51 protein-coding genes (1 of these 51 running past the window's edge) are annotated in these 57,671 nt (G+C 42.1%); 23 read left to right on the forward strand and 28 right to left on the reverse strand.

Features of this window, described 5'->3' with window-relative positions; all coding sequences use genetic code 11:
• From V7K61_RS21675 to V7K61_RS21685, 3 genes are all read right to left on the reverse strand, one after another.
• The coding region (locus V7K61_RS21675; protein ID WP_335056400.1) for a hypothetical protein at nt 1-288 on the reverse strand (288 nt) is incomplete at its 3' end.
• Between the two features lie 209 nt (nt 289-497).
• Nucleotides 498-974, reverse strand: coding sequence for a hypothetical protein (locus V7K61_RS21680; RefSeq protein ID WP_335056402.1), 477 nt, complete (start codon nt 972-974; stop codon nt 498-500).
• Between the two features lie 151 nt (nt 975-1,125).
• Entirely contained in the window at nt 1,126-2,388 is a 1,263-nt protein-coding gene (locus tag V7K61_RS21685; RefSeq protein WP_335056404.1) for a proton extrusion protein PcxA, read from the reverse strand.
• Between the two features lie 428 nt (nt 2,389-2,816).
• Between V7K61_RS21685 and V7K61_RS21690 the strand changes: the two genes are divergently transcribed.
• Nucleotides 2,817-3,986 (forward strand): tetratricopeptide repeat protein, encoded by a 1,170-nt coding sequence (locus V7K61_RS21690; protein ID WP_335056406.1) that lies wholly within the window; start codon nt 2,817-2,819, stop codon nt 3,984-3,986.
• 353 nt (nt 3,987-4,339) lie between these two features.
• On the forward strand, nt 4,340-4,597 hold the full coding sequence (locus V7K61_RS21695) for a helix-turn-helix domain-containing protein (protein ID WP_094352530.1): 258 nt from the start codon (nt 4,340-4,342) through the stop codon (nt 4,595-4,597).
• A gap of 171 nt (nt 4,598-4,768) precedes the next feature.
• Here the strand turns inward: V7K61_RS21695 and V7K61_RS21700 are convergent, their stop codons facing one another.
• Nucleotides 4,769-5,935, reverse strand: a complete 1,167-nt coding sequence (locus V7K61_RS21700; RefSeq protein ID WP_335056408.1) for a pyridoxal phosphate-dependent aminotransferase — start codon at nt 5,933-5,935, stop codon at nt 4,769-4,771.
• Nucleotides 5,936-6,276: 341 nt separating this feature from the next.
• Between V7K61_RS21700 and V7K61_RS21705 the strand changes: the two genes are divergently transcribed.
• Nucleotides 6,277-6,945 carry a ribonuclease T2 family protein gene (locus V7K61_RS21705; RefSeq protein ID WP_335056410.1) on the forward strand — a complete coding sequence of 223 codons (669 nt, stop codon included), beginning with the start codon at nt 6,277-6,279 and terminating at the stop codon, nt 6,943-6,945.
• Nucleotides 6,946-7,176: 231 nt separating this feature from the next.
• On the opposite strand, the gene V7K61_RS21710 is transcribed toward V7K61_RS21705, so the two are convergent.
• Nucleotides 7,177-8,259: a class I fructose-bisphosphate aldolase gene (locus V7K61_RS21710; RefSeq protein ID WP_335056412.1), complete on the reverse strand. Its 1,083-nt coding sequence runs from the start codon at nt 8,257-8,259 to the stop codon at nt 7,177-7,179.
• Between the two features lie 365 nt (nt 8,260-8,624).
• On the opposite strand from V7K61_RS21710, the gene V7K61_RS21715 reads away from it, so the two are divergent.
• Nucleotides 8,625-8,939: a hypothetical protein gene (locus V7K61_RS21715; RefSeq protein ID WP_335056414.1), complete on the forward strand. Its 315-nt coding sequence runs from the start codon at nt 8,625-8,627 to the stop codon at nt 8,937-8,939.
• A gap of 32 nt (nt 8,940-8,971) precedes the next feature.
• Here the strand turns inward: V7K61_RS21715 and V7K61_RS21720 are convergent, their stop codons facing one another.
• The 4 genes from V7K61_RS21720 to V7K61_RS21735 all read right to left on the reverse strand — a co-directional run bounded on the left by V7K61_RS21720 (nt 8,972) and on the right by V7K61_RS21735 (nt 13,235).
• Nucleotides 8,972-11,431 carry an AAA family ATPase gene (locus V7K61_RS21720; protein ID WP_335056416.1) on the reverse strand — a complete coding sequence of 820 codons (2,460 nt, stop codon included), beginning with the start codon at nt 11,429-11,431 and terminating at the stop codon, nt 8,972-8,974.
• 81 nt (nt 11,432-11,512) lie between these two features.
• A complete protein-coding gene (locus V7K61_RS21725; protein ID WP_334881453.1) occupies nt 11,513-11,905 on the reverse strand; it encodes a type II toxin-antitoxin system VapC family toxin in 393 nt (130 codons plus the stop codon).
• Nucleotides 11,902-12,123 carry a hypothetical protein gene (locus V7K61_RS21730; protein WP_334881451.1) on the reverse strand — a complete coding sequence of 74 codons (222 nt, stop codon included), beginning with the start codon at nt 12,121-12,123 and terminating at the stop codon, nt 11,902-11,904. The genes V7K61_RS21725 and V7K61_RS21730 overlap by 4 nt, the downstream gene beginning before the upstream one ends.
• A gap of 14 nt (nt 12,124-12,137) precedes the next feature.
• The gene (locus tag V7K61_RS21735; protein ID WP_335056418.1) at nt 12,138-13,235 is read right to left on the reverse strand and encodes an ATP-binding protein; all 1,098 of its coding nucleotides are present in this window, start codon (nt 13,233-13,235) and stop codon (nt 12,138-12,140) included.
• Between the two features lie 215 nt (nt 13,236-13,450).
• Between V7K61_RS21735 and V7K61_RS21740 the strand changes: the two genes are divergently transcribed.
• Complete coding sequence (locus V7K61_RS21740) at nt 13,451-13,684, forward strand: hypothetical protein (protein ID WP_335056420.1); 234 nt, start codon at nt 13,451-13,453, stop codon at nt 13,682-13,684.
• 428 nt (nt 13,685-14,112) lie between these two features.
• Here V7K61_RS21740 and V7K61_RS21745 read toward each other — a convergent pair whose 3' ends face one another.
• Together V7K61_RS21745 and V7K61_RS21750 are read right to left on the reverse strand one after the other, a co-directional pair.
• On the reverse strand, nt 14,113-15,756 hold the full coding sequence (locus tag V7K61_RS21745) for an acetolactate synthase large subunit (RefSeq protein WP_334720128.1): 1,644 nt from the start codon (nt 15,754-15,756) through the stop codon (nt 14,113-14,115).
• A gap of 109 nt (nt 15,757-15,865) precedes the next feature.
• Entirely contained in the window at nt 15,866-17,233 is a 1,368-nt protein-coding gene (locus V7K61_RS21750; RefSeq protein ID WP_335056484.1) for an NAD-dependent succinate-semialdehyde dehydrogenase, read from the reverse strand.
• Between the two features lie 230 nt (nt 17,234-17,463).
• On the opposite strand from V7K61_RS21750, the gene V7K61_RS21755 reads away from it, so the two are divergent.
• The gene (locus V7K61_RS21755; RefSeq protein WP_335056421.1) at nt 17,464-18,087 is read left to right on the forward strand and encodes a Uma2 family endonuclease; all 624 of its coding nucleotides are present in this window, start codon (nt 17,464-17,466) and stop codon (nt 18,085-18,087) included.
• A gap of 159 nt (nt 18,088-18,246) precedes the next feature.
• Here the strand turns inward: V7K61_RS21755 and V7K61_RS21760 are convergent, their stop codons facing one another.
• Both V7K61_RS21760 and V7K61_RS21765 read right to left on the reverse strand, forming a co-directional pair.
• On the reverse strand, nt 18,247-19,899 hold the full coding sequence (locus tag V7K61_RS21760) for an adenylate/guanylate cyclase domain-containing protein (protein ID WP_335056423.1): 1,653 nt from the start codon (nt 19,897-19,899) through the stop codon (nt 18,247-18,249).
• Nucleotides 19,900-20,083: 184 nt separating this feature from the next.
• Nucleotides 20,084-21,424, reverse strand: a complete 1,341-nt coding sequence (locus V7K61_RS21765) for a DEAD/DEAH box helicase (protein WP_335056425.1) — start codon at nt 21,422-21,424, stop codon at nt 20,084-20,086.
• A gap of 215 nt (nt 21,425-21,639) precedes the next feature.
• Between V7K61_RS21765 and infC the strand changes: the two genes are divergently transcribed.
• Complete coding sequence (gene infC, locus V7K61_RS21770; RefSeq protein ID WP_094352543.1) at nt 21,640-22,152, forward strand: translation initiation factor IF-3; 513 nt, start codon at nt 21,640-21,642, stop codon at nt 22,150-22,152.
• 159 nt (nt 22,153-22,311) lie between these two features.
• On the opposite strand, the gene V7K61_RS21775 is transcribed toward infC, so the two are convergent.
• Entirely contained in the window at nt 22,312-22,929 is a 618-nt protein-coding gene (locus tag V7K61_RS21775; RefSeq protein ID WP_334988442.1) for a TetR/AcrR family transcriptional regulator, read from the reverse strand.
• A 188-nt stretch (nt 22,930-23,117) separates the two neighbouring features.
• On the opposite strand from V7K61_RS21775, the gene V7K61_RS21780 reads away from it, so the two are divergent.
• The 3 genes from V7K61_RS21780 (at nt 23,118) to V7K61_RS21790 (ending at nt 26,482) form a co-directional block, all read left to right on the forward strand.
• A complete protein-coding gene (locus V7K61_RS21780; protein WP_335056427.1) occupies nt 23,118-24,425 on the forward strand; it encodes an HlyD family efflux transporter periplasmic adaptor subunit in 1,308 nt (435 codons plus the stop codon).
• Nucleotides 24,422-25,597: an ABC transporter permease DevC gene (devC, locus tag V7K61_RS21785; protein WP_335056428.1), complete on the forward strand. Its 1,176-nt coding sequence runs from the start codon at nt 24,422-24,424 to the stop codon at nt 25,595-25,597. The genes V7K61_RS21780 and devC (V7K61_RS21785) overlap by 4 nt, the downstream gene beginning before the upstream one ends.
• Before the next feature lie 180 nt (nt 25,598-25,777).
• Nucleotides 25,778-26,482 carry a DevA family ABC transporter ATP-binding protein gene (locus V7K61_RS21790; protein ID WP_335056429.1) on the forward strand — a complete coding sequence of 235 codons (705 nt, stop codon included), beginning with the start codon at nt 25,778-25,780 and terminating at the stop codon, nt 26,480-26,482.
• A gap of 102 nt (nt 26,483-26,584) precedes the next feature.
• Here the strand turns inward: V7K61_RS21790 and V7K61_RS21795 are convergent, their stop codons facing one another.
• The 6 genes from V7K61_RS21795 to V7K61_RS21815 form a co-directional block, all read right to left on the reverse strand.
• Nucleotides 26,585-27,505, reverse strand: a complete 921-nt coding sequence (locus V7K61_RS21795) for a hypothetical protein (protein WP_335056431.1) — start codon at nt 27,503-27,505, stop codon at nt 26,585-26,587.
• Nucleotides 27,506-27,522: 17 nt separating this feature from the next.
• On the reverse strand, nt 27,523-28,488 hold the full coding sequence (locus V7K61_RS21800) for a nuclease A inhibitor family protein (RefSeq protein ID WP_335056433.1): 966 nt from the start codon (nt 28,486-28,488) through the stop codon (nt 27,523-27,525).
• 31 nt (nt 28,489-28,519) lie between these two features.
• On the reverse strand, nt 28,520-29,473 hold the full coding sequence (locus tag V7K61_RS21805) for a nuclease A inhibitor family protein (protein WP_335056435.1): 954 nt from the start codon (nt 29,471-29,473) through the stop codon (nt 28,520-28,522).
• A 36-nt stretch (nt 29,474-29,509) separates the two neighbouring features.
• A complete protein-coding gene (locus V7K61_RS34195) occupies nt 29,510-29,671 on the reverse strand; it encodes a nuclease A inhibitor family protein (RefSeq protein ID WP_442936347.1) in 162 nt (53 codons plus the stop codon).
• A complete protein-coding gene (locus V7K61_RS21810) occupies nt 29,668-30,288 on the reverse strand; it encodes a hypothetical protein (protein ID WP_335056437.1) in 621 nt (206 codons plus the stop codon). Before V7K61_RS21810 ends, V7K61_RS34195 begins: the two co-directional genes overlap by 4 nt.
• A 243-nt stretch (nt 30,289-30,531) precedes the next feature.
• Complete coding sequence (locus tag V7K61_RS21815) at nt 30,532-34,659, reverse strand: hypothetical protein (protein ID WP_335056439.1); 4,128 nt, start codon at nt 34,657-34,659, stop codon at nt 30,532-30,534.
• A 677-nt stretch (nt 34,660-35,336) separates the two neighbouring features.
• Between V7K61_RS21815 and V7K61_RS21820 the strand changes: the two genes are divergently transcribed.
• From V7K61_RS21820 to V7K61_RS21840, 5 genes are all read left to right on the forward strand, one after another.
• On the forward strand, nt 35,337-36,533 hold the full coding sequence (locus V7K61_RS21820; protein ID WP_442936348.1) for an ABC exporter membrane fusion protein: 1,197 nt from the start codon (nt 35,337-35,339) through the stop codon (nt 36,531-36,533).
• 136 nt (nt 36,534-36,669) lie between these two features.
• The gene (gene devC / locus V7K61_RS21825) at nt 36,670-37,842 is read left to right on the forward strand and encodes an ABC transporter permease DevC (protein ID WP_335056443.1); all 1,173 of its coding nucleotides are present in this window, start codon (nt 36,670-36,672) and stop codon (nt 37,840-37,842) included.
• 95 nt (nt 37,843-37,937) lie between these two features.
• Nucleotides 37,938-38,636, forward strand: a complete 699-nt coding sequence (locus tag V7K61_RS21830; protein WP_335056445.1) for a DevA family ABC transporter ATP-binding protein — start codon at nt 37,938-37,940, stop codon at nt 38,634-38,636.
• 524 nt (nt 38,637-39,160) lie between these two features.
• A complete protein-coding gene (locus tag V7K61_RS21835; RefSeq protein ID WP_335056447.1) occupies nt 39,161-40,096 on the forward strand; it encodes a M23 family metallopeptidase in 936 nt (311 codons plus the stop codon).
• Between the two features lie 121 nt (nt 40,097-40,217).
• A complete protein-coding gene (locus V7K61_RS21840) occupies nt 40,218-40,757 on the forward strand; it encodes a late competence development ComFB family protein (RefSeq protein WP_335056448.1) in 540 nt (179 codons plus the stop codon).
• 98 nt (nt 40,758-40,855) lie between these two features.
• Here the strand turns inward: V7K61_RS21840 and V7K61_RS21845 are convergent, their stop codons facing one another.
• Entirely contained in the window at nt 40,856-41,488 is a 633-nt protein-coding gene (locus V7K61_RS21845) for a L,D-transpeptidase (RefSeq protein WP_442936349.1), read from the reverse strand.
• 1,196 nt (nt 41,489-42,684) lie between these two features.
• On the opposite strand from V7K61_RS21845, the gene V7K61_RS21850 reads away from it, so the two are divergent.
• Nucleotides 42,685-43,341: a sigma-70 family RNA polymerase sigma factor gene (locus V7K61_RS21850; protein ID WP_099101330.1), complete on the forward strand. Its 657-nt coding sequence runs from the start codon at nt 42,685-42,687 to the stop codon at nt 43,339-43,341.
• Nucleotides 43,342-43,507: 166 nt separating this feature from the next.
• On the forward strand, nt 43,508-44,122 hold the full coding sequence (locus tag V7K61_RS21855) for an anti-sigma factor family protein (RefSeq protein ID WP_335056450.1): 615 nt from the start codon (nt 43,508-43,510) through the stop codon (nt 44,120-44,122).
• Nucleotides 44,123-44,135: 13 nt separating this feature from the next.
• Here V7K61_RS21855 and V7K61_RS21860 read toward each other — a convergent pair whose 3' ends face one another.
• The gene (locus tag V7K61_RS21860; RefSeq protein ID WP_335056452.1) at nt 44,136-44,591 is read right to left on the reverse strand and encodes a gamma-glutamylcyclotransferase family protein; all 456 of its coding nucleotides are present in this window, start codon (nt 44,589-44,591) and stop codon (nt 44,136-44,138) included.
• A 186-nt stretch (nt 44,592-44,777) separates the two neighbouring features.
• Between V7K61_RS21860 and leuS the strand changes: the two genes are divergently transcribed.
• The 4 genes from leuS (at nt 44,778) to V7K61_RS21880 (ending at nt 50,893) form a co-directional block, all read left to right on the forward strand.
• A complete protein-coding gene (leuS, locus tag V7K61_RS21865) occupies nt 44,778-47,399 on the forward strand; it encodes a leucine--tRNA ligase (protein ID WP_335056454.1) in 2,622 nt (873 codons plus the stop codon).
• A 271-nt stretch (nt 47,400-47,670) separates the two neighbouring features.
• Nucleotides 47,671-47,838 (forward strand): DUF433 domain-containing protein, encoded by a 168-nt coding sequence (locus tag V7K61_RS21870; protein WP_335056488.1) that lies wholly within the window; start codon nt 47,671-47,673, stop codon nt 47,836-47,838.
• A gap of 400 nt (nt 47,839-48,238) precedes the next feature.
• A complete protein-coding gene (locus V7K61_RS21875) occupies nt 48,239-48,520 on the forward strand; it encodes a DUF5615 family PIN-like protein (RefSeq protein WP_335056490.1) in 282 nt (93 codons plus the stop codon).
• Between the two features lie 1,218 nt (nt 48,521-49,738).
• The gene (locus tag V7K61_RS21880) at nt 49,739-50,893 is read left to right on the forward strand and encodes a pyridoxal-phosphate-dependent aminotransferase family protein (protein ID WP_335056456.1); all 1,155 of its coding nucleotides are present in this window, start codon (nt 49,739-49,741) and stop codon (nt 50,891-50,893) included.
• 319 nt (nt 50,894-51,212) lie between these two features.
• On the opposite strand, the gene V7K61_RS21885 is transcribed toward V7K61_RS21880, so the two are convergent.
• The 6 genes from V7K61_RS21885 to petM form a co-directional block, all read right to left on the reverse strand.
• Nucleotides 51,213-51,440 carry a DUF2949 domain-containing protein gene (locus tag V7K61_RS21885; protein ID WP_094352561.1) on the reverse strand — a complete coding sequence of 76 codons (228 nt, stop codon included), beginning with the start codon at nt 51,438-51,440 and terminating at the stop codon, nt 51,213-51,215.
• Nucleotides 51,441-51,949: 509 nt separating this feature from the next.
• On the reverse strand, nt 51,950-52,456 hold the full coding sequence (locus V7K61_RS21890) for a DUF192 domain-containing protein (protein WP_335056458.1): 507 nt from the start codon (nt 52,454-52,456) through the stop codon (nt 51,950-51,952).
• Nucleotides 52,457-52,607: 151 nt separating this feature from the next.
• Nucleotides 52,608-53,294, reverse strand: a complete 687-nt coding sequence (gene nblR, locus V7K61_RS21895) for a response regulator transcription factor NblR (protein ID WP_335056460.1) — start codon at nt 53,292-53,294, stop codon at nt 52,608-52,610.
• 341 nt (nt 53,295-53,635) lie between these two features.
• A complete protein-coding gene (locus V7K61_RS21900; RefSeq protein ID WP_099103316.1) occupies nt 53,636-54,553 on the reverse strand; it encodes an NAD(+) kinase in 918 nt (305 codons plus the stop codon).
• Between the two features lie 131 nt (nt 54,554-54,684).
• The gene (locus tag V7K61_RS21905) at nt 54,685-55,683 is read right to left on the reverse strand and encodes an SDR family oxidoreductase (RefSeq protein ID WP_335056462.1); all 999 of its coding nucleotides are present in this window, start codon (nt 55,681-55,683) and stop codon (nt 54,685-54,687) included.
• A gap of 219 nt (nt 55,684-55,902) precedes the next feature.
• On the reverse strand, nt 55,903-56,007 hold the full coding sequence (petM, locus tag V7K61_RS21910; protein ID WP_109009093.1) for a cytochrome b6-f complex subunit PetM: 105 nt from the start codon (nt 56,005-56,007) through the stop codon (nt 55,903-55,905).
• Nucleotides 56,008-56,212: 205 nt separating this feature from the next.
• Between petM and pdxA the strand changes: the two genes are divergently transcribed.
• The gene (pdxA, locus tag V7K61_RS21915) at nt 56,213-57,304 is read left to right on the forward strand and encodes a 4-hydroxythreonine-4-phosphate dehydrogenase PdxA (RefSeq protein WP_335056464.1); all 1,092 of its coding nucleotides are present in this window, start codon (nt 56,213-56,215) and stop codon (nt 57,302-57,304) included.
• Between the two features lie 278 nt (nt 57,305-57,582).
• Nucleotides 57,583-57,671, forward strand: the 5' end (the start) of a protein-coding gene (locus V7K61_RS21920; RefSeq protein WP_335056466.1) for a hypothetical protein. The gene runs 139 nt beyond the window's last position; 89 of the gene's 228 nt are visible here — the first part of the coding sequence; its start codon is at nt 57,583-57,585; its stop codon lies beyond the right edge, outside the window.

A 57,671-nucleotide genomic window follows, 5' to 3' on the forward strand; every position in this document is an offset into this window, starting at 1 on the left:
GTTCGCATTTGCTATTTCGGGGTTCGCATTTGCTATTTCGGGGTTCGCATTTGCTATTTCGGGGTTCGCATTTGTTATTTCGGGGTTCGCATTTGTTATTTCGGGGTTCGCATTTGCTATTTCGGGGTTCGCATTTGCTATTTCGGGGTTCGCATTTGCTATTTCGGGGTTCGCATTTGTTATTTCGGGGTTCGCATTTGCTATTTCGGCGATCGCATTTGCTATTTCGGCGATCGCATTTGCTATTTTGGCGATCGCATTTGCTATTTCGGCGTGTCCATAACGCACCCCTGACTTTTCACGGTATCTGAAAAACCTCTCTCTAAATCTCTCTCCTAAAAGGAGAGAGACTTTGAATTTTCCCCTTTAATTAGTCCCGCCTACTTATCCAGAAACTTGGTGAGGTACACCAGCTAAGTCTGTTACCCAGGTATAAAGCGTGTTTTACTCCTGTTAGCGCAGCGGGGCGTAGCCTATTCTGAATTCTGCTGTATGAATTACTTCCGTCGTTTTGGCATAGGACGCATTGCTTCACGTCCCAAAATAAACATCCCCGTGATACCTAAACAGACAAACCAAATATATTGATACCAGTATTGCCGAATCTGCACAACTGTACTGGTTTTGGGATGCAATGTATTTAAGTATAACAGTAGCACCAATATCATGAGTGCCCCAAAACCAACAAGGCTCAAGCCAACAAGAATTCGTGCGGGACGCAGTTCAAAATCACTAATAGTATTTAGGTCAATTTCTGCCAGTTCCTTAAAGGAGTCATCCGCCAAAGATGAGGTTGCTTGGAATCTATTGCTCAGTTTTGGTGGCAAAATCGGCGACAGTTTCGCTACAGTGGGGCGACGAAGTAAAGCCTCAGTATCTCGCAGCAGTTCTAGCGGCTTACGGGTAGTAGTTGGTTGAGCAAACTCTATGTTGTCTGTAGGAGTTGAGGCATTAACTTTGCTTTCAAAATCCATAGTATACTTCGGGAAAACCAGGATATACATAGCCTAGCGAATCAAAAGACAAATGCGTGAAAATAATTCGTAATTTGTAATTAATTGATTTCTGGTAAGAAATATATTCTTTACTCAAAGTAAGTGAATTTTGGCATTAGATAATTACAAATTACTCGTCCATCTCTTTTAATGTAGCTAATGCCGATGGAGATAAACGACTGAGATAGCGGAATATCCAGTATTTAAAGATAGTGTTTAAAATCACAGGAAATGTAGCAATAAAGAAAAAGATGACATTTGTACTGGCTGGTAGACCTAAATGTTCTGCCAATCCTGCAAGAAGCACTTCCCATCCATCTGGTGAGTGAAATCCTACAAATATATCTGTAAACAGAATAATTAAAAAAGCCTTGGCACTATCGCTGAGACCAGAGACAGTGGTATCCATAAAAGACTTAAGAATCACAATTTCTCTTTTGCTCATAGCGATAACTATACCAAAAGAAAAGAGTGAGATTAAATCAGCAAAAGCATTACTAATACTACTATTACTTTTTTTGCTAAATTCTTCAGAGATTTCAATTGCTTTACTTTTGATTTTTTCTTGTGTTAGCTCTGAAGAAAGTGACGGTGCTTGATTAAGAAAATATTCAAATCTCAGTTCTTCTTGAAAATTATGTAATTCGTGGAGAGCTTCTTTTTCCATGTCAGAGTTGATGAATATTTTAGTTACATTATCTCCTCTAACCCTTTCTAGTATTGGAGTTACAATAAATTCTTTAGATAAATATTGAGTTAAAAGCGGTACGATAATGAGAACTATCAAAAATCGCAGGGCAATTATTGTTCTACCTTTAGAAAGGCGATAATTCCTGAGAAACTCTTCTTCTGTCTGTGGTGCAAAATCTGCTTGAATTTTATTAATTCTTCTACCAATAGAAATCTTAGGTAGTCCAGATTTTGGAATTGGATCTGGAACTTGAGTATCATTTATGTTAGATGAATTTAGCTGTTTTTTTATTTCGTTATCATTGATTTTTAAAGGCTGATAAGTTGGCACTAAGGGAGTATTGTTAATTAGTCCATCTTTGATAGCATATTTCTCTACTACTTCATCAATAATCTTCAATTTTTCTAATAAAACAGAATTAGAAATATTGACAATTCCGCGACTAAGCTGGAATTCGGCAAGCCTGATCTTAATAATAGTTAGGTTCTTATTAAGATATACTTGCCAATAAGACATTACATTTTCAGTATAGTTTACTGATTGTAAAGATATTTTTTTGCGATCAAAATGTTCGTTCTCAATGTTTTTAATTCTCTGAGCGGCTTCGTAAGCTTCTAAAAGTGCCCTTTCTGGTGTATTTGAAAACCAACGGTTCAGCGATCGCAAATATTTTTGGAATGTTCTGGTAAGTGAGTTTTTCATTACATATATGACTTTTAGATAATGTGTATTATAGTTATATAATCATAAAAAATGGGTAATAACAGCTAAATTAATTAGTCCAATCCAGATTCAGGCAATACTCCCTGATGCGATGTCTAGGAAGGGCTACGTCTACGCTAGCAATTTTATATTACCTGATAAAGTCAGATGGATCGGCATAGATTGACACTGGTTATTTATATTGACAGTCTATCCATTACACTGTCAATATTGACACCATCTGTCAGTGTTTATGCTCTATAGAAAAGCCTTGATTGTAACATTTCATAATCGAGGCAAATTTTCCACTATGCAGAGTCTATCACTGTTAAAGGAAATAGGTAGTAAAGATGTTGCTTTCTCATCTCCCTTCCCTCTATTCACTACTCCCCACTCCCAAGTTTTAAATTATGAGTTTGAGTCTATGCATGATTGTGAAAAACGAAGCAGCAACACTGCCTAAATGCCTTAGCAGTGTGAGAAAAGTAGTGGATGAAATGATAGTCTTGGATACAGGCTCAATCGATCGCACTCCCAATATTGCCCAACAACTCGGTGCAAAAGTCCATCATTTTAAATGGTGTAGTGATTTCAGTGCTGCCCGCAATGCAGCTCTCAAATATGTCACTGGTGATTGGATTTTGGTATTAGATGCTGATGAAACTCTGACTCCTGCAATTGTACCGCAGTTGCGAGAGGCGATCGCAAGAGATGAATATTTGCTCATCAACCTCGTCCGTCAGGAAGTTGGTGCAGAACAATCTCCCTATTCTCTGGTTTCCAGGCTATTCCGCAATCATCCAGATATTCGTTTTGACCGTCCTTACCACGCCTTGGTAGATGATAGTGTGTCAGAAATTTTAACCAAAGAACCCCACTGGCAAATAGGTTATTTACCTGGGGTTGCCCTTGTACACACAGGATATCAAAAAAGTGCGATCGCTGAAAATAACAAATATGCCAAAGCCGCTACAGCGATGGAAGGGTTTCTCGCAACTCATCCCAACGATCCCTATGTTTGCAGTAAATTAGGAGCGTTGTATGTGCAAACTGGGAAAATTTCTCAAGGTATGGATTTGCTCAGACATGGAATCACCGTTGCTGAAGACAACTACGATATTTTATATGAACTCCACTATCATTTAGGCATTGCCTACAGTCGGTTGCAAAAATCTCCACAGGCGATTTCTCACTATCAAGCTGCCATCAAATTGCCAATTTATCCCATGCTCAAACTAGGAGCATACAACAACTTGGGTAACTTACTCAAAGCAGCAGGAGATTTCAACGGTGCGAAAACTGCTTATGCCACAGCTTTGAAAATCGATCCCACTTTTGTTTTTGGACATTATAATTTGGCGATGACATTTAAGGCTTTGGGTTTATTTGCAGATGCGATCGTATATTATCAACATGCAATTACGTTAAATCCCAACTATGCCGAAGCATATCAAAATTTAGGGGTAGTGTTGCTCAAAATTGGCAATCATCAAGATAGTTTAGCAGCTTTTAAAAAAGCGATCGCCCTTCACGAAAGGTATAATCCCGAAGAGGCGAAGAGACTACGCCAGGGATTGCAAGAGATGCAGTTGATGTAGAGGTGAGGGCGCATAGGAAGACGCAGAGGGGGAAGAGGAGTGTGGGGAGTGTGGGGAGTGTGGGGGGTAAGACTTCTTCCCCATCCTCCCACACCTCCCACACCTCCCACACCTCCCACACCTCCCCTAGTTCTCCCCGATTTTTACCTAATCTAAAAATATCAACCCAAAAGTTGAAATCAAAACTTTTGACAGTATCAAACTTTTCATTATTTTATGAATGAAGAAATAAAGTTATTCCGTATATTTTGTTCATATTCGGTGATGTTGGCAGCATAATTGCCTTCAACGGGCATAATTTTTTAAAGAATACGACAACGTAGATGCAATAAGTATTTGAGGAAGTAATATCTATGCTTAAAACCCATCTTATCCACACCGAAGCTGATTATCGTGCTGCACTTGATGAAATCGAAAGATTGTTTGATGCAGAACTTAATACACCAGAATTTGACCGCTTGGAAGTTTTAACTACGCTTGTGAAAGCATACGAGCAAAGGCATTACCCAACCGAAGCACGAGATCCTATTGAAGCAATCTTATATTATCTTGAATCCCGTGAGTTCTCTTTAGATGACATAGAGCCAATGAAACAAGCAATGTTTTACTAAAAATCTCTGGAACTTGAGCTTCAGAACACGAAACTTGAGCGTCGCAACTCCGAACTTGAGGTTTAAAAATGAACTCCACCCGTTCTGAGTCGAAAAGGTGGAGTTAAATAGTTGAAGAGTTGATAAATTCTCCTCACAAATGACAAGTGACAACTGACAAATGACAACCAACTAAATACGCGACTTGACAAATTTTTCTAATCTATCCATTCCCTTTTCAATCGTCGCCATATCTGTGGCGTAGGAAAGGCGAATGTTGTCATCAGCGCCAAAAGCAATTCCGGGAATGACTGCAACTTGATGTTCTTCCAACAAAGCGTCACAAAATTCTAGGGATTTTAGACCGGTTTTGCTGATATCAGGGAACAGATAAAAAGCGCCATCTGGTTTTGCGGTACTCAAACCGGGAATGGCGTTGAGTCTGTCTAGCATTACCTGTCGGCGTTTGGCGAAGGCTTGGCGCATTTCTTCGACACAATCTTGAGAACTTTGTAGCGCTGCGATCGCACCATATTGGGCAAAGGTACACACGTTAGATGTACTATGCCCTTGGATGGTACTGGCTGCTTTAATGATTTCCACAGGCCCCGCTAAATAGCCGAGACGCCACCCAGTCATGGAATAAGCTTTCGCAAAGCCATTACTAATCAAAGTGCGGTCAAAAATTTCCTTCCCCAGAGAACCGATGCTGATATGTTCTGCACCGTCGTAGAGAATCTTTTCGTAAATCTCATCAGAGACAACAAAGATATCTGCATCAACTATTACCTGTGCCAGTGCTTTGATTTCATCTGGCGTGTAAACCATCCCTGTGGGATTAGATGGGGAGTTGAGGATAAATAACTTTGTTTTCGGCGTGATTGCTTTACGGAGTTGTTCGGGAGTAATTTTATAACCCGTCGTGGCATCTGTAGGCACAATTACCGGGACTCCACCGACCAAAGTCACCATTTCGGGATAACTTAGCCAGTAGGGTGCAGGGATAATTACCTCATCACCTGGATCGATTAGCGCCACGATTAAGTTGTAAAGAGAATGCTTACCGCCATTGGTGACGATGACATTCTCAGACTTGTAATCAAGACCGTTATCAATTTTAAGCTTGTGGGCGATCGCTTCCCTTAACTTTGGTTCTCCGGCTGCTGCACCATATTTGGTTTTGCCTTCTTCCAAAGCTTTGACTGCTGCGGCTTTAATATGCGCTGGGGTATCAAAATCTGGTTCTCCAGCGCTAAAACTACAAACATCTATTCCTTCCGCCTTCAGTGCCTTAGCCTTGGCTGCGATCGCTAAGGTTAATGAAGGTGTTACCTGACTTACTCTTGCTGCCAGCTTCATTCTTACTATTTTTGGCAAATCTTTCACTTATCTAAGGATATCCCAGAATCATTACCAAGATTTGCTTTTTCTGAATTCGTTGGGGATTGGGGAGATGAGGGAGCAGGGGAGGCAGGGAGGCAGAGGGGCAGAGGGGCAGAGGGGCAGAGGGGCAGAGGGGCAGAGGGGCAGAGGGGCAGAGGGGCAGAGGGGCAGAGGAGCAGGGGAGAATAAGAAATAAATAATGACAAAGGACTAATGACCAATGACAAATGACAAATGACTCCGCAAAGCAGTTTGATTATTGACTCTTAAGAATGTATCGTATATAACTTTATTTTTAGTGGAAACTAACTGTTTTTATGCAGATTAAGAAACTTTTAATTGCATCTTCTCTGCTAATTACTAGTCTTTTTATACCTAATGCTGCCATTGCTCAAAATCGCGGTACTCCGGGAAAATTTGACTTTTATGTACTGACACTCTCTTGGTCGCCGGATTATTGTGCAAAAAATGGTACTCGTGACCCGCAGCAGTGCGGTTCTGGAAAGAAACTCGGTTTTGTACTACATGGTTTGTGGCCGCAGTACCAAGCTGGTTATCCTGCTAATTGTTCTACACAAAAATTACCGTCGGAAGTAAAGCGACGGTTTCCCAATTTGTATGCTAGTAATAAACTTTACGATCATGAATGGGAAAAACATGGTACTTGTTCGGGGAAAACTCCTGCGGAATACTTGGGATTGAGTAAAAAGTTAAAAGATGCGATCGCTATTCCCGCAGCTTATAATCGTCCTAATAAACCCGTGCGTACCACAATTACAAATTTTAAAAATTCATTTGTGAGTGCTAATAATCAAATTACTGCTGATGGTGTAGCACCTTTTTGTTCTGGTTCAGGAAGATTTTTACAAGAAGTCTTCTTTTGTTATTCCAAAAACGGCGAACCTGGTATTTGTAGCGCCGAGATTTTGAAGCGATCGCAAAAAAGCTGTGGTCAGCCAGATTTCTTATTGAGAAACGTTAGATAACAATGGGTATTGGGCATTGGGCATTGGGCATGGGGCATTGGGCAAAGAATTGTTATAACTCCTAATATCATGTCCGCTTGATTGCTTATTAAACCCGAAGAACCCCACCCCCGCCAAAGCTATGCTTTGTCTCCCCTCCCCGCTTGCGGGGAGGGGCTGGGGGTGGGGTGTATGACTGTGGTTAGCATAACTAATTATGTGGACATGATATAACTCCCCACTCCCCACTCCCTAAGCTATCGTCACATCCGGCGACAAATAAACATCCTGAATGGTATGAAACAGTTTTACACCTTCCTCAAAAGGACGTTGGAAGGTCTTTCGCCCAGAAATTAATCCTGAACCACCAGCGCGTTTGTTGATTACGGCGGTGCGTATTGCTTCGGCGAAGTCATTTTTACCAGTCGCGCCACCAGAATTAATCAACCCCACACGCCCAGAGTAGCAATTTAGTACTTGGTAACGAGTTAAATCAATTGGGTGATCGGTTGTCAATTCTGTGTAAACACGCTCATCAGTTTTGCCGTAACTTTTACCACTGGCTTTGGCAACAGCACCGTAACCATTGTTATTTTCGGGTAACTTTTGTTTAATGATGTCGGCTTCAATTGTTACACCCAAATGATTCGCCTGTCCGGTGAGGTCGGCTGCAAGGTGGTAATCTTTGTCTTGTTTAAAAGCGTTATTCCGCAGATAGCACCAGAGAATTGTTGCCAAACCCAGTTCATGGGCGCGTTTAAAAGCTTTGCTGATTTCCTGAATTTGTCTGGTAGAATTCTCGGAACCAAAGTAAATTGTCGCACCTACCGCCGCCGCCCCTAAATTCCAAGCTTGTTCGACATCAGCAAACAATACTTGGTCAAATTGATTAGGGAAAGTCAGCAATTCGTTGTGATTGATTTTGGCAATAAAGGGAATTTTGTGGGCATATTTCCGTGATACGATGCCTAATGTTCCCAAAGTGGTAGCAACAGCATTGCAACCTGCGGCGATCGCTAGCTTGATAATATTTTCTGGATCGAAGTAAATCGGATTGGGCGCAAAAGACGCACCAGCTGAGTGTTCAATCCCTTGGTCTACTGGTAAAATCGAGAGATAACCTGTGTTTGCCAGACGACCAGTAGAGTAAAGTAGATGGAGATTACGCAATACTTGAGGATTGCGATCGCTGTTAAGCCAGATTCGATCTACAAAGTCTGGCCCCGGCAAATGTATTAAATCACGAGAAACTTTTGCTTTGTGGGTAAGCAGGTCTTCAGCCTCTTTACCTAGCAATGACTCAATAGAATTAGCCTCTTTGAGCGTTGTAGTCATAGTATTATCCTCAAAGTTTGAGCAAATGACCTTGCCTTTAAGATAGCATTTCTAATATTGCTAACTTGGTTGTACGGAGATTAGTGCTATGTCTTCTTTCTGAAGATATAGCAATCTTATTGTATAAGTGAAAATCAAAAGGCTCAGATTCCCTACTTACTTTTAATAAGTCAGGAATCTTGTTGTGAATGATTAAGTAGGGCTATACTACCGGAAGTATTCAATCAACTTTCGGAATTGATGTTTTCAACTCAGTTATCAACTTCAAACAGTACAATCATACTATCCTCAGATCGTAGCTGAAAATTGAAAACCCATCTTCCCCCAATTGTGGTAATAATTTTGAACAGAATAAATACAATTCTATGAGTAAGTTTCAAATCGATATCGACTTTAGCAATATAGATTTAGCTTCCCTTGAGACAGAAGAAGATTTTCAACGAGAGGCAAAAATATTACTCCCAAAGGCACTGATCAAACTAGGTGAAAGTGTGGGTGAAAAAACTTGGGAAGAATTACAGCTAAAGCTTCAAGGAACTGGAGGTAAACTCAAATCTTCTCCCAGCGAGAAACGTAGGTTTATCCAAGAAACCGGAAGAACTTATCAACGAAATGCTAGTAACAGAGAAAAACAAGAACTGGAAGAATATATAGTAGAGCAATTACGTCAGCGTAAATAGTATTTGTCATAAGTTAATTTAACGGACATGATTCAAACAAACCAGCGGCGAATCAACTCCACTTGGAAGCGATAGCCGTCGTCAACTTCCTCAATTAACTCCCGTTGCAACAGCAAGTTAAAAGTAATATCAGCATCGGGAAACTCTTGTAATAAACTTTGGCGGCTAACTATAGCCCCTTCCCCTTGAGCGGCGATAAAACGTAGAATAGCTTGTCCAGTCGCATCAACTTGGTTGTTTTGAATATCAGCAAAGAAAAAGCCACCACTTTGCAAAGCTTCTGGTATCGCGGCTTCCACATCTGCTAAAGTTGCCAATCGCCGGATAGAAGGGTCTTGTTCGTTTTTGAGAACGATAATTTCCGCACAGAGTAGTTGTACTAAGAATGGATGACAACGGGTGAGTTGTAGCACTCGCTCAACGGCGTTAGGTTCATAGCGGAGAGTAAAATCTTTGACGGGACGTTCAATTAATTGTCGTGCTTCCGCTTCTTTGAGGTAGGAGATATGCACTACTTGGACATTAATGAGATAACTAGCCCAGCGCTGATATTCTTCGATAGTATGAGAGCCAGCTAGCAGCACCTTAAAGCGGGGACGATGTTGAATGAGGTGACGCAGCATTCCCAAAACATCCTGTTCATCAAAGCGACCTTTGGTTATGGCGTTGTCTAGCACCTCGAATTCATCTAGCGCTAGTAAGGCGGTATTTTGTTCTAGAGCCTGTTCTACTTTATCTAGCCATTCATCGAAATAGGTGAAGGGGTCAGATTTTAACACTTCGCGGGCTAGGGACGGTAGAGTTACACCTTGCTTTTTCGCTGACTTCTCCATCTCTCTAGCCAGGTTGTAGAGAAAACCTGCATGGTCACTAGCTGATGAAGGTGCGCCTTGCAAGTCTACAAACATGGGGATGATGTTACTAGGTAGTAACTTTCCGATGTTATTGAGGAGGGAAGTTTTACCCATGCGTCGCTGACCGTATAGTAGCAGAGGTGGACGACGGCGATCTAAAAGCAACTGCTCAATGCGTAAGCCAATTTCATCGCGCCCCGTGAAAATTTCTTGCTCTAGTGTGAGGGGATTACCAGTAATGTAAGGCGAGTCAATTTCTTGGCGCAGTTCAGTAATTTTAGTCAGTTCATCTATATAGTTGATGACTATCTCACGCCAACTTTTGATAATGGGGTAGAAACGGACTGTGTATTTGTCGCTGCTACGAGCGAAGTTCTGCAACTGTAGATTTAATTTATCTGCAACATCTCTGAGGAGTAAGCGTTGGTTATAAGCACTTGCTTGATTGAGAGCAGCATCTACATCCTCACTGATACGGCTAAAGATTCGTAGTAGAAGGCTAACTTCACTCTCTAGTTCGCTAGTTAGAAGACTGCGATGAGCTTTACGGATAGCTTCGACATCACTACAGCCTTCTAAACTGCGTGCATCTAGTTCAATTTGTGCAGCTTGTGCTGCCCAGCGTTGTGGGCTGATACTTAGGTATTCGAGGGCAGCTTTGCCTTCTACTGGGTTATGTTCAATTACGAAGAGAAGATGTTCGTCCAAATCAGGCAGATGTAAATGCTGCCACTCATCCCAGAAGGCTGAGTGAAAGCGCAATAAGCAAGGGCTTTTAGCATTACGTCGTTTGTCTAATCTATAGAGGAGATAATTCCAGACAAGGAGAAATGGAAATGATACAACAGGTCGCCAAGAGTTAATAGCTACTCCCACGCCTTCCGCCACGCCTTCCGCCACGCTTAACGCCACGCCGAACACCAGGCAGAATGCCACACCGAACGCCACGCCTCCCGCCACGCCGAACACCACGCTTAACGCCACGCCGAACACCACGCTTAACGCCACGCCGAACACCACGCTTAACGCCACGCCGAACGCCACGCCGAACGCCACGCCTCCCGCCACACCGAACGTCACGCAGAACGCCACACCGAACACCACACTTAACGCCATGCTTAACGCCACGCTTTCCACCACACCAAACGCCATGCCAAACGCCACGCCGAACGCCACGCCGAATCCTATCCCGAACACCACGCTTTCCGCAACGCTTTCCGCCACGCCGAACGCCACGCTTTTCGCCACGCAGAACGCCACACCGAACGCCACGCTTTCCGCCATGCGAAACGCCACGCCTCCCGCCACACCGAACACCACGCGAAAAGCTATATTTACGATTGGTTCACCCAATACCCATAGCATCAAGCCCAATAATAAGTTAACCAGGATAGGTAAGATAAACAATCCCTGGATGAACAGCCTCCACAGAGCAAGGTTTCGCCATCGCCCTTGTCTCAACAAGATAATCAAAGAGGAGTCAGTGTCTAAAATAAGGTCAATGCACTTGAGGTGGTTATGCCATGCTGAAGGGCGGAAAACAAGCCAGAAAAGCAGTTGCAAGCTACCGAGTATTAAGTTGGGGTGCTGCTGGGATGCATCTGTGTAGGCGTTGGGGGGTCGTTGTGGTGAAGTCAACTTTTCTGCACTCCTATTTAATACTCGGCGTTGCTGAATCAGAACAATTCATAGGTTAATTCAGGAACGCCAACTTTTCTTTCACTTTTTGAGAGTTTGCACCCCAGGATATGCCAGAATTTTGGCGTCAACAGTTAGTAAAGGAGAGTTGTAAATTCTGGCAGTGGCTACAATAACTTGGTCAAATGGATCTCGGTGAAAACCTGTGAGTTTGGTTGATTCAACAATAATTGGAATTGTCAGTTCGAGTAGTTGCACTCCTGGATAAGCTAAAGCTTCTGTTAACCATTCCTCAACTGGAGACGGTAGAGTTAGCTTGCCAATCTCTACCAATTTGGCAACTTCCCAACAAGACATTATGCTGATTCCTAATCCTTGGGATTCATATTGTTGCAGCCAGTTCTGATGTTGTTTGGTCAGTCTTGCATCACCTTGAACCCACCAAACCCATATATGGGTATCCAGTATAATCATTGCAAGACTTCCCAATCTTCCAGAGGCACAGCAGGTTCAAAAGGATCGTCATAACGGTAGGGTTGTTTGCCACGCAAAGGATACAAATTCGCTTCTTGGGGACGAGTCTGAGTTTCTAGAATGATAATTTCAACAGCTTCCCCAGCCTTAAACGGTAAATCCTCAAGAATCAAGGTTCCGTTTTTAGTTAATTTTGTTTCAATTCGGTGTGCTTTCATAGTTACTCTGCTAGTTATGAATCTAATAAATCAGCAAACGGTTTCATTTGTAGTAAACCTTCCTCACGCCAATTATCATCATTCTCCCCTTCTTCTAAGTTAAATAATCTTTCTCTACACAGAATTTGTAACAACAGTGGACAGCAGCAACTTTGTGTCAAAATCCACTCCACATCTTCGTCGGTGAAAGCAATGGGCGAACTCGCTATCAATTCTCGCGCTTCTATCTCAGTCAATGCTCCCAGATATGCGATATAGCCGAAAATATTGAAAAAGGGTGAACTGTGTCCTGTGTTTCGCGCCATGTCAATCGGTGATTCGGGAGTAGCCAAAACAAATGCTAGATTCCCCCCTGTATGGTTAGTTGCCAAAGACCGCAAACATTCCCAAAAGCCATCATCTAATTCTGAACAGCGTTGCAAGCCAACACTAATCTCATCCAATAAGATGACCGTAGGAGAATGCAAATTATCGCTGACTACATCCATGAAACGATCTAAATTGCAAGGTGTTGGCACTTGCATCTTCAGTGATTCTAGGATGTACTTTAGCAGTCCTTCTCGGCTTTGCATTCGTGCGTCTTGCAAGTCTACAAAAATCCAACAGTAATTTTCTGGATGCGGTAGCCAGTCAGATTTTTGCTCAAGACGCAGTTGTTCTGCTGAGGTGGTGGTGATATTTTTTAAGTAGTGCAGCAGGGATGTTTTACCGCTACGCTTTTTACCGATAATGGCGGCGTTTTGTAGGGGATGGCGTTTTAGTAGATTGAAGAGACGTTTTAATTCTTTTTCGCGTCCAAAAAAGTAACGCGGTTGGGTTATGGGTGCGCCAGTGATGAAGGGTGATGCTTCCCCGTTAGTTGGCTGAGGTTTCGGTGGTTGAGTTTCTGGTTCTTTGTATGCAATGTCTTGCCACTCTAACCCCAGTTTTTTGCTAAGTTCTACAAAATTTAGATAGTCAACAGGTTTGCCTGTGAGAAAGCTTTTGACTGTGGAGAGAGAAAATCCTATATCAGTAGCCAAGGACTGCTGGCTGGGATAGCCGTTACGCTGAGGTGCTGACTTAACTTTTTCAATATACTCTGGGGCTACTCGGAGCGATCGCGCCATCATTCCTCATCGAGAAACTGCTGTGAGTATATCAGCTTTTCATACTCGCTAAATAACAAAGCTGTTTAGCTATAACGTCTTACACTCTAGGAATTATAGTCATCCTGAACTTAACCGATAATCAACTAACAACTCGTCTAATGGATGACTATTTCTCAACTCCGTTCTCAGCCAGCACCAAGTTGTAATGGGAATGTAAGGGATTAGGGGCTTTAAAAATGAAACGAGAATTGGGAATTCTGCAAATTACCTTATCACTTTGCGGAGTGATGATGTTTGGTACAGTAACCTACGCCGCTATTAATATGGTCAATGGTCAATACCAAGTTGAAATAGCGCTCAATACTAAGGGACTCATTATTAAGTCAGATATTGACAAAAGGCAATGCGAAGCAGTAGAAGATATTGCCCAAAAGCAGGAAAGCACAAATATCCAACCAGAAAACGATTAAGTAAGAGTAAAAATCAGTGATGAGTTAAAATCAATAACTTCTAATTTATTGTAAACGAGTCTTTGATACTCGTGAATGAGTCTTTGATACTCGTGAATGAGTCTTTGATACTCGTGAATGAGTCTTTGATACTCGTGAATGAGTCTTTGATACTCGCGGACGAGTCTTTGATACTCCTAAACGAGTCTTTGATACTCGCGGACGAGTCTTTGATACTCCTAAACGAGTCTTCGATACTCGTGGTTTTTTTAACGAACCGCAAAGGACGCAGAGGACGCAAAGAAAGAGGAGAAATATTATTTATAAATAAAGTGAAGTAAAGCGGTACGTTACGCCAAAGGCTAACGTACCCTACCAAAACACTAAAGGAGTTAGGAATAAATAACTCCTAACTCTTGTACAGACGCGATTAATCGCGTCTCTAATTTTTACAACGCACAAGTCAACTCGCCGGCTTTTTGACTGAAGCGGTGATTCTCCCGATAATCTACGGGACAATCTATCACGGCGGGTACATCTTGAGCGAGGGCTTCTTTCAAAGTGGGAATCAAATCTAAAGCCGATTCAACTCGATAGCCTTTTAAACCCATGCTTTCGGCGAATTTAACAAAATCAGGATTGCTAAAATGCACAAAGGATGAGTTTCCTTTACCAAATTGATTTTCTTGCTTCCACTCAATTAACCCATAGCCACCATCATTGAAAATTATGGTGACAAAGGGCGTACCGACACGCAAGGCTGTTTCCAATTCTTGGGAATTCATCATAAAGCCACCATCACCTGTGACAGCAACGACTTTGCGCTTGGGATGAACCAGTTTTGCTGCTAAAGCGCCAGGAATGGCAATACCCATAGCCGCGAAGCCGTTGGAAATTATGCAAGTATTGGGGCTATGGCAATGATAATGCCGAGCCATCCACATTTTATGTGCGCCAACATCCGAGATGACGATATCATCTGGGCCCATCACTTGGCGTAAGTCATAAATTAACTTTTGCGGCTTGATGGGAAATCCATCATCATGGGCATACTGTTCGTAATCAGCGCGAATCTCCGATCTTAAGCTAATAGCAAAGGGATCTGGTTTGCCTTGTCTGTCTGCTAATTTTAAGATTTCATAGAGGGAATCTGAAATATCTCCCACGACTTCGGCGTTGGGAATATAACTACTATCAATTTCCGCCGGACTTACCCCAATATGCACAATGGGAATTTCACCATTACGATTCCATTTCTTGGGGGAAAACTCAATCAAATCATAGCCGATCGCAATTACTAAATCTGTGTTATCAAAGCCACAGGTAATAAAATCTCTTTGCTGTAATCCTACTGACCACAAAGCTAATTGATGTGTGTAGGGAATTACGCCTTTACCCATAAAAGTATTGGCAACAGGTATATTTAGCAAGGTGGCAAATTGCGTGACTGCATCACTTGCATGAGCGCGAATTGCCCCATTTCCGACTAAGATTAATGGGTTAACGGCTTGGCAAATTGCGGCTGCTGCTGCCCGAATGCTAGCAAAAGATGCATAAGTTTTTTCGCCACTATCCTTACGTAAAGGTTTGCCTTCGACGGGCATAGCAGCAATATTTTCTGGCAAATCGATGTGAACTGCACCAGGTTTTTCAGATTGCGATCGCTTAAATGCTTTCCGCACTACTTCGGGTGTAATACTCGGTCGCACAATCTGCTTATTCCACTTGGTAACAGGTGCAAACATTGCCACCAAATCTAAATATTGATGGGATTCAATGTGCATTCTATCTGTTCCCACTTGACCAGTAATCGCTACTAAGGGCGCACCATCGAGGTTAGCATCTGCTACCCCAGTCATCAAATTAGTTGCCCCAGGGCCAAGAGTAGAAAGACATACTCCGGCTTTTCCGGTTAAGCGTCCATAAACATCGGCCATGAATGCTGCACCCTGTTCATGACGAGTCGTAATAAATTTAATGGAAGAATGTTTTAATGCTTCCAAAACGTGCAGGTTTTCTTCACCAGGGAGTCCAAAAATATATTGCACTCCTTCATTTTCTAGGCACTGCACCAATAATTCGGCTGTATTCATTTTATTTCCTAACTAGCAACGAATAAGACTTTAGTCATTAGTCATTTGTCCTTTGTCCTTTGTCATTTGTTTTTTGACTAATGACTAATGACCAATGACCAATGACTAATCATTTAACCCACACGGTTTTAACATTGACAAACTCATGTATACCTTGGATACTCAATTCTCTGCCATATCCAGAACGCTTGATGCCACCAAAGGGCAACCGAGGATCGGATTTGACCATACTGTTGATAAACACGGCACCGGCTTCAATTTCCTCAACCAAGCGATCGCTCTCTTGGTTGTTGGTTGTCCAAGCACTTGCACCTAAGCCAAAGGGTGAGTCATTAGCGAGTTTAATGGCTGCATCAATATCTGGAACCCGGAATAACAAGGCTACCGGGCCAAAGAATTCTTCTTTTGCAATTGGTGTATCAGGCGGGATATCTATGATAATCGTTGGCGGATAAAAGTTTCCAGAACGATCTGATAAAGGATGTCCACCGGTGAGGACTTTACCACCGCTGCTGATGGCGTCTTGTACTTGTTGATCTAAATCCTGGAGAATACCAGGTGTTGCCAGTGGCCCTAAATCGGTATCTGGTTCCATAGGATCGCCTACTTTCAGCGCCTCAAATTTTTCTAAAAGCAATTTTTCAAATTTGTCTGCGATCGCATCTGCGACAATAAAACGTTTCGCTGCAATACATGATTGCCCGTTATTTAACATCCGCGCTGTAGTAGCTGTGACAACTGCTGCCTCTAAGTCAGCACTTTCTAACACAATAAACGGGTCACTTCCTCCTAATTCCAAAACTGTTTTTTTAATTTGTTTGCCGGCGGCGACGGCGAGGGATGCACCTGCTGGTTCGCTTCCGGTCAAGGTAGCAGCTTTTACGCGGTCATCAGCCATTAAATCGGCAACTTTGGCAGCGCCGATTAATAGAGTTTGAAACGCACCTTCAGGAAAACCTGCCCGTCGGATAATATCTTCTATTGCTAAGGCACACTGCGGCACGTTAGAAGCGTGTTTGAGTAAGCCAACATTCCCCGCCATCAGGGCGGGTGCGGCAAAACGGAAAACTTGCCAAAAAGGGAAATTCCACGGCATCACCGCGAGAATCGCACCCATTGGTTGATAACGTACAAAGCTCTGACTGGCATCAGTTTTTATACTGACATCAGCTAAAAAACTAGGGGCGTGTTCGGCATAGTAGCGACAGACGAGGGCGCATTTTTCGACTTCCGCGATCGCAGCTTTAAATGGTTTACCCATTTCTAGAGTCATTAACTTAGCAAATTCTGCTTTGTCTTGCTCTAAAATATCAGCAGCTTTTTCTAACCATTGCGATCGCTCAGAGAAACTAGTCTGACGATACTGTTCAAAAGTCTGATTAGCTAAATCGAGTTTAGCGGCAATTTCTGCGTCATTGAGCGCCTCAAAGGTTTTGAGCGTCTCCCCAGTGGCGGGATTAATAGTGGCGATCGCCATTACCTGACCTCCCGTTAAAAAATAGCTTGAAGTTGGCTTCCTAATGTTATACATATAAATTGAGGAAGCTACCACCCAAATTCTAGTCTTTTAGCCAAAAATTAGCTGCTGAATATTACATTTTCGCAACTTTAATTGAATCAAAGTATACCAATGAATAAGTATTAATATTGATGAATTAATAAGTACAAATAAAGTTGCTATAATTTGCACAATTGAGGAATCAAGCTATGACTCAAGTCTTAGGCAAAGTAGTTACATTCGATGAGTTCGTTGCTAAATATCCAGATAACAGGGGACAACGTTACGAACTATATGATGGAGTAGTAGTAGAAATGCCTCAACCAACAGGCGACCATGAAGAGATTGTTGTATTTTTATCAACAAAAATCACTTTAGAATATAGTCGCCTCAGTCTAACCTATGGTATACCAAAAACAGTATTAGTTAAACCACTTGAAAACGAATCAGCTTACTCGCCAGATTTGCTGCTCCTAAATCTTACTAATTTAGTTAATGAACCTCTGTGGAAAAAAGCATCAACTGTTACTAAAGCAGCATCAATTCCTTTAGTAATTGAGGTGGTAAGTACAAACTGGCGTGATGATTATCTGAAAAAATACGCTGACTATGAAGAAATGGGAATTCCTGAATACTGGATTGTCGATTATGGTGCATTGGGCGGTAGGGAATTTATTGGCAAACCCAAACAACCGACTATTTTAGTTTGCTGTTTAGAAGAAGGTGAGTATCGCGTTAGTAAATTTCGAGGAGATAACCGTATCCAGTCGCCAACTTTTCCAGAGTTAGATTTGACAGCAGAGCAAATTTTTAGTGCTGGCATAGTCAGCTAAATTTAGCATCAGACTATTCAACCTTTCGTAAGAGAGAGGCTGTCACAGCTATGCATAGCAGATTTATCCTAACCAGAATAGTTAGATATTTTTTATTTGGAAGCCCCTAACATAATTCATAATTAGTGATTTTTTCCTATTCCCCATTATGCCCAATCCCTAAAGATTCATGATTGGAGCAATGATTGTTGGCACTGGCTGCAATTTTGTCTGATAAACCTTAACTAATCGCTCAATACCTTTGAAACGATAATCTCCCATTTCTTGGAAGTCTGAGGGTTCTGAAACCATTTTATGGGTGACTTCACTAATCACACATTCACTAGGGGGACAAACTGCTTCCATCCGAGCAGCAAGATTAATCGTTGCGCCTAATGCCGTATAATCTACCCTTTGGGAACTACCCACATCTCCCACAACAGCCTTACCGCTATTAATCGCAATGCGTAGTTGCAGGGGTTCGTGCCAAAAACCATTAGCATTAAGATGTTCGAGACGAGTGAGCATTCCCTTGGCAGCAGTAACAGCGCGATCGGCATGATCTGCTTGCGGTTCTGGAGCGCCAAAAAATGCCATAATACAATCGCCAATATATTTATCTAAAGTGCCGCCGCAACCAAACACTTCTTTTAGCATTTCTTCAAATAAATTATTTAATAATTGAGCGATCGCAGTTGGTGTTAACCTTTCAGAAATTGCTGTAAAGCCAACTAAATCCGCGAACAAAATACTGATTTCGCTTTCGGCGGGAGCTAAACGACCACCCGGTAATCCGCCTACAGATATCAACTGTTGTACAACTGCTGGAGAATGATAACGCTCTAGTCGGTGACGAATCATCTCTTCAGTTTTGAGTTTCTCTACTAATAACCAACGCTGCACGCTAGAAGCGACAAGGTTTGCTAAAGCTGAAAAAAAGCTTAATTCTTCCTCACCTTCATTTGCCCAATGGTAAGAAGAAAAATTGGCATCGGCATACAATACGCCCACAACTTTATTTTCATCCCATAAAGGCACTGCCATCGCGCTACGAATGCCTTTGACCAAAATACTCTGTTCGCTAGCAAACCTTTCATCCTGATGAGTATCACCGGTTTGAATGACTACTTTTTCATCAAATACTTTTTGACAGATACTACGACTAATCCAACTACCATCAGAAGGGAGATTTTTCTGTTGGGAAATATTTCGAGTGGCAGCATTCATTAATTCCAATTGGCCGCAACCATTGACATCAATTAATAATGCCAAGCGATCGATACTATCAAGATAACGAAAAACTACTTGCTGCACCTGCGAAAAAATCTCTTCTATAGATGCGGCTGCACAAAGATTTTTCGCTATGTCCACTAAGTCTTTGAGACGGGCAATGGTTTTGTCCTTATTGCTGATGTTGCCATCCTTACTATCAGCTGCAATCCATTGCTGTTGTAGTTGTTCAACATTGTGAAGGATTGTTCTTTGCTCATTAATGTCCGAAATTCCGGCATACTCAGGTGTCGGTTGAGAAACAGGGGTTGTGAGCAGCACTACCAAGCTGACATTCCCCAGCCAAACGATATCGCCGTGATGTAACTCTTGGGGATAGTTAACCAGATATTTATTGACTTGCGTCCCGTTTTTGCTGCCCAGATCCTCAATAGTCCACACACCATCAGCCGTTTTTACCAGGCGAGCATGGTTGCGGGATACTCCACCAAAAGGTAAGTACAAGTTACATTCCGGCAAACGACCAATTGTAAATATATCTTGGTCAACTGCGATCGTTGTCTCGGTATCTCCCTCTTGTAGGCGTAGCGTCAGTTCAGTCATGAGTGTGATAGATCCATCGAAGCTAGGGGTCAAGCAAGTCTAAGGTAAGTTATACCCTACAGGTTAACCTTCACCTTTTCTTTATGACACTGTTAACTGCATTCCGACAACTGTATGTGACAGATATTACATTGAATTTTTCCAGAATCCGTGAAAAATCAATCTATTGAAGAGCTAACGAATATTAGCGATCGCGTTTAGCAGAACGGCGCGATCCAGATGAACGAGCGCCAGGTTTCTCGCCATTGGTGGCAGGTGGCGCTGCTTTACGTTTAGCCGATGTCTGTGGTAACGGTTTAGGAGTACGAGCCGGACGCTTATCACTTCCGGGCTTGGCTCTGTGTTGCCGTACATTTGTAATTGGTTCGGGGTTGATATCGGGGTTGGGCGCAAAACCAGCAACCACTTCCTTCGGCAAGCGTTGCTCAATCAGTTTTTCGATATCTGTTAATAGATGCTGTTCATCGATGCACACTAGCGATACAGCTTCACCTGATGCGCCAGCGCGACCGGTGCGACCAATACGATGAACATAATCTTCTGGTACATTAGGCAAATCAAAGTTAACTACATGGGGCAGTTCGCTGATGTCAAGACCCCTAGCAGCAATGTCTGTCGCCACCAATACTTGTAAGGTGCCATTTTTGAACTTTGCCAGAGCGTTAGTACGCACCGGCTGGCTCTTATTACCGTGGATTGCCAATGCTTGAATGCGGTCTTCGCCCAACTGCTTCACCAAACGGTCAGCGCCATACTTAGTGCGAGTGAACACTAGTACTTGATACCAATTATCTCGCCGAATCAGATGAGCCAGTAATTGGCGTTTCTTGTCACGGTCTACTTGGTAAACTTTCTGTGCGATCGTGTCGGCGGTAACATTGCGGCGTGCTACCTCAATCATCGTCGGGTTATTGAGTAGTCCGGCGGCCAGTGCCTTAATTTTGTCTGAGAAAGTAGCGAAGAATAGCAAATTCTGTCGCTGTTTGGGCAGGAGTGAGAGGATGCGGCGGATATCATTAATAAAACCCATGTCCAGCATCCGATCGGCTTCATCCAGCACCAAAACCTCAATCTGCGATAAATTCAGCGTACCCTGCTGTACGTGGTCTAGGAGTCGCCCTGGAGTCGCAACCAAAATATCCACTCGACTCCTCAAACGCTGTTTTTGCAGATTAATACTGACTCCGCCAAACATCACCATCGAGTTAAGATTTAAGTACTTGCCGTACTCGCGCACGCTTTCTTCCACTTGGGCAGCGAGTTCGCGAGTCGGGGTGAGAATCAACGCCCGGATTGGTGGGTATCCATTAGGCGTACCTTTGCTCTTATTAGACGACAATCGATGCAAGAGCGGCAGTGTAAAACTAGCGGTCTTGCCAGTGCCAGTTTGTGCCCCAGCTAATAAATCTTTACCCGACAAGACAGCAGGAATGGACTGCATCTGGATTGGTGTGGGTTCCGTGTACCCTCGTTCGGTAACAGCACGGATAATTTCATTGGACAAGCCGAGATCGGAAAAAGACATAAGACTCCAAAAATAACATCGGCCTGTCGCCAATCATGGCGTCAGTCTTAGGCGGACGGATAAAAATCATTGAAAAGCTGGATGGGCAGTAGCGCAAAGACTGAGAGCGAGTGCCGCAGTCCATCATTCTATCAGATTGCCGTCTATTGTGTTGTTAAAGTTGCTCTGATTCAGTGTTGTGTTAAATTAGCATTACCTGCTTGTAAAGCAAAGTATTGAACAAATGGGAGAAATTCATTATCGCAATCCAAAAGCAACTGATTAATTCACAAATCAAATCACCTAGCGTCTTCTTGATTGACCATGAGAATAATAATCGTGGTCTGATCGACACCAATGAGGCGTTACAGCTAGCCGAAAGCTTAGAGCTTGACTTAGTTGTAGTCTCTCAAGGTAAAGACGCTCCAATCGCCAAGATTCTCAACTATGGCAAGCTACAATATCAAAAGAAAAAACGTCAGAGCCAGAGTGCTAGACCCACGGTAAAAGAAGTTCGATTCGGTCTAAACGTGGGTATGGCTGATTACAATTTACGCATCGAACAAGCAGGTCAGTGGTTGAGTAAAGGCGATTCTGTTAAGTTTGCCATTCGTTTACGAGGCCGAGAACATCAATATCGTGACAAAGCGGGAGAACTGCTAGACCGAATTGCAAACGATCTCAGTCAAGTAGGTAAAATCCAGTCTCTGGATAAACGCGCTCTAGTTGTTCAAGTTATTCCTGCTTAGTTATCTGGCGATCGCTAGAGGATGTATTGGTGGCAGCTTGTAAGGAACGAAAAAAGCCGGACACAGTACTGTAGCTTCTATGGAAAAAACAGTCAACTGTTATTCAAGGTGAATTTGACTTTCCGACCAAACAAGCGCCACGCGCCGGGATATAACCAATCAATCGGCGCATTTTGCGATTAGGTGTGTCAAGGCATCAATCAGGCGATCGCTTTCCATTGGTATAATATCCTTCCCATGCATCACATCTTGAGTAACATGAAAATTAACTAATGTACCTAAAAAAATTCTTGCTGTTGCCTCTGGATCGGTAATATTTAGTTCTGGGTGAACAGCGAAATATTGGGCGATCGTTTCCAGCATTGGTTTAATCATTGCCCGAACACAAATCTGAGTTAATTCTGGAAAACGACCAGATTCCCCAATTAGCACTCGCATGAATGCACTGTGTTCCTGGTCGTTATTCATTTGTTCTAATAATTTGGTTCCTAATTGGCGCAGTACGATTTTTGGTTCTCCCTCCATCGGTTCCGTGCCAAACAGAGAGTTAAACTTCTCATGTGCCAAGTACTCTATCAGTACTTTAAAAAGTCCTTCTTTATCTTGAAAGTGGCTGTAGACTGTCGCTTTAGAAACACTTGCCGCTACTGCTACCCGATCCATACTTGTACCAGCATAGCCATTTTGCAGAAACTCCTGCATTGCGCCTTGCAGAATTTGCTCCACTTTATCAACGGAATTATCTCGATCAACTTCGTCAGTTTTAATCCGTACCATTTATTAATTATCCTCTCTTATAAAGAATTTTAATAACTTAATCGGCATTTACAGCATTTTTTAGCCACAATCCTCAATCCCCAATGCCGAGTTTTACTTTTTACTCTTGACTAAACTACTCCGTTTAGTTTAGCATGAATTGAACTGAACAGTTTAGTACAAGTTACTAATGGGGAAAGGTGAACACGATGGTGCAGAACTGGAAATTAGAGGATTTAAAGTCTCCCCAAAATCTTTTGCGATCGCCAACAACACTAGCAATAATTGCATCTCTAGCAATAGGTGGAGCTAGTGTTTACACGGTGCTAAAGTTTCAGGCGACCGCTAATGAAAAGCCAGCCACACCAATAGCTGTTCAGCCAGTGGTAAAAACAGTCACAGCATTGGGACGCTTAGAACCAAATGGAGAAGTTATAAAACTGTCTGCAACAACTTCTACTGAAGGAAGTCTGCTTCAGAAACTATTGGTGAAAGAAGGCGATCGCGTCAAAGCTGGGCAGGTAATTGCAGTTATGGATAGTCGCGATCGCTTGCAAGCAAGTTTAGTGGAAGCCCAACAACAAGTTCAAGTTGCCAAATCCAATCTTGACAAAGTAAAAGCGGGAGCCAAACAGGGAGAAATTGGAGCAAAACTTGCTGCTGTCAGCCGTCTGCAAGTCGAATTAGAAGGAAATGTCAAAACTCAGCAAGCCACAATCGATCGCCTAGAAGCAGACTTACAAGGACAACGGCAGAGTTTACAAGCAACAGTGGATCGCGTCGCCGCCGAAAAGCGGAACGCTCAAGTAGAAGTGCAACGCTATGACGCTTTATACAAAGCAGGGGCAATTTCCAGTCAGCAAGCCGATCAAAAACGCTTGAGTGCAGAAACTTCTACTCAGCAGGTAATTGAAAACCAAGCCAACAAGACAAGAACTGTCGCTACTTTAGAACAGCAGATTAAAGAAGCTAAAGCGAACCGCAACCAAACCCTCGCTAGCTTACAACAGCAGATTAACGAAGCTAAAGCCACCCTTAACCAAACGGCTGAAGTCCGTCCTACAGATATAGCCAACGCCCAAGCAGAGGTAGATAGCGCTCAAGCGACTGTGGCAAAAATTAGAGCGCAACTCGATCAGGCTTATGTCCGCGCCCCCGAAGCGGGACAAATTCTGAAGATTAATACACGAGCTGGAGAAACCGTTTCTACTGACGGGATTGTAGAACTCGGTCGAACCGATCAGATGTATGCAGTTGCAGAAGTTTACCAAAGTGATATTAACAAAGTGCGATCGGGGCAACGGGTTAAGCTAATTAGTGATTCCCTTGCTGGAGAATTGCAGGGAACCGTCGATTGGATGGGGATGCAAGTACAGCGACAAAATCTCGTCAACAGTGACCCCTCTAGCAATATTGACGGCAGAGTAGTAGAAGTTCATGTCCGACTAGATCGGGCTTCTAGCGCCAAAGCTGCCAAGTTTACCAATCTGCAAGTAAAGGCGGTAATTGAACTATGATTGGATTTATTCAACAACTGCGGCAGCGAACCCCTTTAGGATGGCTGCAACTGAGTCACGAAAAAAGCCGTCTCTTGGTGGCATTGGGAGGTATTGCTTTCGCTGATGTTCTCATGTTCATGCAGCTAGGGTTTCAGACCGCCTTATTTGAAAGTAATACTAAGCTGCACAAAAGTATACAGGCTGATATTATTCTAGTTAGCCCTCAAGGCCGTAACGTGTTAAATGCGGACACCTTTACACGGCGGCGGCTGTATCAGGCAATGGATGTACAAGGGGTGAAGTCAGCAGAACCAATGTATATCAGTATTGTGGATTGGAAGAATCCGAAAACACGCCAAAAGACATCTGTGCTTGTTATCGGGATCAATCCTGAAAAGCCAGCTTTCGACTTACCGGATGTTAACAGCCAGATAGATCGGGTGAAGCTACCAGATACCCTGCTATTCGATCGCGCCTCTAGAGGAGATTATCAAGAAGCGATCGCTCAAGTCGATGGAGGCAAACCTGTAACGACTGAAATTGACCGCCGGACGATTACCATTAGCGGCTTATTTTCAATCGGCGCTTCCTTTGCGGCTGATGGCAACCTAATTACTAGCGACCAGAATTTCTTGCGGCTATTTCCTAAACGAGAAGCAAGTAGTGTCAGTTTAGGTTTGGTGCAACTAGAACCAGGATATGATGCAAAACAAATCAAAGCAGCTTTAGAATCTCATTTAGATGATGATGTTAAAGTTTTTACCAAAGCAGAATTTATCGAATTTGAAACAGATTATTGGAAAAAAAATACAGCCATCGGGTTTATCTTCAGCCTGGGTGTAGCAATGGGATTTATGGTGGGCGTGATTATCGTCTATCAAGTTCTTTCTACAGATGTGAATTCCCATATCAAAGAATACGCCACTTTCAAGGCAATGGGGTATAACAATCTTTATTTATTAGGTGTGGTGTTTGAAGAGGCAATAATTTTGGCAATTTTGGGCTTTATCCCAGGAGCGATCGCACCTTTAGGACTTTATGCTTTAACTCGTAATGCCACCAATTTACCACTTTACATGACCGTAGCACGCGCCTTGACGGTATTAATGCTGACTATGATTATGTGCATAATTTCTGGTGCGATCGCCACCCGTAAATTACAATCTGCTGATCCCGCAGATATGTTTTAGAAATTGTCATTAGTCATTTGTCCTTTGTCATTTGTAATGATGATTTACGGACACTCTACGAATTCTTCTCCATGAGACGCTGTTCGACAAATTAAGCGAAGTTAGCAATTTTTGCGTAAGTCTTGGTAATCACAAATAATAAATAACAAATGACAATCATCAGGAATAATCAAGCTATTTATGACTAGTCAATCCGTCATCTCTGTTAAAAATCTCGACCACTATTTTGGTCATGGTCAACTTCGTAAGCAAGTTCTCTTTGATATTAACCTGGATATTAACGCTGGCGAAATTATTATCATGACTGGGCCTTCTGGCTCTGGGAAAACTACACTTCTCACCTTATCAGGCGGCTTGCGTTCTGCCCAATCCGGTAGTTTGCAGATATTGGGACAAGAACTTTGTGGTGCTAGTACAGCACAACTTACCCAAGTGCGACGCAATAATGGTTATATTTTCCAAGCGCATAACTTGCACGGTAGTTTAACAGTACTACAGAACGTCAGAATGGGCTTGGAAGTGCATAACAATCTTTCACCGGCAGAAATGAAAACCCGGTCAGCCCAAATGTTAGAGGAGGTAGGATTAGGAAATCGGCTTAATTACTATCCCGATGATTTATCTGGGGGACAAAAACAAAGAGTTGCGATCGCTCGTGCATTGGTTGGTCGTCCTAAAATTGTCTTAGCGGATGAACCTACCGCCGCCCTTGACAGTAAATCGGGACGAGATGTGGTCAACCTCATGCAAAAATTAGCTAAGGAACAAGATTGTACCATTCTTTTGGTTACTCATGACAACCGCATTCTAGATATTGCCGATCGCATCGTTTATATGGAAGATGGCAAGTTAGTAAATGACCGTGCTGTTGTTGCAGCATCTTAAGCAGATTCTTTTTGAGCAATTCTCACAAATCAAATTTGTTAAGTAAACAGATTTTGGAACTGCGAATCAGACTTTTTAGACATTAGGTTTTTGCTACTCTTTCTAAGGATTGTATTCAAATTCGCCTTGCGATCGCACCCCTATCCAATCTCCTGCTGGGGTTTGTCCGACTTCGTAGGTGTAGCCAACATCCCAAAAGCTGATATTGTAGTCAGTACGATTAGCTAAACACTGGTTCATAAACTGGCTGAGTTTACGGCTATTGTCGCTATTATCAGCATACTCAACTGTTCGTTTCTCTAAAAAAACCATAGTTGCTGCTTGTAATGCAAGTTCAATGGCAGTCGTTTTGGTTTTGGCTAATGCACCGACAATTTGATGTTGGTAGGTGTAGTTGTATCCGCCGTGGTAGTAGCCGTAGTTGGTAATTGGGGTAAGATTCCCAAGCAGAATTTGAACTTCAGTTATCAGAGTTTGATTTACTTGGCTTGGTGATTCTTTGTAGACAATTTGTGTTGTGGGTTGATTGCGATCGCGGTAATTATAGCTTACTTGGTCGGGGATAGTGGGGGCAAGGCAAAAATAGTGGCGATCGCTAGTTTCACCAACCACAATCGACATTGAAAAATATGGATGTCCCCACTCAAAGCTTTGATGTGCTGTTTTGGGAAAAGATAAATTATATGCTTGAATATTTTGCAGATGATTTTTAATTAACTGCTGGAGTTGTTGATAGTAACCTTGGCGTTTATTAGCAATACTTTCGTTCCAAGTATTGTCCTTGCGTTTAGAACGCGGCGGGGCGTATTCATAATCAGAGGCTTCCTGATTAGTAGGAGTTCCCCATTCTTCAATTTTTTGCCAATGTTTAAAAGCAAGTTCTATGTCGGTTAGATGAACAAAACCTTCGGAAATCATTAAATTCCAAATATTAAACTCCCCTTGGATTGCATTCTCCCAAATAAACAAATCTGAGCATAGCAGTTCTAGTGTACCAAGGAGTTGTTCTGTTTCGAGTTTCATTTTTGATATTAATAAATCTAGGGATTGTAAACAAATTCACTTTTTAGATATAGTCCAACCCAATCTCCAGGGTTACTTTGACCTATTATGTATATATGTTCCTGAGTGAAAAAGCTGAATCTATACATAATTGTTTCAGAAAATATCTGCTTAAAAAAATTATTAATTTGCTCATATTTTGCAAACATTTCTTCAAGTTTATAACCTTCATAGTAGTCTCCTAAGTCGTTTTTATCAGGAAAAAAGCTATGAAATTGTTTTAGTTCTAGAAGTCCAGCCTTTTGGAAAGCCTGTTCAACTGCTAGTTCTTTAGATACAGCAACACCATAAACAATTTGATGATCGTAGTGATAGTAATAACCACCACCCAAATCACCATCTAAGGAAATTATGCCTAGTTCTGAGGTTATTGCTTCAATTTGTGAAATTAAGTTTAGTGTGCTTTCTCCGAATAATTGACTAGAGGTTAATTGAGATAGAGGAGAACGATAAATTAACTCTTGCGGAATTGTTGTTTCTTTATAAACAGTTGGACAAATACAAATCCAAGTTCCGTCTCCTGTTCTACCAATTATTAACCCTGGTAAAATAACACCTTTGCTACAAGAATAAGGCATCGAGTTAAAAGAGTCTAAATCTTGTAAAAAAGATTCTAAATTTTGTAAATTTATGTGTAAAATTTGTAATAAATATTCAAATTTATTTTTCCTTAGATTTTCCTCTTCAACACCTAAATAAAAGTCATAAAACGATTTAGCATATTCCATTTCTTGCCAACTTCTGATTCGCTTATCTACATCTGTAAGCTGTAGCCAACCATTAGCCAAACAGAGATCGATAATATTAAATTCCCCTTGTTCAGATACGTCCCAAACAAATGGAACAACAGTACCGCCGTCTTCATGACCTGGTAAATCAATAGTTAAGTAAGGCTCAACAATAACTTGTAGAGTTCCAAAAAGGCGTTCTGTTTCAGAGTGCATAATTTATCTTCTTGAGATGTTGTATGTAAAATTAGGGATTGTAATCAAAATCACTTTCTATATAAATTCCAATTATATCTCCAGCATTGGTTTCACCAACGACATATATATATTCACGATTCCAAAAGCTACATCTGATCATTCTTAAATCGGAAAGATTTTGTGTTAAAAACTTATTTATTTTTTGGTATCTGGGATAAAATTCAGCAATTTCAGCCTCGTCCCATATCCAAGATAAAGCTTCTGGGTCAAACTCATGAAATTTAGCAATATCTAGCATTCCTGCTTGATGTAGAGCTAATACTAATGCTTTTTCTTTAGTGTTCGCTATACTTTGAACTAAATAATGATTGAATTTATAATCATAGCCACCACCATAATAACCATAAATACTAATCGGTTGTAATTGATTGATAATTTGCTGAAATTTATCTTTCAATTTAGTAGTACTGCTATCCAAAGATGGCTGCATTATTGTTAAATCAGGGAAATCAGAGTATTTTATTTCTCCTTCTAATCTTGTCTCTCTAGCAACAGTTTGAGAAAAACAAAACCAATTATTATTTTGGTTTTTACCTAACACAACATAAAAAGAATAGTCAGCAGTTTTACTGAATTTAAATACTTCTATAGTCTGGAGTTTCTCTTGGATAGCATCAGCTAATTCTTGATATATATTTGCCCTTTCATCAACTACTTCAGGATTGATAATATCTTCATCTTCATAATCACTCGGATCGTCATCTGGGTTTAAATAACCGCGACGTTCTAATGCGTGCCAATTTTTAACGGCGACATCAATATCTGTTAGAGTTATCCATCTTTGATCGCGTCCAAGATTGAGTAAGCTAAAGTTGCCTTTTTTATTTACATCCCAAACGAAAGGTACTAAAGAAGAATATTGATTACTGTGCAGACGAAACTCAAGGCGTTTTTCAGTCAATACTTCAAGAGTACCTAAGATTTTTTCTGTTTCTAAATGCATAAACTTAGATTTAATTAATTTTACGGTTTAATCAATTTATGTCTGAACAGAGGTTGTATGAACACCAATAAAATCATTTTCTGGTGTTTTACCAATTATATAGATTGAGAATCCACCGCTACGATTACCGAAAGTATAAGTTAAAATATTTTGTAGATTAGTTAACAGGAAAGTGCTAAGAGACAATAACTGTTTCATAATGATGCTTGTAGCAAAGCAGATTGAAATGGTTGTAATAGAATACCAAGAATTTTATCAACATCATTGATATAGTATTCAACTATGTCAATGTATGCTGTTAATCCTTCCAACGTTAAAAATCGCCAGTTGGTTCCACTAGTGACAACTCCATAGATTGTCTTAACTTCTTGTTGAGTATTTTGATTGAATAATTGGGCAGCTATCATAGTGGCAATACATTGTCCTAAACCACCTTTAATATTTTCATTTTTCGCCTCAACAATTGTAAGTACAGGCGCTTTAATGTAAAACTGTTCTTCAGAGCCACAGAGAATGAAATCACAAAATCCATTCAATCCTTGACTACTATCTACATCAAAATCTGTTCCAGAAAACAGTGATATTTGATAATTTAGCTGTCGTCTAACTTCCGTAAGAACTGGCATAATTAGTAATTCGGAACGGGCTTTTTCAGTGTTGATAGCAGTTGCTAGTTGAGTATATTCTTCTAAGAGCGTTGTTAAGGTGGCAGAAGGTTGAATAGCCGACACGTCTTTGAATAGATTGCGCTTTTCATCAATTACAAGTTGAAATGTTTCTCGAACTTTGGCAAGTGTGAAATCACTGTATGCCATCTGCAACATCCTCAATTATTTACAAGTTATATCAATTCTCTAAAATCCAGCAACAAATTCAAACTCTAAAACCCCCACTAAATCTCTGACTTTTCACGGTATCTGGAAAACCTCTCTCTAAATCTCTCTCCTAAAAGGAGAGAGACTTTGAATTTTCCCCCTTCCCTGGTAGGTTAGGGGGTTAGGTTTTTCGTGGCTTTTCCACATAACGTGAAAAGTCAGACTAAATCTGACGGATATTAATTACGAATTAGTATTAACTCTAGCGGCTGCGCGGACAATCCGGTTGCTATCTTGGGCAAGTTGCTGGCGTAAAACGCTTGGAGTTCCAGAATTATCAGCAACGGCGTAGCGTTCCAGCCAGGATGCAGACTGCGCCCCTTGAGTCAGCACTTCATGGGGAGTTAGCGGGTGGAGGAGTGTCACAAACCGCACAAAGGCATTTTCTGAACTCGCGTATTCTGCAAGTATGCTGACTAAATCATCAGTGCTGGGGTTGTAGAGGCGGTTGAGTCCGCGCAAGGTAGGACTAGTCTGGCGGGTGGTGGGTTGTACAACTAAATCGCGGAGGCTTTCGCGGATGGGTGCAGGGGTGTTGAGATTTTGAGCAACTGCGCGGCGGACTTCGACTTTTTCATCATTTGCCAATTGTGTCAGTATTGTTTCAGGTAGCTGAGAATTGCTAGCCGCAGCAGTGCGGACACTGGAGTTTTCGTCACCTGCGAGAAGTTGTAAAACAGTAATTGGTGTATTGGGGTTAGTCGCTACTTTGATTCGCACCTCTACTTGTTCATCTCGCGCCAGTAATTCCAAAACGCTTACAGGTGCGTTGATTGTAGCCGCAACAGCTTCACGCACGGATATTTCCGTATCTTCTGCTAACTGTAACCACAACGCCTCTGTCAAATTGGGATGGCGGACTAAACAAACACGCACTTCTACACAAGGATCTTGGACAAGAATACCCAGCAATTGCGGTGTTATGCTGGGATTGTACGCAAGCGATCGCACTATACTATCATCAGTTGTCGGTGGAATAAACGAGCGAGGATCTGGTGTTGCACCGATAAATTCTCTTCTTGCTAAAATCTCCAATGCTTCTATAGGTGTGCGAGGATTACCAGCTATTGAACGCAACACATCATTATGATCGCCCGGAAATGCACTTTTGAGCATATCCACTGTTGGATTTGGCGTATTTCCTGAATTTTGGGTACTCAGAACAATTTGAGCAAGTGCGCGAGGCGGTGTGTTGGGATTGCGAACAACTTCCAAACGAGTTGTAAAATCTGGGTGATTAGCTAGCACTTCTAAAGTTTCAGGAAATGTATTGGCATTACTGGCAACAGCACGAACTGTAGCTACATAAGAGTCTCTAGCTAACTGTCTTAAAACGGTGGCTGGTGTATTAGGGTGAGATGCGACTCGATAACGCACTGAACTATCGGTATGACTTGCTAACTGTGACAAAGTTTCAGCAGGCATTTGTGAACCTTTGACAGGATGTTTAATAAAATCAGCAAGATTTTTGCTACTCATGCTTTTAACGGCCTGGGTAAGTACAATTCCTGGTGTATTGGGATTGCGTTGATTTACCAGATTTTCTTCTAATCCCAAGCGAGTGAGAATTGTGACTGGAGTATTGGAGTTAGCAGTTAGTTTTGCTTTTACTTCACGGCTAGTATCATTGGCTAACCGCGTCAAAATTTCAACAGATGAATCAGGATGTTCTGCTACTTTGGCTCTGACTTTCTCAGATTCATCTTGCGCCAATATTTCTAATAGTTGAATAGGTGTTGGTATTTTGTTATGAGATGATTTATATGCAAGTACCTGTCGAATTTTTACACTGGAATTTCGTGCAAGTTCGAGTAATCGATTGAGGGGTAAATTTGAGTTTTGCGAGACAGCTTGACGCACAGTTTCATCTGGATCTTTTGCCAGTTGTTCCAATATTTGAATCGGAGTTTTATTGCTACGTGCTGCGGTTAGTTTGGCTTTTTGATCTCCCTTTTCCACAACTTGTGCCAAAGCATAAGAACTATTAGTGCGACGAGCCATTAATTGATGAGCGTTTGCAGTTTCTTGCTCCTCCTCTATAGCTAGCAATAACCGATAACGTTCAAGGGGAGGAAAATTGGGATTTTTCAGTACAGTCTCACGTACACTTGAAATATTATTAATTGTTTTCTCCACAGGCTGTCTGGTAAGTTGCACCAAGATATTAACCGGAGTACCAGGATTTTCAGCTACCCAATTCCGGGTTGCGCTATTGCTGTCCTGGGCTAGTTCTGCCAGTGCCTCGGTGGGTGCATTGGGGTTTCTAGAAACTGCTTGACGACCTACACCAGGACGAGTCATTAACTGAGCTATAATTTCCGGTGGAGTATTTGGATTTCTGGCAATTCCTTCTTGAATGTAATTTGTAGAGAGAAGTTGCTGAAAATACTCCATTCGTTCCGCTTCTGGAATCTGTGGATTATAGACAAGTGCTAAAAACAAGTCGCAGTCACTCTCATGAGAAGTAAGTGGTATTGATGGTCTTCTAAGCTGATTAATTAATTCATTCCGTAAAGAAACTGGAGTGTTTTGATTGCCAACTAATGCCACAGCTATAGAGCGTTTTATTGAGTTGTTCTTAACACCACTGTTAATTAATGCCAAAATACTTATGATATTTGTAACTACTTGTTTTTGTAGTTCATTCGATAGTCTAGAAAGCATTTCTGTCAATTCAGATAAAAATCTATTCATCAATAGAGACAGCTCATTTTTTGTATCCTCATAAGTTAAAGTTCTTGTCATTACCTCCAGAAAATCAGGACTTTCAAACAGTCTCATCAAGTGTTCAACATTAACAACAATATTATTAGGATATAAAGTCTGATGCTTGAGATCAGACATGAATTTGTCAGCAGTGGAATTAAATGAGTTAGCATTAACAGCATACTCAGAGGCTAAAACTCGTCGAATTTCCCGTAAAAGCTTGGTGCGATAAGACTCATTTTGCCCTATCGCCTCTAAAACATACACTGGTGTTTCGGGATTTTTGGCAATTTCGACTTTAATATTGTCCTCCGCATAAAATATCAACTCTGATAAAATCCGTAGTTTTAGTTGTTCATGAGTTTGGTAATTTTGGGCAACAGCAAGCTTGACATGAGAATTAGGATACTGTGCCAATCGTTCTAAAATTTCCACCGAAACTTGCGGATGTTTGGCAACATCAGTCAGAAACATAATCTCATCTTCAACCCATTTTTCAGATATTCCTGGCGTTGATCCGGCTTTTCTTTCTTGTTCTAGTTTTTCCGCCCTTAGTGCTTCTAAATCAATATTTGCTAACTCAGCCAAAAACCTTGTTGGTGTGTTTGGTTGTTTTAATAAAAAATAACGAAGTTCCTTATTTTTCCAAATTGGCTGGTTTGTTACTAATTCGTTGAAAATCCGCTCTAAAATACTAGCTGGTAAATTTTTCCTTCTTTTCACAAGATGCTGTTGAGTTGGAAATAATTCATGCAATATTTCTTCCGTTGCATTCCCATGTTCCGCTACAGCCGCTTGTACCGTTTTGTCTTGATGTTCTGCCAGCACAGCCAACACATCTGCGGGTGTTTCTGGATTCTTCGCTACCGCTAACTGAATTTTATACACCGCATCCCCAGCCAACTGCATCAGCGTCTCTGCTGTCGCTGAGGGATTTTGCGCCACAGCCAACCGCACCCACGCCCAACGACTCTGCCCCAGCATCGCTAATTGTTCGCTATCGGTATTCCAGTCAGATGCAATGGCATACTGTCCTTCCACTAGTTCAATTAATGGTGGTGGACAACTGGGATTAAACTTCACCGCCAACCGCACTGGTAATTCCAAATCACCCGCCAACTGTTCCAACACTGCTGACGGCGTTTCTGGCGACTCTGCTACCTGTAACCTTGGTTCTAAAGTTGGTTCCTGTGACAGTCGTTGTAATAATTGCAACCGATAACGCAACGGCATTTGGGGATTTCGCAATCCTTGAATTAGTGGCTCGGCTGGAACCCACTCGCTGAGAAAGCATGGTGGTACTGAGCCTAACTTGAGCAATTCTACAGCGAGGCGATCGTTTTGCCCTAGCTGACGCTGTTGCAGGATTTCATCAACTGCTTGCTGCCACCCGTCTGTTATTTCTCCTGCAAAATTTACGTGTAAGCTTGCTGCTTCTGCTACCTGCTCATCAGCACTATTAACTAGAATCTCTAAAAGACTACGCGGTGTCTGGTGGAAACTAGCAACGGCTAATTGCAATGCTACTGACTCTTGCAATAACTCCTCTGGCGCTGACAAAAATCTTTGCAAATCTGATCCGCTAACTGGCTGAAGAGGTTGCATGGCTATACAACTAAAGCTAATGGTACATTTATACTATAAAAGGGATACGTCAAAACTATTGTGAAAGTTTTGACGTATCCCTATCTTTATAATTCCCAATAGCAAACCGACTTAATACAGCAATCCTATTTGATTTATGAGAATTGCAAGCTACAGGTGTCCCAATGCGCTTTGGTTAATGTTTCGTTTTAACCTTTGAATGAGATTATAGCGGTTCTTGTCCCTTATGAGGTACAAAAATCCCACCCCGCAAGTGAGGAGGGGAATATGATGTACCTAATACGATTGGTAAACGCTATTATCATCAAAATTTGATATAAATTTCCACCGATCTTAATCACACCAAATATTTTTTGTTATTTACTTAATTTGATTATGATTGTTGGCGCTGTTACAACCCGAAATTTTAAAACCGTTTACTATACCTGAGTACTTTCATAAAACAAAAGTAGTTTGCTAAAAACATAAACCTATAATTTGGTAGAGATATTTGTTGTTATCCTAGCCAGCTAAATCACTTTATCTAAGAAAAATCTCAACAATTTCCAAATTATTTTATGGACTTGGAAGTGATAAATCAAGAATAACTGACTCAAGAAGTAGGAATTAGCAAACAAGTACGGAGAAAAGCCTAATCTGTTCTTTTTTCTGCGCCACTAGTTAAGAGGTAATCTATGGTGCGAAACTCAAAGCTAGGGTACAGAACGTTCCCTAAGTCTATTCTGCGTCCATCCGTTGCTATAGGTATAACTATATCTTTATTGGTTGGCGGAATAAGTTTTTATATAGTAAAACGCTGGCAAAATTATGCAAATCCAGAAGCACAACTGCCAGTAACACAATTACCACAGTTAAAAACGGTAACAGCTTTAGGGCGACTCGAACCACAGGGAAAGGTAATTAAACTCTCGGCTGCGGTGTCTGCGGAAGGAAGTCGGGTAGAAAAGTTGTTAGTGAAGGAAGGGGATAGGGTAAAAGCAGGACAAGCGATCGCAATTTTGAACAGCCGCGATCGCCTCCAAGCAGCTTTAAAAGAGGCGCAAGAACAGGTAAAAGTAGCCCAGGCAAACCTGAACCGCACCAAAGCAGGCGCTAAACGCGGTGAAATTGCCGCCCAAAAAGCTGCGATCGCTCGTCTAGAAGCCGAACGCCAAGGTGATATTAATGCCCAAGCCGCGACAATTGAGCGATTTCAAGCCCAAGTGCGTAACGCCCAAGCAGAAGACGAACGCTATCAGCAACTATATCAACAAGGCGCAATTTCCGCCTCGCAAAAGGATAGCAAGCGTTTAAACTTGGAAACCGCCCAAAAAAGCTTGCAAGAAGCCCAAGCACAGTTAAATCGTACCCAATCAACTAGCCAACAACAAGTTAAACAAGCTACAGCAACACTCGATGAAATCGCTGAAGTGCGCGGAGTGGATGTAGAAGCCGCCCAAGCAGAAATTAATCGTGCTGTAGCAGCGATGAATCTGGCAAAAGTCAATCTTGAACAGGCAGAGGTGCGATCGCCCCAAAATGGACAGGTATTTGAGATCCATGCCTATCCTGGAGAATTAGTATCAAATGATGGCATTGCAGATATTGGACAAACCAGCCAGATGTACGTCATTGCCGAAGTCTACGAAAGCGATATCGGCAAAGTACATTCAGGGCAGCAAGTGCGAATCTTTGGTGATAACCTCCCGATTGAATTGCAGGGAATCGTAGATCGCAAAGGCTTGCAAGTGCGACGACAGAATGTCATTAACACAGATCCCGTCAGCAATATCGACAACAGAGTAGTAGAAGTCCATATCCGACTAGATGAAACTTCTAGCCAAAAAGCCGCCACCTTAACCAATATGCAAGTTAAGGCAGTAATTGAATTGTGAAATTTGTCATTTGTCATTTGTCATTTGTCATTGGTCATTGGGAAGAGGTAGAGGGTAAAAAGGTAATTTTATTATTCTTCCCCCCTGCTCCCCTGCTTCCCCTGCTCCCCTGCTCCCCTGCCCCCAGTAATTAATTATGGGATTGCTCAAACAACTGCGACGGCGAACCCCTCTAGGATGGCTGCAACTAAATCATGAAAAAAGCCGTCTTTTAGTGGCATTATCAGGCATTGCCTTTGCGGATCTTCTGATGTTCATGCAGCTAGGTTTTCAGACTGCGCTATATGACAGTAACACCAGACTACATCGCAGTTTGCAAGCAGACATTGTTTTAACCAGTCCCCAAGCCCGTAATTTACCAAGCTTGTCTACATTTTCTCGTCGGCGACTTTACCAAGCAATGGATATACCAGGGGTGAAGTCAGCAGAACCAATGTATTTCAACAACACAATCTGGAAGAACCCCCAAACGCATCGGGAGACGGGGGTGTTAGTTATCGGTTTTAACCCAGATAAGCCAGCCTTTGATTTACCCGATGTTAACCAGCAATTGCAAGCGATCAAACTACCCGATACCGTGTTGTTTGATCGTGGTGCAAGAGGAGATTATCAAAAAGCGATCGCTCAAATTGACCAAGGCAAAACCCTGACTGCCGAAATTGAAAGGCGCACAATTACCATTAGTGGCTTATTCCAAGTCGGGGCTTCCTTTGGCTTTGATGGCAACCTGATTACCAGCGATCAAAATTTTTTGCGGCTATTTTCTGGGCGACAGTCCAACAGTGTCAGTCTAGGTTTGATTGTTCTGAAACCAGGCTATGAACCGAAAAAAGTAGCCGCAATGCTCAAAGCCTACCTCAAAGATGATGTCAGAGTATTCACCCACGCTGAATTTATTGAATTTGAGAACAATTTCTGGAGAACAAATTCCCCAATTGGGTTTATCTTCAGCCTGGGTGTATCGATGGGGTTTGTGGTGGGCGTGATCATCGTTTATCAAGTCCTCTCCACCGATGTTAATGCCCACGTTCGAGAATACGCCACCTTCAAAGCAATGGGATATCGCAATTACTACCTGCTAGGCGTGGTGCTTGAAGAATCATTGATATTAGCAGCACTGGGCTTCTTCCCCGGATTGGGAGTGTCTTTAGCACTTTACCAACTGACTCGCAGTGCCACAAATTTGCCTATGTACATGACTGCGATTAGAGCATTGCAGGTATTAGTGCTGACTATCATTATGTGTACCATTTCTGGTGCGATCGCTACCCGCAAACTCCAAGCCACCGACCCCGCTGATATGTTTTAAATTTGTCATTCGTCATTCGTCACTTGTACTGAGCGGCTTGCCCTGAGCGCAGTACAAGTGACCAATGACGATCGTCACGAGTAATCGATCTATTTATGACTAGTCAATCCATCATCTCCATCCAGAATCTCGACCACCACTTTGGTCATGGCTCACTCCGCAAGCAAGTTCTATCTAACATCAACTTAGAGATTAATGCTGGTGAAATTATTATCATGACTGGGCCTTCTGGTTCTGGAAAGACTACCTTGCTGACCTTAGTGGGTGGGTTGCGTTCTGCCCAATCTGGTAGTTTGCGAGTGTTGGGACGAGAACTTTATGGTGCGAGTGCTGAACAATTAGTGCAAGCGCGACGCCGTAATGGTTATATTTTCCAAGGATATAACTTGCATGGTAGTTTAACGGCGCTCCAAAACGTCAAAATGGCTTTAGAATTGCACAAACATCTTGGGTTAAAAAAAATGCGAGCTAGGTCAGCCCAAATGTTAGAGCAAGTAGGATTAGGAAATCATTTGGATTATTACCCTGATAAACTGTCTGGAGGACAAAAACAAAGAGTAGCGATCGCTCGTGCTTTAGTCAGTCATCCTCAAATAATCCTTGCGGATGAACCCACCGCCGCCCTTGACAGTCAATCGGGACGAGATGTAGTCAATCTCATGCAAAAACTAGCAAAAGAACAAGGCTGTACCATCTTGATGGTTACTCATGACAACCGTATCCTAGATATTGCCGATCGCATCGTTCAAATGGAAGATGGCAAACTCAAGTCAAAAGTAATACTATCAGCCTAAAGCTAATTAGCGTATTCCCTGATTCAGAGTTGATTTATAAGGTAAATCTGAAGTGCGGCGTGGCAGACTCACATTTTTCCCTTAATATCATAGTTTTTTGGCGACTAAACCGCTATTCTCAGTAAATTTTAAAATATTTTTGAATGGTATGTATATAGTTTAATTTATCTTCACTGACTTACTTACCTAGTTTAAGTAATTTCCCCATACCGATTTCAACCTAACAATGTGATATTAGTGTCCAGTTGAAAAAGTGTCCAGTTGATTCCAAGATTTCCTTCAAGTATTATTTATGTAATCACAGTTAAATTTTATGCTCATTGCCAATGTCATACACCTTGGTTATTAGAGTTAAGACCAATTTCCTAAAATTACAGATAAAATGATTTGCCCTTGCAATCCATAAGTACCTGGAGAATTTCCGAAAATTTATGGTTGTCAACAACATCGGCTTCAAACAGGAAACACTAGCGATAATAAGCTAATCTATTTTCCAATACAAGCAAGGGTTTTTTTGTAGTTCTATGATTATTGAGAATAGCGCTAGTAGTTCAAACAAAAAGTTGCTCGGTTTTGATGTCAAAACTTTGACAGCCAATTACCGTGCAATAAATATATTAAAGGGAATATTTGCTGTTCTCCCGATCGCCTTGGCATTACCTGTAGATGCTTTGCAAGTAAAGGTGATTCCAACTAATCCTAAATTAGGGGATACACTCTCGGTGCAGATTAATCTAGATAATCCAGAGAATGGTACAAAACCAACAGTAGCCAGTGGAAAGAATACATACCCAGCCTTTGAAATTGCGCCCAATCAGTATCGGGCTTTTGTTCCCACAACTCCACTAGAAAAAGCTGGAACTAGAACACTCAGAGTTGCAGGGGATGGTCAAGTGCAAAACTTGGCGGTGAATGTGCTTAATCGCAAATTCCCCATACAACGCATTACTTTGCCACCCGGCAAAGCCGGAGTGGATGCTACAGAGTATGAACTCAAGCGTGTGGCGGCTTTTAAGGCGCTACAAACACCAGAAAAGTATTGGAATGGAGTATTCCTGAAGCCAAATGCAGGGCGGATGAGTACAAACTATGGTGTACGTCGCTACTATAATGGTACATTTGCAAAGGACTACTATCATCGTGGTCTTGACTACGCTGGTGCTGCCGGTTCACAGGTAATTGCCCCAGCCTCTGGGCGAGTTGCTTTGGTAGGTAGGGTATCCCAAGGGTTTCGGATACACGGTAACGTAGTTGGCATTGACCACGGTCAAGGAGTAACCAGTATTTTCATGCACCTGAGTCGTATTAACGTTAAAGAAGGTGATTTTGTAAAAGCTGGTCAACTAATTGGTGCAGTAGGTTCAACAGGTGCAGCCACGGGACCACATTTACACTGGGGTCTATATGTCAACGGACAATCTGTTGATCCAACACCTTGGCGAACTAAGGTCGTTAACTAGTAGAGGCAGAATTGATCCTGTCTTTGCATAATTTGTGTATTTTTTGCTGAGAATTAGGCAAAATAAATTGGATTGATACCGTCCCTACCTTGCTTGGCCAACATAAATGATGATAAGCGTTATGAGTATCGAAAAAATTGTAGAACAAGCTCTCCAGGATGGTTATTTGACACCAGCAATGGAAGCAGAAGTTGGTAGAATCTGTGATAACGCCTCGGAACTCTCAATTGAAGAGTATATGGCGTTAGATCGGCTGATGGGTGCGCTATTGACTGGTGAGGTAGTGGCGGTACCTCGCAAACAATTCATTAATGTTATGGAAGAATTGGTGCTGACGGAAGCGATCGCACGAGTCGCAGAAATTGAAGCCACCAGCGAAAGTTCTTTAGATGTTGGGGATATTGCCGCTTACGCTCTCAACCGGCTACCACCTTTGTATGCTACTACAGAAGAGGGTGCTAGCTTCCAGCGCCAAACGGCTCAGGCACAACTGCAAGACTTAATTTCTCAACAAATAAGTGAGGCGATTAACCGTTACCTCGATCGACCCGATTTCTTCCCAGAACGGCAAGCCTTGGGTAAAAATACTGGTAATGAGGTTGTACGCCAAGTCAGTGCTTTACTCCAAACATACGCGCCTAACTTTGAGCAAAAATTATAATTTTCAGAGTTACTTAGTCATTGGTCATTGGTCATTAGTCATTGGTCATTTGTTTTAGACAAAGGACAAAGGACAAAGGACTAATGACTCTTAACTAATTAATCACGTACTAACACTGTTGTCCCTAAACTCACTTGCTCATATAACAATCGGACATCAGAATTACGCATTCTTAAGCAGCCGTGGGATACAGCCGTTCCTACCAAGTCAACATCCGGCGTACCATGAAAGCCAATTTCATTCCGTCCATCTGACCAAAAACCAATCCATCTATCTCCCAAGGGACTATCTGTACCAGCCTCAAATACTTTGCCAGTAATTGGGTGACGCCAGATTGGATAGTGTCGCATGTGGATCACCTGGAAAGAACCTGTGGGTGTTTCCCAACCTTTCTTGCCGACAGCAATCGGGTAGCTGGCGATCACCTCTTCTCCTGCATATACATAAGTACGGCGATCGCTTAAATCAACCACCACTTGCGTCTTGACATTTGCCAGCCTACTAGATGGTACTTGTTGTGCTGAAGCCTGAGACCACAGACCTTTTGGCCAACTATCTGCAACTGGATTTTGTCTTTCTACTTTCGCCACCAACTGCCTCTGAGTTGGGAGGTCGCTGGCTTTAGCTACATTATTCTTAATAATTTGGGGCTTAGTTTGAGGCTTAATGGTAGCAGGCTTGAGTTTAGAAGCCCTACGAATAGTTGCTTTCGCTAGATTCTTCTTAATTATTTGCGATTTAATCGTAGAAGGCTTGAGTGTAGAAGCCTTAAGAGTAGTTGTTTTAGCTAGATTCTTCTTAATTATTTTTGATTTAGTTTTAGGTTTAATAGCAGAGGACTTTGGTGTAAACCTCCTCTGGGCAGTCGAGCCTTGGGTAACTTCATCAGGTGGCACAGATCCACCCAGCGCAATTTCCCCCAAACTCACTTGGGAAAGATTCTTGTAGACTCCCTCTCGTTGGCTTCCCTTAAGATTGGTTCGGGTAGAATCTCGCCGCATCGAAGTAGATGCAGACTTCTCATACTGCCGTTCCGCCGTACTAATGCGCCAATGGACAGCTAAGGATAAAAATGCTGTGCCAAAACAAAGCAGCATTACCATACGTCCTACAGATTCGTTTCTTACCATTGCCATCGCCTATTGTTTATCCCTGACATATCCAGCCGAGCAATTGGATGAGTTCATCATCCGATCATCAAAAATTTATCAATACTTATCATTTCCGCTGTAAATCTGCCAACACCTCTGGGCAAACTAAGACTATGCAAATTGTCCCAGCGGCAAAATTCCAAATGAGCAACCTCATTCCTCAAACGTTCTGAGGGTTGTAAGCCTCTCCTCGGACTTTTTAGTAGAACTCTTGAAATGTAGCAATCAATCATTAATGGTGTAAGTGGATGAAAAACCATGCTTGAAAAACTATTGCTAGCGGTAACAATTACATTTTCCCTCAATTTCTTTTTTCAAGTTCGCGTACCAGAGCAACATAACTCTAATGCTGCCTTCGGTCCACAACCAGAACAATCAGCAACTATTCTGGTAACGAAATCAAAAAATTAAATCATCATCTTAGCAACCACAGCAAGCTAACTTCCAGAAATTATTACCCGAATTTTAAAGGTATCAAGAAGTTAGAATTACAAAATTTTATCTTCATTTTTATAGCTAAATTTAATTATCTCGATCAAGCGTATATACCCAGTTGCTAAAAGTACTCAAATGTGCATCGTGTCGTGCCTTTGTTCGTTGATGGGTCTTAGGCAACTATGGGAGCAGTATAAGGAAAAGTGGCTTTGCTTATTGCTATAAATGTATCCAAAATTGTCTGCTTCAGTGTTCCAGTCATAAATCCGTCACCTGAGCATGGAACTTCTACCCCATTAGCAGGTCTAATAGATAGGGATGATTTAGAGCCAGTACGATCTATGAGTCAATCGATTACTGTATCCTGGTCAACGGTTGATGCAAAGTATCCAGAAGCATCAGTGCAAGTTGACAAACTCCCTAACCACGATTTAATTTTGCGCTGTCAAGCCGGACTGCGACCAGATCGTGCTGCTTTTGCGGAACTATTACGCCGCTATCAAAGTCAAGTCGATCGAGTCCTATACCACCTAGCTCCAGATTGGGCTGACAGAGCCGATTTGGCTCAAGAAGTTTGGATTCGAGTGTATCGGAATATTAACCGATTACAAGAGCCTGCTAAATTTCGGGGCTGGTTAAGCCGCATTGCCACCAACTTGTTTTACGACGAGTTACGGAAACGCAAGCGGGTTATGAGTCCTTTGTCACTCGATGCTCCCCGTTCCTTAGAGGACGGCGAGATGGATTGGGAAATCGCCGGCGATACCCCAGGCCCTGAAGAAGAACTGACAACGAGAGAATTTTACGAGCAATTGCGGGAAGCGATCGCGGATTTACCAGAAGTTTTTCGTACTACCATTGTCCTCAGAGAAATCGAAGGCATGGCTTATGAAGAAATTGCCGAAATCACTGGAGTTTCTCTAGGAACTGTGAAGTCAAGAATAGCCAGAGCTAGATCGAGACTGCAAGCCCACTTGCAGAATTATCTAGACTCCTAATTTTCTTAATTTACAGTATCTTGTCTCTGCCCAATGGCAGAATTTAAGCATAGATTAAGAATTACTAGAAAGACGTAGATTATTTCTGCCTTTAGGAGGAAAATTGGCTAATTTTCCCGAAATTCCCGCCCAGTTTACCCGTGAATGAATTGGTAATAATGTTAAGATGACTACTGATTCTCAGTTTTACGACCGTTCTCCTTTGCAACTTCCTCAAGATTTGTCAGATGGAATGGCCAAGCATACCAATGAATCAACGGGTCTTATGGATATGGTGAAGCGCGATCGCTTCGAGTTATTGAGTGCTTACCTCGATGGTGAAGTCACAGCCACCGAACGCAGGCAAGTAGAAGAATGGCTGGCAAATGATGCCTCGGTTCAGTGTTTGTATGCCCGACTGTTAAAGCTGCGCCAAGGTTTGCGGACGCTCCCAGTGCCAGCAACCCAACAGTCGCCAGAAGAGACAGTTGGGCAAGTATTGTCACGTTTGCGCCGCCGCTCCCGTTTAAACTGGATGGTGGGAAGTGCAGCCGTTGCTGCTTGTGCGATCGGTGCAATATCTGGCTTAGTAGGTGGTGGTTCGATGGTGCAACAACTAGCACAACGACCACAAAGAGAACCGATACAAACGTCCTCAGCGTCTATAGTTCCCCCTTCGCCGCTGATGGTGGGGCTAAATAACCCGGTAATTGAAATTCCGAAAGCAGCAGTAGCCTCTCCAGAAAATTCAATTTATCAGGTACAGCCGCAAGGACACGACCCCAAACAGGACATAAACTAATCGCATTAACAGTTTACAGTTGATAACTGGACTTTGGGATTAAACCACAGCCGCTCCACCAGCCCCCAGGTTGGAGGAAGCCGCCTAATCGATCAACTTGCTCTAAAGTCATTAAATAAACCCAAGCCCAACTATAAGAGAGCGACTGTGGCTCATAAACCTCGATAATTTGTCGATTATAGAGGTTTTCTGGCGTTTGTCTATTGGGCTGGTAATCCTCCAGCACATCTAGCTCATTTAAAATCTTTGGGTGGGAAAAAGAAAGTAAATATCCGTAAACTTGGCTATCCCCTAGCGTCATCGCTGGGTAGCCCATTGGCAGAGCAAATAATTTGCCTTGTACAAGAGCTATTTTGACATCAACGACTTTGCCAGCACAGTATCTTTTATAGTTAATTTCACCTGGTTTGAGCGTGCCGTAGACAAAAACCCGCACCAAATCAGAAAGTTTTATATTTGATTCAACCATTTAAACCTTTATCAAATAATTCTTGCGATATCTGAAAGGGTCGCAGTTTGGGCATAATCAGGCTGCTCCTTAACTGCACTTATATAAATCTGTGAGTAGTTGACCTACAATATTAGATTAACCTGCTATGTTGACATAGGTAGGTTGACATAGTAAGTAGACGTAGACCCAGTAGGAGAATTTTTGGTGGATTCCCGATATAACCCAGCAGCAATTGAGGAAAAATGGCAAAAAACATGGGTAGAACTTGGCTTAGATAAGACACCGACAGTTAGCAATAAGCCAAAATTCTACGCTCTTTCCATGTTCCCTTATCCATCGGGCAGCCTACACATGGGTCACGTCCGTAATTATACGATTACCGATGTGATTGCCCGCCTCAAGCGAATGCAAGGGTATCGGGTAATACACCCAATGGGTTGGGATGCCTTTGGCTTACCAGCAGAAAACGCCGCCATTGACCGTGGTGTACCGCCAGCAAAGTGGACTTATCAGAATATGGCTCAGATGCGGCAACAATTGCAGCGTCTTGGTTTATCCATTGATTGGGAATGCGAACTTGCTACCTGTTCGCCAGATTATTACAAGTGGACACAATGGATTTTCTTGCAGTTTTTGCAAGCAGGGTTAGCTTATCAAAAAGAAGCAGCTGTAAACTGGGACCCGATCGATCAAACTGTACTGGCAAATGAGCAAGTCGATAACGAAGGACGTTCTTGGCGCAGTGGGGCAATAGTTGAGCGCAAATTATTACGACAGTGGTTTTTCAAGATTACCGACTACGCCGAAGAATTGCTCAATGACTTACATAAATTGACAGGTTGGCCGGAACGCGTCAAGTCGATGCAGGCAAACTGGATTGGCAAATCTACAGGGGCTTACTTAGAATTTCCCATCATTGGGATAGATGAAAAAATCGGCGTGTACACCACACGTCCAGATACCGTTTATGGTGTTAGCTACCTAGTGTTAGCACCAGAACATCCCTTAACGAAGCGTGTCACCACAAAAGAACAACAAACAACGGTAGAAGCCTTTATTAAAGAGGTTTCTAATCAAAGTGAGTTGGAACGTACCGCTGAAGATAAACCGAAGCGGGGTATCCCCACAGGTGGTAAGGCAATTAACCCATTTACAGGGGAAGAAGTGCCGATTTGGATTGCTGACTATGTACTGTATGAGTATGGTACTGGAGCAGTTATGGGTGTACCAGCACACGATGTCCGGGATTTTAAGTTTGCCAAAAATTACGATTTACCGATTGATTTTGTCATCGTTTCGCCAGATGATGTTGCAGGTTTTGACTTAACCCCAACATCAGAGGTTGATGAAGTCACACAACTCATCCAAATTGAATATAACCAGGCATACACTGAACCAGGAATTTTAATTAATTCTGGGGCTTTTACTGGTATGACCTCCACAGATGCTAAACAAGCAATAATTGAATACGCCGAACAACAAGGTTTTGGTAAAGTGCGGGTGCAATATCGCTTGCGGGATTGGTTGATTTCGCGGCAGCGTTACTGGGGCGCACCGATACCTGTAATTCACTGTCCCAACTGTGGGATAGTTCCAGTACCCGACAAAGATTTACCAGTACAGTTGCCGGAAGAGGTGGAATTTACTGGACGTGGCGGTTCACCGTTGACTCAGTTAGAAAGCTGGGTAAATGTACCTTGTCCAACTTGTGGCACTCCAGGGAAGCGGGAAACGGACACGATGGATACATTTATTGATTCCTCGTGGTATTTCTTGCGCTTCCCTGACGCTAAAAATGAACAACAGGTTTTTGATTCCAGTAAGATTAATGACTGGATGCCAGTTGATCAGTATGTGGGTGGAATTGAACACGCGATTTTGCATTTGTTGTATTCGCGGTTCTTTACTAAGGTACTACGCGATCGCGGTTTGTTAAACTTTGACGAACCCTTTCAACGCCTGTTAACTCAAGGGATGGTACAGGGTTTAACTTACACAAATTCCAATAAGGATGGTAAAGACAAGTGGGTTCCCTTTAATCTTGTAGATCCAGCCGATCCACGAGATCCTAAAACAGGTGAAGCACTGGAACTCGTTTATGCCACCATGTCTAAATCAAAGGGCAACGGTGTAGCGCCAGAAGATGTAATTTCCAAATACGGTGTAGATACGGCGCGGATGTTCATCTTGTTCAAAGCACCGCCAGAAAAAGACCTGGAATGGGATGAAGCCGATGTGGAAGGACAATCCCGCTTTTTAAATCGGGTTTGGCGTTTGGTGACAGATTATATTGCGGCTGGCGTATCCCGTAAGAAAGCCCAACTGTCTGATTTAACTAAAACTGAAAAAGAATTGCGGCGGACGATTCACACGGCTATTCAAGCGGTGACAGAAGACCTGGAAGACAAATATCAATTCAACACCGCTATTTCAGAATTGATGAAGTTGAGTAATGCCTTAACTGATGCTGACGGCAAAAATTCACCAATTTACGCAGAAGGTATTCGGACTTTGGTGATTTTACTAGCACCATTTGCACCACATATTGCTGATGAATTGTGGCATTTATTGGGTGAAAGTGATTCAGTTCATACTCAAACTTGGCCATCATTTGACCCGGCTGCTTTGGTAGCTGATGAAATCACTTTAGTGATTCAAGTTATGGGTAAAACTCGCGGCTCGATTCAAGTACCAGCACAAGCAGATAAAGCAGCGTTGGAGAAATACGCCCGTGAATCAGAAATTGCCCAGCGTTATATCGAAGGTAAAGAGATTAAAAAGGTAATTGTGGTGCCTGGAAAGTTGGTGAATTTTGTAGTTAGCTAAGTAGGGCTTTGCGTAAAATCGTGGCGAATTGAGGGTTTAAATTTAAACGCAAAGTGAAGGCAGCGCGGTCTTAGGGGTTTCCCCCATGAGCGACTGCCGTCGCAGAGGGAAGCGCAGAGGTACGCAGAGAACTCGCTACGAATTAATGAAATGTTGTACTTAGGAATTGATAAAATTGTAAATTTAGCCTGACAAAACATCAGAGGATTTACATCCCTGACACTCAAAGAGTTAGAACAACAACTGCTTGCCCTCAGACAAGCGTGAAAAATTGCAGGCTATACAGTTACTTGCTCAAAGTCTCGGCAACAATTGGCAAGGAATTGAAAAAACTCCTAGAGTCTGTGGTGGAGAGGCTCGCATCGCTAAAACTCGTATTCCCGTTTGGGTACTTGTGGAAGCTCGCGGTCTTGGATATAGTGCAATACGGTTCAGTTAAGGGCTACTGGCAAAAATTTTGGGTTTTCGAGACGCGATAAATCGCCGTCTCTACAAGTGTTTTGCTCTTATCTGAACTGTATTGGGATATAGTGATGCTGATTTTTTGACGAGCTATCCAACTATTACAGCTACAGATTTAGCTAATGCTTGGGTATATGCAGAAGCTCATCCCAATGAAATCGAATTGGCAATTGAGCGTAATGAGGTAGCCTAATCGATGGCACGGTTTTACGCAGATGAGCAGTTTCCCTTTCCAGTTGTGGAATTATTAGAGTGTTCCAAAAAATAAATGATCCAAAACCCGTCATTGCGTTCGCCCTTGGCGTACCCTTCGGGAACGCCAAGGGCGAACGCAATGACAATTGGGCATTTTTTTACTTGGAGTAATCTTATGCGCTTTGGGGCATGATGTTTTGACTGTTCAAAAAGCAGAAAATGCAGACCAAGGTATACCTGATGAGGAAGTGCTAGCATTTGCGATAAGTCAAGAACGCTCAATATTAACTATCAATAGAGTTGATTTTATCCGTTTGCATCGTCGTGATTCTAACCATTTCGGTATTTTTGTTTGCACGAATAATCGTAATTGGGAACAATTTGCAGCACGGATAGATGAGGCTGTAGCAACAGAAGAACCTTTGCAAGGAAAATTAATTCGTGTGGTACGTCCAGTAACTTAAAAAGGTTTTGACGGAACGCACAAATTTTAAAGTCGTCAAGTATATGTTGTCACAATTTTTATAGCAGTAGTTTATTCCTCTGATAGATGTGTATTTAAACACAGATGTATAGCTATTCAGAGAGTATGACTGTTTTATTTATACACAAAAAAGCGCTTGAGAGTTTTGCTCACTCAAGCGCTTTTCTGTAAAAGCTTATACCAACTCACTCGTTTGATGCAACATTTGAAATCTGCAACATTCCCTGAGGAGGGAGTATTACGAGGATAACTTGTGACAAACATGTGGTGAAATGGTATCACTCCTTGCACTAACTAAGAATATCTCTTTTACAAGAATACCGGGGATCTAGTGAGTGACAGTTTATGAACTGAACACTAGTTAAAAACGACTCACCGTGAATAGTAACTAAGGAAACTAAGCACGATTGTAGCAATTTTGTAAGTATAGTATAAAAACTTATAGTTTATTAGCATAGGCGTAGTCTGCCGTCGGCATCGCTTACCACTAAGTGCAGTATCAAAAAGTGCAGCAATTAGTAGCATAGATATCTCAACTTCTGCGTCAAATTGGTCGCTATCAAATAAACCAGAAAAGGCTTGGATATTGGTATCGAAGCGATTTTGACTCAAATAAATTATAGATGAAGGTATTTTTTAGACAATGGAAACCCAAGAACAAATCTTTGACCCAAATAGATTGAAAAGTTTGGGTTGGGTATCTTCTATCTCTTAGCAAACGGTGAAATCCAAGTCTTCCGTATAGTGTAGGGGGTTACTTCTTTCGTGGAAGCAAAACACAGCTTTTTCACCGAGAATTACCGCGATGTTCAAAACGATTTCGCATTTTTCTATAAAAACAACTGAGGCGGATTATGGGTAGATTTAATAATTTATCGTACCTATGCCTAATTTTAGATAGATGTTTCATCCTTGGCTAAAATAGCTGTTCGCCTACGAGCAGACACCTTAACCTAGCGTCTAGGTGTGTGGTAAGATTGCCTGGAACAGAGGTTTGATCTGAGTTAGAGTCTGGTATAAATTGCAAAGGTCAAGCTTACCGATTAACTCCCATGATACTTTTCCTATAAATTTGGAAAATATACAACAAGGCTGGTGACGATCTGAGTGTAATTTGTAGATGAATATCTAGGATTTGCTATCAGACTTAACCAACTTCCCACAATTTTGACTTTTATTTGACTTTTAGGATAGACACATGAACGATAAGCTGATGCTGATGATTCCAGGCCCTACACCGGTGCCAGAAGCTGCCTTACTGGCATTAGCCAAGCATCCAATTGGACACCGTACTAGTGAATTTAGCAACATATTGGCAGAGGTGACGGAAAACCTGAAGTGGCTGCACCAAACTCAAAGTGATGTGCTGATGTTGAATGTCAGTGGTACGGGTGCTGTAGAAGCGGGAATAATTAATTTCCTCTCTCCAGGCGATCGCATTTTAGTTGGCTCTAATGGTAAATTTGGTGAACGCTGGGTAGAAGTTGGTCAAGCCTACGGTTTGAATGTAGAAGAAGTTAAGGTGGAATGGGGAAAACCCTTAGACTCCGCAGTATTTGCTGAAAAACTCCAAGCAGATACCCAAAAGCAAATTAAAGCTGTAATCATTACCCACAGCGAAACCTCAACGGGTGTGTTGAATGACCTAGAAACTATCAACCGCCACGTTAAAGAACACGGTGAAGCTTTAATTATCGTTGATGCCGTCACTAGCTTGGGTGCATTCAATCTACCGGTGGATGCTTGGGGTTTGGATATCGTCGCTTCCGGTTCCCAAAAAGGTTATATGATTCCGCCGGGATTGGGTTTTGTCTCTGTCAGTCCCAAAGCTTGGGAGGCTTACAAAACTGCGAAGCTACCGAAATATTATTTGGACTTAGGCAAATATCGCAAAGCCACAGCCAAAAATACAACTCCATTCACTCCGCCTGTGAACTTGATTGTAGCGTTACACACCACGTTACGAATTATGAAAGAAGAAGGCTTAGAATCAATATTTGCTCGACATGAGCGGCTGAAGAATGCTACCCGCGCCGCCATTAAAGGGTTAAATTTACCCCTGCTTGCAGCAGATAATTCTGCTAGTCCGGCGATTACAGCTGTAGCACCGCAGGGAATTGAACCGGATAAGATTCGGTCATTGATGAAAAAACGCTTTGATATTGCCCTCGCTGGTGGTCAAGACCATTTGAGTAATAAAATTTTCCGTATTGGTCACTTGGGTTTTGTGAGCGATCGCGATATACTTAGCTGCATAGCATCTTTAGAAGTTACCCTCACAGAACTTGGCTACGAAGACTTTACCCCTGGTTCTGGTATAGCAGCAGCAGTTAAAGTGTTTAGTCAGTCCTGAGTACTAAATCAAAAGAGCGAGTTAAATTATCAACTCGCTCTTTTAATTTGTATGTAGAGTAGAAACCTTTGCATAAGTCATAAGTGTAGAGTTGAAGTGACATACCTCAATTCTCCTAAATGACACCAAGTTGCCCTAGATAGTATTATTTGCTTTGAAGAAAGTCGCACTATATCTTTAACACCAGACAAGACTAACTTTGGCAACTTAGTATCATCCCAAATTGGTATAAATAGTATTGTTTGAGATTTTGCTAATAGGTATTTGGTAGAAACTTTTTATCCAAAGTCTAAAATCTACAATCCAAAATCGGTATAGTCTACGCCGTCTCCAGCCAATCATAAATTTGTTCTAATTGCTCTAGAGTAATTAACCCATATTGCCAAAGAATCATTGTCAAAGGGCCTGGGTCTTGCTCCCGATGCCGAAGTGCCACTGCTAGTGATGCTGTGGAAATTGCCAAATCTTCTTGCAAAAAATGAATCAGTCGGGAATATTTTGATGGTGACATTTGTATCTCACCTCCTTGTGCAGAATGTATTGTCATATATCAGTTAACCATTACTCGGTAGACAGTAGCCAGTATTTCATCTGTCACTGTGCCGTTATCGGCTATACACCCCAGCACAGTTTTGTTAATCTGCCTTCAACAGAGGCTTCCTATAGATGGTCTGAGAAATAAAAATTCTCATACAAATCATCTGTTAGCTTATTAAGCAGTATTTTTACTTAATTAAATTGGCTTCATCTTATTTACTTTTGTGTTTTATTTAATTACACAGGTAGTAAGAAAGATTCCATAGCCTATACTCTCTTATTGGCGACTATTTACACTTGCGCCCAAGGGAATATTTTTGAGACTAAACCTGAAGACTGTGATTTCAGGTTTGAGACAGTAGAATTTTACATTATTACCACAGTTTTTAAATAGTAGCGTTACAAGTGCTGTTTGACCACACACAGTGACATTTTTTACAGAAAAAACATATATTTCGACCGTATAGGTTCTCAACCGAGTAATTACCCAAATTTCTATCCCCGCAAAGCACCAGAGTTTCAAGACTCAATTTTGAGAATATCGCCCACTTTCAACTTCAATTCGGCAGCTCTTCCAGAACGAAGTTCAATCACCTTATCAATTGGTGTATTGGGACCATAGGTAGGACAAGGCTCGCTTGCACAAGGAGGTGCAGCAACCTGAATATATTTCACTACACCTTTATGTAGAAATACCATATCCAGGGGTACCGGTACATTCTTCATCCAGAAACTTACTGGTTGTGCTGAAGGGAACCCAAACAGCATCCCTCGGTCATCTGGTAAAGCCGGTCGATACATCAATCCCATCGCTTGCTGTTGTGGTGTCTGTGCTACCTCTAATTGAATCGTTGTACCATTAGGCACAATGGCTTTCGCAGAAATTGGTAGTTTTTGACCTAAACTTTCTGGTGCTGGAGTTTTAGAATCAGAGGTGGGGCTAGGAGATTTAGCAGTTGTTGGCACAGAACAACCCATCAGAAAAATACTCAGCACTATCGAGAGCAAACTTAGCCGACGAGTCATATAGCTTTTCGATTTTGTAATTTAGACTTCAATTTTACAGTGTTGTAGCCAGAAAAACCCCTTGACTGGAAGGTAGTAGCACCCAAATTTACATTCCCAATCCGAAACTGGGAATGATGGAAGGAGATAGGCAAACTCCCGCTATAGTATACTAGGATTCTCTTAAAACGTACCCTACGCCTCGCACTGTTTGAATGAGGCGCTTTTGACCTTCATCTTCGATTTTTAACCGCAAGTAACGGATGTACACTTCAATTACATTCGACTCACCCAGAAAGTCGTAACCCCAAACATTTTCTAGAATTTGTTCGCGGGTTAACACCTCACGGGGATGTTCCATTAAGAATTTTAATAGTTCAAATTCCTTCATTGTCAAGTCAATTGGTCGTCCGTTGTGTATGGCACGGCGAGTTGCTATGTCTAAAATTAAATCCCCAAAGCGTAATTGCTCTGTGGTATCCACATCAGGTTTCAAGTAGAGGCGAATCAACTTCAAAAAGTCTTCTGAGCGGTAAGGTTTGAGGATGTAGTCATCCGCTCCAGCTTCTAGACAAGCTACACGATCGTCAACTGTATCCCTTGCCATTAAAATTAATACAGGCGATCGCATACCAGTGCTTCTCAGATTTTTGCACAATGAGAGTCCTGATTCTCCTGCTAGCATCCGGTCTAAAACAATTAAAGCAGGCTGGCGATCGCGACAGTGTTGTAAACCACTAGTTGCATCATGAGCCAAAATTGATTCATAACCGGCTTCTTGCAAATCGCAAGAAAGCTGATTTGCAAGGCTCTCATCGGTTTCAATCACCAAAACACAGGGACTTTGAGCAACTGTCATAACAATTTGGGATATTGGATTTGGGATTGTAAAGATATTCAAGAGAAAATCTTTACATCAGTTATAAAGTACAATTACGAGCTTTTAGTGATGTAGCAATTCTGATTTGACGCGCTGCTAAGGATCTTTTAGCACGTTCAGGTGTCAGCTATCGAATTCTCGGATGCAATCTTAATAACTAACTCCAAATTCCATCTCCATACCAGTAATTCTGGAAGGAAATCAGTAAGTTGGGGAGTAGGGAGTGGGGAGATGAGGGAGAAATCAATTCAAATTCAAAAACTTCTGCCTCCTGCCTCACTTCGACTACGCTCAGTGACCACCTGCCTCCTGCCCAATCCCTACGGCAATTCTACCGAAGTTGGTTTAGCGATATGTGGTAAACCCCAACCTAATTTTTCTCGCAAAATTCGGAAAAACTCAGGCGGTTGCAGGCGAATAAATCGGGCACTATATTGCGATCGCTCCATATATACTCGATCTTCTGGTAAGATATAGCACCCTCCATTACCATCTACTACCATTACCAGCCGAGGAATATTGACTGGGTAGATATTGACGGATTCAGTATCTGGAAATACCAATGCTCTAGAAGCTAAGGAATGGGGACAAATTGGTACTAGCTGTAAAACAGGTACGCCAGGAGTTACCACTGGACCGCCAGCACTCAATGAGTAAGCTGTAGAACCAGTAGGCGTAGAAACAATCACACCATCTGCGGCAATATCTACTGGCGCATGATGCCCTATGGCAATTTCAAAATGGCACATAGAGGTCAAAGGTTCCCGGTGTAGCACCATTTCATTCAAGCATAGGGCTTCCCACAGCACTGAATCATCCCGAAACACTTTGACATTGAGCATGGCTCGTTCTTCAATTTCATACTCACCTGCCATCGCCTGCTCTAGTGCTTGGGGCAACTGATTCAGGAAAGTTTCCGTTAAAAACCCCATGTGGCCAGTATTCACTGTTAGCAGTGGAATACCACAAGGGGCTACTTGACGAGACGCTGCTAGAACAGTTCCGTCTCCCCCTAATACCACTGCAAACTCCATATCTGAGTCAAAACCAGGGGGTGTCAGACCGTCAATGGGGGTGTGGCACACAGGACTCTCCGGGCTAGGGTAGCCCAGTATCCCACCAATACTCGATGTGATACATACATTCCAACCGGCTGCGGTTAGCTTGTCTTTCAACTCGATAGCGACACGGCCCGCTATCGGTTTAACGTCATTGTAGATAATGCCTGCTTTCGGCACACTCAAATATCCAAATTTAGGCGATGCTTTCTATTCTGTTAATCCTTACACATTTTTGGTCATGTAGTCATTAATCTAGAGTCAAATATCCAGAGTCTAGAGTTTGACGACTAATGTCTGTTGTGTAATGACTATTGACTGTTGGCTTTTGAAGACTGTTTAAAAGGAGTTTTTTTAGGTTTTTGCTTTTTATTTTTATTTTTCTGGTAGTCTACTTCTTTGAGTTTCTTCATTATTCGGCTGAAGTACTCTTGTAGATAACTTTCTAAGGTTGTGGTTTGTTGCGGATCTAAACCAAACACTGTGTATACATCATCCATTGAAGCATTTAACTGTTTACCACTAGCCAATACTTCTGTAAACGCCAGCCTGTCTGCTACGTTCCATCCCCACTGAAAGAATCGCATTATGCCCCGTACAGCACGCAGTAAGCTTATTGGCATCCGCGTTACTCTGGCATCTTTTCCAGATAAGCGTTCGCACAGGTTGATAATTTCTTCTGCACTCCATGCACGAGTACCAACTACAGGAAAAGCTTGGTTTTCCGTTTCTGGTACACTCAATGCTCGGATTGCAAACTTAGCAATGTCCTGAGTGTCCATATAAGCGATGGGAGAAGAATTACCTGTTACCCAAACTGGCTGTCCTTCCAAAATGGGAATCCCATACTGACCGATTAAACCTTGCATAAACCCAGCTAGCCGCAAGATGGTATAATTCAAGCCTGACTCTGCTAGGAAGACTTCTGTACACCGCTTAATTTCCATGAGCGGCACTTCTGGGTATTTATCAGCATCTAAAATCGAAAAGAAGATAAAACGCTCGACACCCGCTGCTTTTGCTGCTTGAATCAATGCTACTTTGCCTTCCCAGTCCACTTGTTTGATACTCAATGAATCTGTAGGGCGAGAGGTTGAGGCATCAATAACTTGGGTTACACCCACTAAAGCTTCCGCCAGGGTATCGGGGTAACGTAAATTTCCGGGGACGAGTTCTGCACCCCATTCTTTGAGAAAAGCTGCTTTTTTACTGCTGCGGACAAGACAGCGTACTTTATATCCCTCATCGATAGCACGACGAGCCACTTGTCTTCCTAAGGTGCCAGTGGCACCGACGATTAATAATGTCATGAGGGTTGTAATAAATTTTAATGTTTTATGAAAAGAATGTTATCAGAATAACCTATGCAAACAAAACTTTACATCTTTTCTCAGAAAATCAATTGATTTGGATAGACTCATGAGAAAATAGCTGTCCGGTTAACGGACAAGCTTTTTTCTCATTTCGATGAAAAAGGGAGTGGGGAGAATAAAATAACTCTTAACTCCTAACTCCTAACTCAGCACTAATTATTCTTCTCCGCCTTGAATTTTCAGTAACAACGCGCCTAAGCCCCAGCCTACGAAGATTAAACCGAAAGACAATAGAGCTGCATTCAAAATTTCGCCGCCCATTAGTGTGATTCTCCTTATGCAAATTGGTGTGTAAACTAGGTCTACCAGAAGCTTTTCAACAGTTGCTAGGATTAGACCTGTGTAAATAATTTTAAACTAGTTTAGCAGGTAATCCCTACTGGCTTGGGGGGCAATCCCTACTGTTGGCAAAAGGAGAGATGGGTAAATCGAAAAGATTTAATGATAATAATTATGAAGAGATTTTATGTATCAAAATAATCAAGGTGGTTTAATAAATTTTGTGAAAGAGAATCGTCCGCGTTTGGCGCTGACGCTCGGAGATCCGGCAGGGATTGGGCCGGAGGTGATTTTGAAAGCTTTAGCCGATCCAGAAATTCGTAAAAAATATGACGTTACAGTAGTGGGTAACGGAGATTTGCTGGCACAGATTTATCACAAACTGAATTTAACTGAGAATTTAGTAGCTTTGGCAAATCCAGATGAGTTGTCAGTCAGTGATGTGCAGTTGGATGGAAAAATTAAAGATCAAATTATTTCAGGAATAGGTAATGCAGCCAGTGGTGCGGCTAGTTTTGCGTATATGGAATATGCGATCGCTCAAACACTGGCTGGTAAATTTGATGCTATTGTCACAGGGCCGATCGCTAAATCTGCTTGGAAAGCCGCAGGATATAATTATCCAGGGCAAACAGAACTTTTGGCACAAAAATCAGGTGTTGACCGCTTTGGGATGTTATTTGTAGCGCGATCGCCCCATACTGGTTGGACACTCCGCGCTTTACTTGCAACCACACATATTCCCCTGCGTCAAGTAGCCGATGTATTGACACCGCAATTGTTGACACAAAAACTAGATTTGCTGGTGGAATGTTTAGAGAAAGATTTTGGTATATATAGAGGGAGAATTGCGATCGCAGGTTTAAATCCCCACAGTGGCGAACAGGGACAACTTGGATATGAAGAACAAGATTGGTTAATTCCCTGGTTAGAGCAAGAGCGACAAAATAGACCACAATTACAGCTAGATGGGCCAATACCGCCAGATACGATGTGGGTTAAACCTGGTCAAGCTTGGTATGGAAATTCTTTAGTACAAAATCCAGCTGATGGCTACTTGGCACTTTACCACGATCAAGGCTTAATTCCTGTGAAGCTGATGGCATTTGATCGGGCAGTTAATACTTCTATAGGTCTTCCTTTCGTTCGGACTTCACCCGATCACGGAACAGCGTTTGATATTGCGGGTAAGGGAATTGCTGATACTACGAGTATGAAAGCAGCGATACATTTAGCGGCTGAGTTGGTTAGTCAAAGATTGGCGGTGGGTTGTGGTTAAAAGTTATTTGTTGCAATATTTACGAGGAGTAATGCTTACTTGAATTTTGAAATTATCGGAGACATCACCAATATTGAAATAATTGCTGTTGGTAACTCCATTCGTGAACTAGAACGCTTGCGTAAAACTTATGGTTCAGGACGGTGGCGGAAACTTAAAGGCTTTGCAATCATTAGCTTAGACGACAGAAGTATTTAGGAAGCTGAGTTGCACTGGTATGAAGCTCACGGAATTGGTAAGAAAGAAATCAAAATAAAACGGTTTCTATAGGAGTAGTTATGCAGTCAGCGAACACAGAAACTCAATATGTTGTTTGCATTAACAACAAAGATTATCCTGCTTCTTTAGAAATTCGGAAAATTTACCA

It is taken from the genome of Nostoc sp. (assembly GCF_036918015.1).
In the GTDB taxonomy this organism is placed as follows: domain Bacteria; phylum Cyanobacteriota; class Cyanobacteriia; order Cyanobacteriales; family Nostocaceae; genus Nostoc.

Bases quoted from the DNA above. Each gene is read 5' to 3' on its own strand.
- V7K61_RS21680 (WP_335056402.1), bottom strand. From the start codon at position 974: ATGGATTTTGAAAGCAAAGTTAATGCCTCAACTCCTACAGACAACATA.
- V7K61_RS21685 (WP_335056404.1), bottom strand. From the start codon at position 2,388: ATGAAAAACTCACTTACCAGAACATTCCAAAAATATTTGCGATCGCTG.
- V7K61_RS21690 (WP_335056406.1), top strand. From the start codon at position 2,817: ATGATTGTGAAAAACGAAGCAGCAACACTGCCTAAATGCCTTAGCAGT.
- V7K61_RS21695 (WP_094352530.1), top strand. From the start codon at position 4,340: ATGCTTAAAACCCATCTTATCCACACCGAAGCTGATTATCGTGCTGCA.
- V7K61_RS21700 (WP_335056408.1), bottom strand. From the start codon at position 5,935: ATGAAGCTGGCAGCAAGAGTAAGTCAGGTAACACCTTCATTAACCTTA.
- V7K61_RS21705 (WP_335056410.1), top strand. From the start codon at position 6,277: ATGCAGATTAAGAAACTTTTAATTGCATCTTCTCTGCTAATTACTAGT.
- V7K61_RS21710 (WP_335056412.1), bottom strand. From the start codon at position 8,259: ATGACTACAACGCTCAAAGAGGCTAATTCTATTGAGTCATTGCTAGGT.
- V7K61_RS21715 (WP_335056414.1), top strand. From the start codon at position 8,625: ATGAGTAAGTTTCAAATCGATATCGACTTTAGCAATATAGATTTAGCT.
- V7K61_RS21725 (WP_334881453.1), bottom strand. From the start codon at position 11,905: ATGATTATACTGGATACCCATATATGGGTTTGGTGGGTTCAAGGTGAT.
- V7K61_RS21730 (WP_334881451.1), bottom strand. From the start codon at position 12,123: ATGAAAGCACACCGAATTGAAACAAAATTAACTAAAAACGGAACCTTG.
- V7K61_RS21735 (WP_335056418.1), bottom strand. From the start codon at position 13,235: ATGATGGCGCGATCGCTCCGAGTAGCCCCAGAGTATATTGAAAAAGTT.
- V7K61_RS21740 (WP_335056420.1), top strand. From the start codon at position 13,451: ATGAAACGAGAATTGGGAATTCTGCAAATTACCTTATCACTTTGCGGA.
- V7K61_RS21745 (WP_334720128.1), bottom strand. From the start codon at position 15,756: ATGAATACAGCCGAATTATTGGTGCAGTGCCTAGAAAATGAAGGAGTG.
- V7K61_RS21750 (WP_335056484.1), bottom strand. From the start codon at position 17,233: ATGGCGATCGCCACTATTAATCCCGCCACTGGGGAGACGCTCAAAACC.
- V7K61_RS21755 (WP_335056421.1), top strand. From the start codon at position 17,464: ATGACTCAAGTCTTAGGCAAAGTAGTTACATTCGATGAGTTCGTTGCT.
- V7K61_RS21760 (WP_335056423.1), bottom strand. From the start codon at position 19,899: ATGACTGAACTGACGCTACGCCTACAAGAGGGAGATACCGAGACAACG.
- V7K61_RS21765 (WP_335056425.1), bottom strand. From the start codon at position 21,424: ATGTCTTTTTCCGATCTCGGCTTGTCCAATGAAATTATCCGTGCTGTT.
- V7K61_RS21775 (WP_334988442.1), bottom strand. From the start codon at position 22,929: ATGGTACGGATTAAAACTGACGAAGTTGATCGAGATAATTCCGTTGAT.
- V7K61_RS21780 (WP_335056427.1), top strand. From the start codon at position 23,118: ATGGTGCAGAACTGGAAATTAGAGGATTTAAAGTCTCCCCAAAATCTT.
- devC (WP_335056428.1), top strand. From the start codon at position 24,422: ATGATTGGATTTATTCAACAACTGCGGCAGCGAACCCCTTTAGGATGG.
- V7K61_RS21790 (WP_335056429.1), top strand. From the start codon at position 25,778: ATGACTAGTCAATCCGTCATCTCTGTTAAAAATCTCGACCACTATTTT.
- V7K61_RS21795 (WP_335056431.1), bottom strand. From the start codon at position 27,505: ATGAAACTCGAAACAGAACAACTCCTTGGTACACTAGAACTGCTATGC.
- V7K61_RS21800 (WP_335056433.1), bottom strand. From the start codon at position 28,488: ATGCACTCTGAAACAGAACGCCTTTTTGGAACTCTACAAGTTATTGTT.
- V7K61_RS21805 (WP_335056435.1), bottom strand. From the start codon at position 29,473: ATGCATTTAGAAACAGAAAAAATCTTAGGTACTCTTGAAGTATTGACT.
- V7K61_RS34195 (WP_442936347.1), bottom strand. From the start codon at position 29,671: ATGAAACAGTTATTGTCTCTTAGCACTTTCCTGTTAACTAATCTACAA.
- V7K61_RS21810 (WP_335056437.1), bottom strand. From the start codon at position 30,288: ATGGCATACAGTGATTTCACACTTGCCAAAGTTCGAGAAACATTTCAA.
- V7K61_RS21815 (WP_335056439.1), bottom strand. From the start codon at position 34,659: ATGCAACCTCTTCAGCCAGTTAGCGGATCAGATTTGCAAAGATTTTTG.
- devC (WP_335056443.1), top strand. From the start codon at position 36,670: ATGGGATTGCTCAAACAACTGCGACGGCGAACCCCTCTAGGATGGCTG.
- V7K61_RS21830 (WP_335056445.1), top strand. From the start codon at position 37,938: ATGACTAGTCAATCCATCATCTCCATCCAGAATCTCGACCACCACTTT.
- V7K61_RS21835 (WP_335056447.1), top strand. From the start codon at position 39,161: ATGATTATTGAGAATAGCGCTAGTAGTTCAAACAAAAAGTTGCTCGGT.
- V7K61_RS21840 (WP_335056448.1), top strand. From the start codon at position 40,218: ATGAGTATCGAAAAAATTGTAGAACAAGCTCTCCAGGATGGTTATTTG.
- V7K61_RS21850 (WP_099101330.1), top strand. From the start codon at position 42,685: ATGAGTCAATCGATTACTGTATCCTGGTCAACGGTTGATGCAAAGTAT.
- V7K61_RS21855 (WP_335056450.1), top strand. From the start codon at position 43,508: ATGACTACTGATTCTCAGTTTTACGACCGTTCTCCTTTGCAACTTCCT.
- V7K61_RS21860 (WP_335056452.1), bottom strand. From the start codon at position 44,591: ATGGTTGAATCAAATATAAAACTTTCTGATTTGGTGCGGGTTTTTGTC.
- V7K61_RS21880 (WP_335056456.1), top strand. From the start codon at position 49,739: ATGAACGATAAGCTGATGCTGATGATTCCAGGCCCTACACCGGTGCCA.
- V7K61_RS21885 (WP_094352561.1), bottom strand. From the start codon at position 51,440: ATGACAATACATTCTGCACAAGGAGGTGAGATACAAATGTCACCATCA.
- V7K61_RS21890 (WP_335056458.1), bottom strand. From the start codon at position 52,456: ATGACTCGTCGGCTAAGTTTGCTCTCGATAGTGCTGAGTATTTTTCTG.
- nblR (WP_335056460.1), bottom strand. From the start codon at position 53,294: ATGACAGTTGCTCAAAGTCCCTGTGTTTTGGTGATTGAAACCGATGAG.
- V7K61_RS21905 (WP_335056462.1), bottom strand. From the start codon at position 55,683: ATGACATTATTAATCGTCGGTGCCACTGGCACCTTAGGAAGACAAGTG.
- petM (WP_109009093.1), bottom strand. From the start codon at position 56,007: ATGGGCGGCGAAATTTTGAATGCAGCTCTATTGTCTTTCGGTTTAATC.
- pdxA (WP_335056464.1), top strand. From the start codon at position 56,213: ATGTATCAAAATAATCAAGGTGGTTTAATAAATTTTGTGAAAGAGAAT.